This window comes from Massilia cavernae (genome assembly GCF_003590855.1).
Taxonomy (GTDB): Bacteria; Pseudomonadota; Gammaproteobacteria; order Burkholderiales; family Burkholderiaceae_D; genus Telluria_A; species Telluria_A cavernae.
The window spans coordinates 57285-114955 of record NZ_QYUP01000119.1 but is presented as its reverse complement, the minus strand read 5'-3'; the positions used below and the strand labels follow the sequence as shown (position 1 = coordinate 114955).

At 64.9% G+C, this 57671-nt stretch carries 50 protein-coding genes, 1 tRNA gene and 3 pseudogenes (2 of these 54 cut by a window edge); 27 read left to right on the top strand and 27 right to left on the bottom strand.

The window, feature by feature from the left end; all coding sequences use genetic code 11:
• Both D3872_RS14335 and D3872_RS14330 read right to left on the bottom strand, forming a co-directional pair.
• Window positions 1-307, bottom strand: partial view of an MFS transporter gene (locus D3872_RS14335; RefSeq protein ID WP_182915809.1) — the beginning only. 1076 nt of this gene lie to the left of the window's left edge; 307 of the gene's 1383 nt are visible here — the first part of the coding sequence; the start codon lies at window positions 305-307; its stop codon lies off the left edge, out of view.
• A complete protein-coding gene (locus D3872_RS14330; RefSeq protein ID WP_119811419.1) occupies window positions 300-1904 on the bottom strand; it encodes a serine hydrolase domain-containing protein in 1605 nt (534 codons plus the stop codon). Before D3872_RS14330 ends, D3872_RS14335 begins: the two co-directional genes overlap by 8 nt.
• 93 nt (window positions 1905-1997) lie before the next feature.
• Between D3872_RS14330 and D3872_RS14325 the strand changes: the two genes are divergently transcribed.
• Complete coding sequence (locus D3872_RS14325) at window positions 1998-2579, top strand: TetR/AcrR family transcriptional regulator (RefSeq protein WP_119811418.1); 582 nt, start codon at window positions 1998-2000, stop codon at window positions 2577-2579.
• Here D3872_RS14325 and D3872_RS14320 read toward each other — a convergent pair.
• The 4 genes from D3872_RS14320 to D3872_RS14305 all read right to left on the bottom strand — a co-directional run bounded on the left by D3872_RS14320 (window position 2563) and on the right by D3872_RS14305 (window position 7278).
• Window positions 2563-3573, bottom strand: coding sequence for a dipeptide epimerase (locus D3872_RS14320; RefSeq protein ID WP_119811416.1), 1011 nt, complete (start codon window positions 3571-3573; stop codon window positions 2563-2565). The genes D3872_RS14325 and D3872_RS14320 overlap by 17 nt on opposite strands.
• Window positions 3561-5048, bottom strand: a complete 1488-nt coding sequence (locus tag D3872_RS14315) for a M81 family metallopeptidase (protein ID WP_119811414.1) — start codon at window positions 5046-5048, stop codon at window positions 3561-3563. Before D3872_RS14315 ends, D3872_RS14320 begins: the two co-directional genes overlap by 13 nt.
• An 8-nt stretch (window positions 5049-5056) precedes the next feature.
• Window positions 5057-5785 carry a TonB-dependent receptor domain-containing protein gene (locus tag D3872_RS14310; RefSeq protein WP_119811413.1) on the bottom strand — a complete coding sequence of 243 codons (729 nt, stop codon included), beginning with the start codon at window positions 5783-5785 and terminating at the stop codon, window positions 5057-5059.
• Window positions 5786-5853: 68 nt separating this feature from the next.
• Window positions 5854-7278: a TonB-dependent receptor gene (locus D3872_RS14305; RefSeq protein ID WP_182915808.1), complete on the bottom strand. Its 1425-nt coding sequence runs from the start codon at window positions 7276-7278 to the stop codon at window positions 5854-5856.
• A 368-nt stretch (window positions 7279-7646) separates the two neighbouring features.
• Between D3872_RS14305 and D3872_RS27500 the strand changes: the two genes are divergently transcribed.
• The 8 genes from D3872_RS27500 to D3872_RS14265 all read left to right on the top strand — a co-directional run bounded on the left by D3872_RS27500 (window position 7647) and on the right by D3872_RS14265 (window position 13454).
• Complete coding sequence (locus tag D3872_RS27500) at window positions 7647-7934, top strand: transposase family protein (RefSeq protein ID WP_147373885.1); 288 nt, start codon at window positions 7647-7649, stop codon at window positions 7932-7934.
• Between the two features lie 378 nt (window positions 7935-8312).
• Window positions 8313-8639, top strand: a complete 327-nt coding sequence (gene trxA / locus D3872_RS14295; protein WP_119811409.1) for a thioredoxin TrxA — start codon at window positions 8313-8315, stop codon at window positions 8637-8639.
• Window positions 8640-8788: 149 nt separating this feature from the next.
• Entirely contained in the window at window positions 8789-10051 is a 1263-nt protein-coding gene (gene rho / locus D3872_RS14290; protein WP_119811407.1) for a transcription termination factor Rho, read from the top strand.
• Between the two features lie 77 nt (window positions 10052-10128).
• Window positions 10129-10425, top strand: coding sequence for a hypothetical protein (locus D3872_RS14285; RefSeq protein ID WP_147373884.1), 297 nt, complete (start codon window positions 10129-10131; stop codon window positions 10423-10425).
• A 137-nt stretch (window positions 10426-10562) separates the two neighbouring features.
• Window positions 10563-10832: a type B 50S ribosomal protein L31 gene (locus D3872_RS14280; RefSeq protein ID WP_119811403.1), complete on the top strand. Its 270-nt coding sequence runs from the start codon at window positions 10563-10565 to the stop codon at window positions 10830-10832.
• A gap of 105 nt (window positions 10833-10937) precedes the next feature.
• Window positions 10938-12662, top strand: a complete 1725-nt coding sequence (locus tag D3872_RS14275) for an ArnT family glycosyltransferase (protein ID WP_119811402.1) — start codon at window positions 10938-10940, stop codon at window positions 12660-12662.
• A gap of 83 nt (window positions 12663-12745) precedes the next feature.
• Window positions 12746-12830, top strand: a tRNA-Leu gene (locus D3872_RS14270).
• A 210-nt stretch (window positions 12831-13040) separates the two neighbouring features.
• A complete protein-coding gene (locus D3872_RS14265; protein WP_119811400.1) occupies window positions 13041-13454 on the top strand; it encodes a hypothetical protein in 414 nt (137 codons plus the stop codon).
• Window positions 13455-13581: 127 nt separating this feature from the next.
• Here D3872_RS14265 and D3872_RS14260 read toward each other — a convergent pair whose 3' ends face one another.
• Window positions 13582-14334, bottom strand: a complete 753-nt coding sequence (locus D3872_RS14260; RefSeq protein ID WP_119811399.1) for a substrate-binding periplasmic protein — start codon at window positions 14332-14334, stop codon at window positions 13582-13584.
• A 239-nt stretch (window positions 14335-14573) separates the two neighbouring features.
• Between D3872_RS14260 and D3872_RS14255 the strand changes: the two genes are divergently transcribed.
• Together D3872_RS14255 and D3872_RS27050 are read left to right on the top strand one after the other, a co-directional pair.
• Complete coding sequence (locus tag D3872_RS14255; protein WP_119811397.1) at window positions 14574-17495, top strand: MHYT domain-containing protein; 2922 nt, start codon at window positions 14574-14576, stop codon at window positions 17493-17495.
• A 5-nt stretch (window positions 17496-17500) separates the two neighbouring features.
• A pseudogene (locus D3872_RS27050) lies at window positions 17501-17942 on the top strand (response regulator); the annotation flags it as partial.
• Window positions 17943-18020: 78 nt separating this feature from the next.
• Here the strand turns inward: D3872_RS27050 and D3872_RS14245 are convergent.
• From D3872_RS14245 to D3872_RS14220, 6 genes and pseudogenes are all read right to left on the bottom strand, one after another.
• Window positions 18021-18542, bottom strand: a complete 522-nt coding sequence (locus D3872_RS14245) for a hypothetical protein (RefSeq protein WP_119811396.1) — start codon at window positions 18540-18542, stop codon at window positions 18021-18023.
• 94 nt (window positions 18543-18636) lie between these two features.
• A complete protein-coding gene (locus D3872_RS14240) occupies window positions 18637-19779 on the bottom strand; it encodes a glycosyltransferase family 4 protein (protein ID WP_119811394.1) in 1143 nt (380 codons plus the stop codon).
• 243 nt (window positions 19780-20022) lie between these two features.
• A pseudogene (locus tag D3872_RS14235) lies at window positions 20023-20880 on the bottom strand (glycosyltransferase family 4 protein); the annotation flags it as partial.
• Window positions 20881-20909: 29 nt separating this feature from the next.
• Window positions 20910-21851 carry an NAD-dependent epimerase/dehydratase family protein gene (locus D3872_RS14230; RefSeq protein ID WP_119811393.1) on the bottom strand — a complete coding sequence of 314 codons (942 nt, stop codon included), beginning with the start codon at window positions 21849-21851 and terminating at the stop codon, window positions 20910-20912.
• A 1-nt stretch (window position 21852) separates the two neighbouring features.
• Complete coding sequence (gene gmd / locus D3872_RS14225) at window positions 21853-22896, bottom strand: GDP-mannose 4,6-dehydratase (RefSeq protein ID WP_119811392.1); 1044 nt, start codon at window positions 22894-22896, stop codon at window positions 21853-21855.
• A 362-nt stretch (window positions 22897-23258) separates the two neighbouring features.
• Window positions 23259-25571, bottom strand: a complete 2313-nt coding sequence (locus D3872_RS14220) for an NADP-dependent malic enzyme (RefSeq protein ID WP_119811390.1) — start codon at window positions 25569-25571, stop codon at window positions 23259-23261.
• 187 nt (window positions 25572-25758) lie between these two features.
• Between D3872_RS14220 and D3872_RS14215 the strand changes: the two genes are divergently transcribed.
• The 4 genes from D3872_RS14215 to thiL all read left to right on the top strand — a co-directional run bounded on the left by D3872_RS14215 (window position 25759) and on the right by thiL (window position 28708).
• Window positions 25759-26241, top strand: a complete 483-nt coding sequence (locus tag D3872_RS14215) for a rubrerythrin family protein (RefSeq protein ID WP_119811389.1) — start codon at window positions 25759-25761, stop codon at window positions 26239-26241.
• A 40-nt stretch (window positions 26242-26281) separates the two neighbouring features.
• Window positions 26282-26446, top strand: a complete 165-nt coding sequence (locus D3872_RS14210) for a rubredoxin (protein ID WP_119811387.1) — start codon at window positions 26282-26284, stop codon at window positions 26444-26446.
• Complete coding sequence (locus D3872_RS14205) at window positions 26446-27594, top strand: FAD-dependent oxidoreductase (protein WP_119811386.1); 1149 nt, start codon at window positions 26446-26448, stop codon at window positions 27592-27594. Before D3872_RS14210 ends, D3872_RS14205 begins: the two co-directional genes overlap by 1 nt.
• Window positions 27595-27739: 145 nt before the next feature.
• The gene (gene thiL, locus D3872_RS14200) at window positions 27740-28708 is read left to right on the top strand and encodes a thiamine-phosphate kinase (RefSeq protein ID WP_119811479.1); all 969 of its coding nucleotides are present in this window, start codon (window positions 27740-27742) and stop codon (window positions 28706-28708) included.
• Here thiL and D3872_RS14195 read toward each other — a convergent pair.
• Genes D3872_RS14195 through D3872_RS14185 form a run of 3 tightly spaced genes read right to left on the bottom strand, consistent with a single transcriptional unit; the run spans window position 28695 to window position 33888 of the window.
• Window positions 28695-31301: an EAL domain-containing protein gene (locus D3872_RS14195; protein ID WP_119811385.1), complete on the bottom strand. Its 2607-nt coding sequence runs from the start codon at window positions 31299-31301 to the stop codon at window positions 28695-28697. The two genes, thiL and D3872_RS14195, sit on opposite strands and share 14 nt — an antisense overlap.
• Entirely contained in the window at window positions 31298-33316 is a 2019-nt protein-coding gene (locus D3872_RS14190) for a sensor histidine kinase, YfiR-like protein-associated (protein ID WP_229459326.1), read from the bottom strand. The genes D3872_RS14195 and D3872_RS14190 overlap by 4 nt, the downstream gene beginning before the upstream one ends.
• A gap of 5 nt (window positions 33317-33321) precedes the next feature.
• Window positions 33322-33888, bottom strand: coding sequence for a TOL_0243 family YfiR-like periplasmic protein (locus D3872_RS14185; protein WP_119811383.1), 567 nt, complete (start codon window positions 33886-33888; stop codon window positions 33322-33324).
• A 328-nt stretch (window positions 33889-34216) separates the two neighbouring features.
• On the opposite strand from D3872_RS14185, the gene D3872_RS14180 reads away from it, so the two are divergent.
• The 6 genes from D3872_RS14180 to D3872_RS27495 all read left to right on the top strand — a co-directional run bounded on the left by D3872_RS14180 (window position 34217) and on the right by D3872_RS27495 (window position 37965).
• Window positions 34217-34699: a CinA family protein gene (locus D3872_RS14180; RefSeq protein WP_119811382.1), complete on the top strand. Its 483-nt coding sequence runs from the start codon at window positions 34217-34219 to the stop codon at window positions 34697-34699.
• A gap of 403 nt (window positions 34700-35102) precedes the next feature.
• On the top strand, window positions 35103-35831 hold the full coding sequence (locus D3872_RS14175; protein WP_119811381.1) for a P-loop NTPase family protein: 729 nt from the start codon (window positions 35103-35105) through the stop codon (window positions 35829-35831).
• Between the two features lie 6 nt (window positions 35832-35837).
• Entirely contained in the window at window positions 35838-36350 is a 513-nt protein-coding gene (locus D3872_RS14170; protein ID WP_119811380.1) for a hypothetical protein, read from the top strand.
• Between the two features lie 2 nt (window positions 36351-36352).
• Entirely contained in the window at window positions 36353-37294 is a 942-nt protein-coding gene (locus tag D3872_RS14165; protein ID WP_119811379.1) for a cation diffusion facilitator family transporter, read from the top strand.
• A gap of 143 nt (window positions 37295-37437) precedes the next feature.
• Window positions 37438-37683: a type II toxin-antitoxin system ParD family antitoxin gene (locus D3872_RS14160; RefSeq protein WP_119811378.1), complete on the top strand. Its 246-nt coding sequence runs from the start codon at window positions 37438-37440 to the stop codon at window positions 37681-37683.
• A 63-nt stretch (window positions 37684-37746) separates the two neighbouring features.
• Window positions 37747-37965 (top strand): type II toxin-antitoxin system RelE/ParE family toxin, encoded by a 219-nt coding sequence (locus tag D3872_RS27495; protein ID WP_220476940.1) that lies wholly within the window; start codon window positions 37747-37749, stop codon window positions 37963-37965.
• Window positions 37966-38034: 69 nt separating this feature from the next.
• Here the strand turns inward: D3872_RS27495 and cysK are convergent, their stop codons facing one another.
• From cysK to tcdA, 3 genes are read right to left on the bottom strand one after another with little or no spacing between them, the layout of a single operon-like run.
• Window positions 38035-38967 carry a cysteine synthase A gene (gene cysK, locus D3872_RS14150; protein ID WP_119811377.1) on the bottom strand — a complete coding sequence of 311 codons (933 nt, stop codon included), beginning with the start codon at window positions 38965-38967 and terminating at the stop codon, window positions 38035-38037.
• A 31-nt stretch (window positions 38968-38998) separates the two neighbouring features.
• Entirely contained in the window at window positions 38999-39526 is a 528-nt protein-coding gene (locus D3872_RS14145) for an FKBP-type peptidyl-prolyl cis-trans isomerase (protein WP_119811376.1), read from the bottom strand.
• 37 nt (window positions 39527-39563) lie between these two features.
• The gene (gene tcdA / locus D3872_RS14140; protein WP_119811375.1) at window positions 39564-40439 is read right to left on the bottom strand and encodes a tRNA cyclic N6-threonylcarbamoyladenosine(37) synthase TcdA; all 876 of its coding nucleotides are present in this window, start codon (window positions 40437-40439) and stop codon (window positions 39564-39566) included.
• Between the two features lie 75 nt (window positions 40440-40514).
• Between tcdA and pdxH the strand changes: the two genes are divergently transcribed.
• Complete coding sequence (gene pdxH / locus D3872_RS14135) at window positions 40515-41702, top strand: pyridoxamine 5'-phosphate oxidase (protein WP_119811374.1); 1188 nt, start codon at window positions 40515-40517, stop codon at window positions 41700-41702.
• A gap of 100 nt (window positions 41703-41802) precedes the next feature.
• Entirely contained in the window at window positions 41803-43011 is a 1209-nt protein-coding gene (locus D3872_RS14130; protein ID WP_119811373.1) for a class I SAM-dependent methyltransferase, read from the top strand.
• Between the two features lie 27 nt (window positions 43012-43038).
• Here the strand turns inward: D3872_RS14130 and msrA are convergent, their stop codons facing one another.
• Window positions 43039-43581: a peptide-methionine (S)-S-oxide reductase MsrA gene (gene msrA / locus D3872_RS14125; RefSeq protein WP_119811372.1), complete on the bottom strand. Its 543-nt coding sequence runs from the start codon at window positions 43579-43581 to the stop codon at window positions 43039-43041.
• Between the two features lie 141 nt (window positions 43582-43722).
• On the opposite strand from msrA, the gene D3872_RS14120 reads away from it, so the two are divergent.
• From D3872_RS14120 to D3872_RS14105, 4 genes and pseudogenes are all read left to right on the top strand, one after another.
• Complete coding sequence (locus tag D3872_RS14120; RefSeq protein WP_119811371.1) at window positions 43723-44232, top strand: flavin reductase family protein; 510 nt, start codon at window positions 43723-43725, stop codon at window positions 44230-44232.
• A gap of 75 nt (window positions 44233-44307) precedes the next feature.
• A complete protein-coding gene (locus D3872_RS14115) occupies window positions 44308-45501 on the top strand; it encodes an acyl-CoA dehydrogenase (RefSeq protein WP_119811370.1) in 1194 nt (397 codons plus the stop codon).
• A 49-nt stretch (window positions 45502-45550) separates the two neighbouring features.
• Window positions 45551-48551, top strand: a pseudogene (locus tag D3872_RS14110) (EAL domain-containing protein).
• Between the two features lie 318 nt (window positions 48552-48869).
• Entirely contained in the window at window positions 48870-51707 is a 2838-nt protein-coding gene (locus D3872_RS14105) for an EAL domain-containing protein (protein ID WP_229459332.1), read from the top strand.
• Between the two features lie 2 nt (window positions 51708-51709).
• Here the strand turns inward: D3872_RS14105 and D3872_RS14100 are convergent, their stop codons facing one another.
• From D3872_RS14100 to fba, 7 genes are all read right to left on the bottom strand, one after another.
• Complete coding sequence (locus D3872_RS14100) at window positions 51710-52042, bottom strand: hypothetical protein (RefSeq protein WP_119811369.1); 333 nt, start codon at window positions 52040-52042, stop codon at window positions 51710-51712.
• 135 nt (window positions 52043-52177) lie between these two features.
• On the bottom strand, window positions 52178-53596 hold the full coding sequence (locus tag D3872_RS14095; protein ID WP_119811368.1) for an SGNH/GDSL hydrolase family protein: 1419 nt from the start codon (window positions 53594-53596) through the stop codon (window positions 52178-52180).
• A 225-nt stretch (window positions 53597-53821) separates the two neighbouring features.
• Window positions 53822-54841, bottom strand: a complete 1020-nt coding sequence (locus tag D3872_RS14090; RefSeq protein ID WP_119811367.1) for an L-threonylcarbamoyladenylate synthase — start codon at window positions 54839-54841, stop codon at window positions 53822-53824.
• Window positions 54838-56028 (bottom strand): 5-(carboxyamino)imidazole ribonucleotide synthase, encoded by a 1191-nt coding sequence (locus tag D3872_RS14085; protein WP_119811366.1) that lies wholly within the window; start codon window positions 56026-56028, stop codon window positions 54838-54840. Before D3872_RS14085 ends, D3872_RS14090 begins: the two co-directional genes overlap by 4 nt.
• Window positions 56025-56522, bottom strand: a complete 498-nt coding sequence (purE, locus tag D3872_RS14080; protein WP_119811365.1) for a 5-(carboxyamino)imidazole ribonucleotide mutase — start codon at window positions 56520-56522, stop codon at window positions 56025-56027. Before purE ends, D3872_RS14085 begins: the two co-directional genes overlap by 4 nt.
• 1 nt (window position 56523) lies before the next feature.
• Window positions 56524-57420: a phosphoribosylaminoimidazolesuccinocarboxamide synthase gene (locus D3872_RS14075; protein ID WP_119811364.1), complete on the bottom strand. Its 897-nt coding sequence runs from the start codon at window positions 57418-57420 to the stop codon at window positions 56524-56526.
• A 62-nt stretch (window positions 57421-57482) separates the two neighbouring features.
• Window positions 57483-57671, bottom strand: partial view of a class II fructose-bisphosphate aldolase gene (gene fba, locus D3872_RS14070; protein ID WP_119811363.1) — the final stretch only. Its footprint extends 876 nt past the window's final position; 189 of the gene's 1065 nt are visible here — the last part of the coding sequence; the start codon falls outside the window, past its right edge; the stop codon is at window positions 57483-57485.

Genomic DNA, 57671 nt, shown 5'->3' with positions numbered 1-57671 from the left:
GCATGCTCAGCGGCAGAATCGCGATGCAGACCCGTAGCACGGCAATCCGGCTGCCGCGTCCCTGCGCGAAGCGGTCCGCACTGCGGCCTATCCACGGGTCCAGCGCCAGGTCAAATATCTTGGGGATGGCCAGGATCATGCCTGCCAGCGCAGGACTGATGCCGGCGTATTCGGTCAGGTAGTACAGGAACAGCAATGGAATCGGCGCATAGCACAGCAAGGCGCCGAACGCGCCCACGCCATAGGCCACACGTAAGGTCCTGGAGTTGCCGGCGCGCATGCCGGAAATGGCGGAGTGCTTATGCATGACGTCCCTCTTCAAGAAAGCGCAGGCCGCGCGTGCGGCTCGTATTGATGACCAGTTCGCGCCGCGCACCGCTACCGCGCAGGCGCACGATGCCATTCCCGGGCAAGCCTCCCTGCCCGGCCAGCATGCGGAACAATTCGCCGCTCAGCGGTTCGAGCCGGAACTCGTTGCAACCATAGCGGCCATGCACCGTCATCAACCCGGGATCATGGTCCTTGCCGACGCAGATGCGGGCTCCCAGCTCCGCGCTGAAAAATGCACCCTGCGCCCGCCGCAGCGCGGCCAGTGCGGCGTCGCCCACCGGCGCGATTCTGGCATAGGTCCGACGATACCCCTGTTCCTCGACCGTCAGCCGGCCCACCGCCTGCTCGCGGTCGCCGTCCGCCAGCAGGCGCACATCCACGACACTCAGCAGGTTCGCGTGCAATCCGTCGCCGTCCGGCACCAGCGGCAGCCGCATGCCATCGCAAGCGAGGAACAGCCGGCCATCGACGTCCTCGACATCGAGCAGTTGGTCATTGTCGGCGCACAGGTATTGCCCTGGGAGCCCTGCCCATGCCCCCGTCGCGGCTTGCGCGCCAGGGGCGCGCAGCGCCGCGCCCAGCACTTCGGCCATCAGGTCGGCGGCAACGAACGGCGCCGCCACGTCGTTGCGGTTGCTGATGACGATAATGTTCAGCTCGTGCGCGGGTGCTCTCAGCATCTGGCAACTGCCGCCGATCACGCCGCCGGAATGCTGGATGATGTCGACCCCACGCCAGTTCTCGCGAATGAGCCCCAGTCCATATGGATGCGCGAAGCCGTTGTTGAGTGTGGTCGGCTGCGTCAGTTCGGCCGATAGGGCATCGGACCACAGGAAGGGCCGGCTCAGATGCGCCAGCCACCGCTGCATGTCGTCCACGGTGGAGACGATGCCCCCTTCGCCGAGGACGGTCGAGGGGAACACGCCGCGGCCGAAGCCGCCTTCGGGCAATGCCAGGTGCGAACACGCCACGCCCGGCAGCAGATCGGTGTCGCAGGCCCACAGGCTGGTGTCGTGCATGCCGAGCGGCTCAAACAGGCGGGTCGCCAACACTTGCCCGAATGGCATGCCCGCCACGCGTTCGAGCGCGATCGAGAGCATGCGATAGCCGCCATTGTTATAGGAGAACATGTCGCCGGCGCTGAAGTTGTCTTCGTTCTGCGCGCTCTGGTAGGCCAGCGCCGCGCCGGCCGGCAGCATCGCCGCGCCATTCGAAAACATGGACAGGTCCAGGAAGTCGCGCGTTCCGCCGGTGTGATTCATGAACTGGCGGAGACTGCGCCGCCCTTGCGCCTCGCCCAATTCGGGCAGGTAGCGTGCGCATGGACCGTCGATGTCGAGCCGGCCCTCATCGCGCAGCAGCAGCGCCAGGATTGCGGCGAAATGCTTGGTCGTCGAACCGATGCGCATCTTCGTCGACGGGCTGTTCGCCACTTGCTGTTCAAGGCTGGCCATGCCGTAACCCTTGCGCAGCAGGGTGCGCCCTTTGTGCATCACGCTCACCACGCAACCAGGTGCGTCGTTGCGGTTCCAGCCCGATAGCAGTGCTTCGAGCCGGGATACGAGCTGTTTCATAGTGCCCTCATCTTTCAGCTGTTAATTTAAAAGAACGAATATTCTCTTATGTTATACTTGCCGCATTCTTAACCCTAGGCGAACCCCGATCTCATGCCGAAACGCGACGAATCCCATATGGCTGCACGGCGCAAGCAAATCCTCGACGCCGCCAGCGCCAGCATCAACCAGAAAGGCATCGCCGGCATGTCCATCAGCGACATCAGCGCCGCTGCTGGCCTGAGCGTGGGCGCGATCTACACCCACTTCAAATCCAAGGAGGACATCCTCGCAGCCCTGATTAGCCATAACAACGACGTGCCGAGCATGGACCTGTTCATCGACTGCCGCACCAAGGCCGCCACCCTGGCCCGGATCAAGGATTTGCTGCACCAGGTGGAACGACCCAGCGACGCGACGCTGCACGGACGCATCGCCATTGAAGTGGTGGCGCTGGCCCACCGCAGCCCGCGCGTACAAGACGCGGTCGAAACCCAATACCTGGACTTGCGTCGCGCCGTGCTTGACCAAGTCAAGCGCCTGCAAACCGTGCCCGACCCCGCAGCCGCCGCCCACATCGGTGACTGCCTGCTCGGCCTGATGCTTACCACGCAGTTCCAGCAGCTCACCGGCATCAAGCCGGACACCGAGGTCAAGCTGGACGCCGCCAACTACCTGCTCACGCTGATCCACTAGTCGCCTCGGGCCAACGCTGCTTCCACAGCACAGGAAAGTCGATCTCGCCGTTGCCATACTGCGCCGCCGGCTGCGCATCCCCGATCAGGAACAGCGGCGCATCGAGGTCGACGATCCATGCCCCCTGACCCGCCACGAACGCCGGCGCCATCGCGATCGAGGTGCCCACCATGGAGCCGACCATCACGCCCAAACCGTGGCGCGGCGCTTCCCGCGCGATCTGCAGGGCCTCGGTCAAGCCGCCGCATTTGTCGAGCTTGATATTCACCAGTTGGTACTTGTCCGTCATCTCCTCCAGATCGCTCAGCTGCTGGAACGACTCATCGGCAGCGACAGGAATCGGACAGCGGTAGCCGCGCAAGTCATCGTCGGCTCCCACCGGCAAGGGCTGCTCGATCAGTTCGACGCGGCAGTCCAGCATCGCCGGCAGCAGCGATTCCAAATGGGCCATGTCCCAACCCTGGTTGGCGTCGACCAGCAAGCGCACCTGTGGACAGCGGCGCCTGACCGTCCGGATGCGTTCGCCGTCGAGCGCGCTGCCGTCGAGTTTGAGCTTGATGGCGCGCGCGCCGACGTAGCAGGACGCGGCCAGCGCCATGTCCTCGGGGCTGGCCACGCCGACCGTCATCGTGGTCAGCAGGGCGTGCGTGCGCGGGAGCTTGGCGAGCACGTGTAGCGGAAGCTGGCGGCGGTTCGCCTCAAGCTGCCAGAGCGCGCAGTCGAGCGCATTACGCAGGCCGCCGGCAGGTAGCATGCGCTGCAGCGTCAAGCGGTCGATCCCGCGCCAGCAGGCGCTGTCGATCGCGGCCAGGTCGCGCTGCATGGACTGCGCGGTGTCGCCCAGGTAGTAGACGCCGGTCGCTTCGCCGGTCGCGTGGCAAGCGCCATCGCGCGCCGTCACCCGCAGCACCTCCTGTTGCTCGAACCGGTATCCGGCGATGGAAAACGGCTGCTTCAGGCGCAGCGATGCAATCGATCCCTCTATGTGCAGCATGATGGGTCTCCGGTGAAGGATGCGCGCGCATTCAAGGGATCCGCGACGCGCGGGAAAAAATTTCCGTCGCGTTCGGTGTACGGCAGGGCCGCGAAATTCATGGACAGCGCACCGTCGGTTTCCGCGACGACCGTGCGCCGCGACAAGGTCGAAAATTCGGCGAAATAGTGATGCGCCGATTTCACCACGATGCGCGTCTTGTTGTTCAGCTCCACGCCCAGCCGTGTGAACGCGGATGGCGAGAGCGTTTGCGTGCGGCGCGAAATGACGACGATATCGATGCCCTCGCAGGCGAGCCACACGGCGGCGCCGAGCGGGTCTTCGTGTCCGCCGAACGGCTGGCTGTGCGCGGCGCTGATACCGCCCACGGTCACGACCAAGTCAAGCGGCGCACCCGAAGCCCTGCCCGTCTTGCCGCCCAGGCGGATCTGGAGCCGAGCGCCGACGCCTGCCGAGGCGCACACCTGAACGGCCATCGGGTCCCAGATGCAGCCAAGCACCGCATCGCGTATCCCCTCGGCAAGCAGGCGCTGCAGGACGGCGGTATTGTCTCCGGGCGCGCCACCGCCCGGGTTATCCGCCGCATCGGCAATGAACAGGGGATGTGCGCTGTTGGTCGGCAGGCGCAGGATCCGCGCCATGCTCAGCGGCCGTGGCAAAAGATCCTCGCGGTAGCGGTACAGGCAGCCCGCGAGCTGCGCCGCTGTGCTTGCGGCCAGGTCGCGCCGGCCGTCGGCAATGGCGAGCACGCGGGTGCCGACATCGGCCACGTCCGCCCAAGGAAAGCCGTGTGCGATGCTGACCGACAGTACCCCTTCGATGCTCTCGGCCTGGCGCGCCATGCGCACGATATTCGCCATCGGCTCCGCAGTGGTCGGGTAGAACCCGATCATGCGGCAATCGACCAGGACGGACACGGGCGCAATCTCACCCAAGGCCGCGCGCTCGCACAGCGTGTAGAGCTCATCGGCGCGCGGCGCCGCATCGGTGTGCGGGTATTCCTTGAACAGGATCAGCAGATCGGCCGCCTGCACCATGGCCTCGCTCAAGTGGCAGTGCGGATCAAGCTCGACGCCGATGGTCGCGGCCGGCCCGACGATCTCGCGCACAGCGCGCAGGATGTCGCCCTCGCAGTCGTCGCAACCTTCGGCGACCATCGCACCGTGCAGCAGCAAAAGAACGATGTCGACCGGACCGGCCGCAATCAGGCTCGCCAGCAGTTCGGCCTTGAGCCGTCGGTAGGTGGCCCCGGTGGATCGCCCCGCCGGCTGGGCAAAGGCGAAGAAGCCTTCATGCAGGCAGTGCCCATCCTCCGCGGCGCGGCGCCGCCATACCTCGACAATCGGCAGCAAAAACACATTGTCTTCCCTGACCTTGCCGTAGCTGATGCCGCCTTCCAAAAAACTGTTCCAGGTGGTCGGGATCGGCGAGAACGTGTTGGTTTCGGTGGCGATGCTGGAAGCGAAAATATTCATCGTCGACCTCAGTACTCTGTACTCATCTGCAGGCCGAGCGTACGCGGCGCCACAATGTTTACCTGTGCCGGAGCGCCCAGCGGGCTCAGCGAGGTGGCCGCGGCAGTCTGTCCCCTGACGTTGCCAAGGTTGCGAACGAACAGGCCGAGCCGGTAGCGGCCGATTGCCGTGCCGGCGCGCAGGTCCAGTGTGGTGAACGCGGGCAAGCGATACGACGGCAGGCCCGGGCTGGCGGCGAAGGACGTGACCCGGTCGCCGAGATGGCGCGCGCTCGCGCCCACATATGATTCGCGGCCTTGGTAGCTAAAGCGGTAGTCCCCCAGCAGGGACGCGGAAAAGCGGGCGCTGTTGGGCAGGCGGTCGCCCGCTTTTCCGCCCAGGTCGGCGCTGTCGGTCTTGAGCCGTGCGTCGACGGCGCTGAGCGCCGCGCTCAGGTTCAAGCCTTCGATCGGGCGCGCCGTCAGCGTCAGTTCCACGCCCTGCGACTTGGCCTTGCCCGCGTTGCCGATCCCGGTAAATCCCGCCACCGAAGTGAACATCTGGATGTCCTTCCAATCGATGTAATAGGCGGCCGCCTCGAGTGCGAGACGCTTTTGCAGGAAGTCCGATTTCCAGCCCGCTTCGTAGCTCCATAAGGAGTCCGACTTGAATCTGCTCGCCGTCAGCACTTCGCCCGTCAAGGGATTGCGGAAAACCGGCAGCGGTCCACCGGGCCGGTAGCCGCTGGCCGCGCGCAGGTAGACCGCGTGCGTGCGTTTTGCTCATTCGGTAGCGGATGGTGGCCAGGTTAGGTGCTGGTACTTCTTCACTTGAGCTCGTGCCCGGCGCCGCGGCGGTGCGAGGGATGCCAGGTGTTCGTGGAAAACACGTCCTGCGTGTTGCGCCCGCGGCGCATCCCCAGCGTGACGTCGACCACGTCGCTCAGGTAGAGCGTCGCATTGCCGTAGACGGCACTCTCGCGGTAGCGCGACGGCGTGACGGACGAGATGAGCAGCATGCCATTCGGCTGTCCCGTCTGATCGAGCCCCAGCAGGTCTTGGCCGCGCCGGCTGTTTTCGCGCGTGTAGAAGGCACCGGCCAGCCATTCGAAGCGTTTCGACGAGGGCGAGATCAGGCGAAACTCCTGGGTCGCCTTGCGCGTGTAGAAAGTGTACGGCAAGCTGTAGGCGGGGTTGTGGATGCCAGCCTGTCCCAACAGCGGGACGTATAGGGTCGAGACGTCGTATTGGCCATCGGTATCGACCTTCTGGTAGCTGGAGATCGAATGAAAACGGGACCAGCCAAGTTCCGATTCGAGGGCAGCCGACAGCAGGTCGTAGGTCTGGCGAAACGGCTCCATGGTCGACAGACGCCGCTGAAAATCGCCATAGGCCGGCTGGCCCGTCTTGATGTCCACATCTTCAGCCGAGCTCCCATCGCGCTTGCTCTCCTGCGTCTGCGCGCTGACGCGCAGCGTCGTATCCCTGGTGGGCGTAACCAGGAACGACGCGCGCAGACCCTGCATGCTGGAACCATCGATGATGCGCATGCCATGGTTGGCATCGTGAATATAGCCGGCTTCGTCACGCTTGTAGAGTCCGAGGCGCACTGCCGCCACGCCCTCCTTGATCGGCAGATTCGCCATCGCCTGCATGCCGCCGCTGGTGCCGCCGCCGCCGGACGACGCGAGGTCGAGGCCCAGCTTCGCCGCGCGCGTTGTCGGGTCCGGGTCGACCGTAACGTATTTCAGCAGGCCGCCCATCGCGCCGGCGCCGTACAGGGTGCCTTGCGGACCGCGCAGCAGCTCGATGTGCTCGATGTCGAACAAGCCAAGGTCGAGCGACAGCGAGCTACCGCCCGCAAATGCGGTGCTCGAACCGTAAGGCACGTCGTCCACGTACACGCTGACCGTGGGCCCCACCTGGCTGCCGGTGCTCACGCCACGCATCGTGATCTGGCTGCCGCCACCGCCGCCGCCCGCCTGGCTGTAGTCAACGCCAGGCAAGAGCGTGACGAAATCCTTCAGCTGCTTATTGCCACCTTGTTCGAGTCCTTCGCCGCCGAGCATTGTCACCGACATCGGCACTTCACGGATGGGCTCGCGTCGGCGTTGCGCGGTCACGTGCACGACCGCCACCTCCGACGCCGGCGCTGCGGGAGCAAGGACCGTCCCATCCCCTGGCAGGTCGGCTGCACGCTGCGCAGGCGGGCCCGCATGCGCCATGGTTGAAACCAGCAATGCCGCCAGCATCGAACCTCCGCGGCGCCCTGCCGAACTGCAATACAGCGCTCCGGCTGCTCCTTGAACTGTCATATGTTTCACAGCTTGTCTCCTGATTTTTTTAGAAAACGAATATTCGTTTTTTATTATTATTCATGATAACGAGATGGGACGCAAGCAGTTTCGCGCGCCATGGCTACCTGGCCGCGTCGAAAGCCATCGGCGATCAGGTCGACCTTTTTCTGCGCCGACCCGCACGGATAATTCGATCACGTCATCGACTCAGTGCTCGATCCAGGGCCGGAGCACTAAAAGTCGCTCACAATCAGTGAGTTGCTGCAGGGCACTGCAAACAAGGTGAAACAGTGCTTACTCTTGATTTTGACTCGGGAGTAGACATGAACCCTGGCATGATCTTGGTGCAACGCCTGCGAGGCATTGACGATCCGCGCGTATGTGATCACGTCTTGGTCGACTTTCTGGTAATCGTGCTGTGCGCAGTCATGGCGGGAGCCGAGGGGTGGGATGACATCGAAGCCTGGGGCGATGCGAATGAAGTCCGTGGTTCAGGATCGGCCTGTCGCGGCCAGCGGGCGCTGCATGTGGTGAGTGCCTGCGCAAGCGAGATCGGGCTGGTGCTGGGCCAGCAGCGCTGCGTGGCATTGTCGGCCGGACTACATTCCTGAGATCAAGCGCTGGCCCGGCATCAAGAGCATTGCGCGCAATCGAGGCGATCCGCGAGGCGCACGGAAAAATGACGACTGAAGCGCGTTACGTGATTGGCTCCATGGCGCCGGCTATTCGACCTGCTCGGCCTGCAGCCGGTCAGCGATCTTGATGCTCCGGCCATGGAGATTTTCTGCAAGCGCACGACACTTTATGGAAAATAGGTTATTATTTCGTCTAATTCCCCGCCTGACACCCTCTTGCCGCCCTCCACCTATTGAAGTTGGCAACACAGTCACCACCATTGTGTTGCAAGAATAAACGGAAGCCGCGGCCTACCTGTAGCAGGGTCGGCATATCCCCAGGCGTAATTTACCCCACCTCTGATTGAGGAAAAAATGAGCGAAAATATCAAACACATTAGCGATGCATCCTTCGAAGCGGACGTGCTGAAATCCGACCGTCCGGTACTGGTCGACTTCTGGGCCGAGTGGTGCGGTCCATGCAAGGCCATCGGCCCGATCCTCGAAGAAGTCGCCAAGGAATACGACGGCAAGATCACGATCGCCAAGATGGACGTCGACGCCAACCAGGCAGTGCCTGCCAAGTTCGGCATCCGCGGCATCCCGACCCTGATCCTGTTCAAGAACGGCGTCGCAGCCGCGCAGAAGGTAGGCGCCATGGCCAAGGGCCAGCTGACGTCCTTCATCGACAGCAACATCTAATAAGTAATATTATTGAACGGCGGCAGCGCGCCCGCACTGCCGCCAAAGACTGGCCGGGAAGCGAAACAGCCTCGACTGAGTCCTTCCCAGGTTGATTAACCCACGCAGTTCCCTCCCCTACCTTTACTTTCCCGTCACGGGACTAACACATGCACTTATCTGAACTAAAGGCGATGCACGTCTCAGCCCTCCTTGAGATGGCGATCGGCCTGGATATCGACAACGCTGCGCGCCTGCGCAAGCAAGAACTGATGTTCGCGATCCTGAAAAAGCGCGCGAAATCGGGCGAACAAATTTTTGGCGACGGCGCCCTCGAAGTGCTGCCTGACGGCTTCGGCTTCCTGCGCTCGCCCGACGCCAGCTACATGGCGTCGACCGACGATATCTACATCTCGCCCTCCCAGATCCGCCGCTTCAACCTGCACACCGGCGACTCGATCGAAGGCGAAGTGCGCACCCCGAAGGACGGCGAACGCTACTTCGCGCTGGTGAAGGTAGACAAGGTCAACGGCGAATCTCCAGAGGCGAGCAAGCACCGCATCCTGTTCGAGAACCTGACGCCGCTGCACCCGAACGAGCCGCTGCGCCTCGAGCGCGACATGAGCGGCCAGGAAAACATCACCGGCCGCATCGTCGACCTGATCTCGCCGATCGGCAAGGGCCAGCGCGGCCTGCTGGTGGCGTCGCCGAAGTCCGGCAAGTCGGTCCTGCTGCAGCACATCGCGCACGCAATCACCGCCAACCACCCTGACTGCACCCTGATCGTGCTGCTGATCGACGAACGTCCTGAAGAAGTGACCGAGATGCAACGCTCCGTGCGGGGCGAAGTGGTCGCATCGACCTTCGACGAACCGGCGACCCGCCACGTGCAAGTGGCCGAGATGGTGCTGGAAAAGGCCAAGCGCCTGGTCGAAATGAAGAAGGACGTGATCATCCTGCTGGACTCGATCACCCGCCTGGCGCGCGCCTACAACACCGTGATCCCGGCATCGGGCAAGGTGCTGACCGGTGGTGTCGACGCCAACGCGCTGCAGCGTCCAAAGCGCTTCTTCGGCGCCGCGCGCAATATCGAAGAAGGCGGCTCGCTGACCATCATCGCGACCGCGCTGATCGAAACCGGTTCGCGCATGGATGACGTGATCTACGAAGAATTCAAGGGTACCGGCAACATGGAAGTGCATCTCGAGCGCCGCCTGGCCGAGAAGCGCGTCTACCCTGCGATCAACCTGAACAAGTCCGGCACCCGCCGCGAGGAACTCTTGATCAAGCCGGACCAGCTGCAGAAGATCTGGATCCTGCGCAAGCTGCTGTACTCGATGGACGAGATCGAAGCGATGGAGTTCATCCTCGACAAGATGCGTGCGACGAAGACCAACCTGGAATTCTTCGACATGATGCGCCGCGGCGGTTAAGGCCTGCCAAAAGCATCGCAAGGACGGACGGCATTGCCGTCCGTTTTGCGTTTACGCCCGTTAGACGCAGATCAACCATGATCGCGAAACCTGGCGCATATTGGAAAAATATCCGGGAGAGCCGTATGATGTCCGACACAGCAAGGGACGAACTTCGCCGTCTCACCGCACTGGAACTGCGCGTTAACGCCCTTTTTCAACAGATGGCCACCAAGGCTGACCTTGCGGCGCGGGAAACAGAGCGAAGCGAAACAGATTACCTGCGCTCGAAGCACAAGTTCGACTTGATCATGGCGGTATGCATTACCGCGATGGTAACGTTCGGCCTGTCCATGGCAGCATTCAGCTTCGTCATGCACGTCATGCTGCCCTAATTGCCCTCCCCCACCAATCCACTGTATAATCGCCGGTTGCAGTATTTAACCCCTGGCAAGTGAACAACAATCGGGTCAAGAAGCAAGAGTGACCGACGAAGTGGTGTTTGGCTACCAAACCAACCGAGGCTATACACATGAAGAACGATATCCATCCAGATTACCGCGAAGTTGTTTTCCACGACCTGTCGTGCGACTTCAAGTTCATCACCCGCTCGACGATCCAGACCCGCGACAAGATCACCCACGAAGGCCAGGAATACCCACTGGTCAAGATCGAGGTGTCCGCTGAATCGCACCCATTCTTCACCGGCAAGCACAAGATCGTCGACACCGCCGGCCGCGTTGAAAAATTCCGCCAGAAGTTCGGCAAAGTCGGTTCGAAGACCGAAGTCGCAGCAGGCTAATCGCCGCGCGATATCCGCTGGAAGTTGCAGCGATAAAAAAAGCAGCCCCCGGCTGCTTTTTTTTCGTTGATACTACGCCTTACCAAAATTCAAGACACGCTATCGATGAAGCCAGTCCGCCTTCCCGCCGCCGCCACGCTGGCGCTGCCACGCTGGGCCCTGTACGCACTGGGACTCCTGTACATCCTGCCAGGCCTGATCGGCCGCGACCCGTGGAAGGACGACGCCGGCAGCTTCGGCATCATGTGGACCATGGCCAACGGCGGCCTGGCCGACTGGCTCGCCCCCAACATCGCCGGCCTGCCGGTGGCCGACGAAGGCCCGCTGGCGTTCTGGCTTGGCGCCATCTGCATCAAGCTGTTCGGCTGGCTGGTGGGCGACGTCAACGCCGCCCGCATTTCGACCATCGCCATCTTCATCACCGGCACCGTCTCGGTCTGGTACACCGCCTTCCACCTCGGCCGCCGTCCCGAAGCGCAGCCGCTGCGGCTGGCCTTCGGCGGCCAGCCCGAACCGAACGACTACGGCCGCACGCTGGCCGACACCGCCGCCCTGATCTATCTCGGCTGCCTCGGCCTGCTGCTGTTCAGCCATGAAACCCTCGCCGTCACGCTGCAGGGTTCGCTGGTGGCCTACTTCCTGTACCGCGCGGTGCGCTATGTCGAGACGCCGGGCATCCGCAACGCCACCCTGATCGGCCTGGCGCTGGGCGGACTGGTGCTCACACGCGGCTGGCTGACGCCGGTGACGCTGGTGCTGACGCTGTTCCTCAGCGCGCGCTTCCTCAAGCTGCCGCGCGTGCGCACGCTGAGCCACATGGGCGCCGCCTGCATCACCGCGCTGGCGATCGCGATGATCTGGGTGCTTCCCGCCACCATGGCGCAGCCTTACGGCCTGAACCCTGTCGGCAGCTGGTTCGCATGGAACGCAAGCCAGCTCGGCCTGCCAAGCTGGAATTCGTTCAAGAGTTTCGTCCGCATCGGCATCTGGTTCTTCTGGCCGGCGCTGCCGTTCGCCGGCTGGGCCATCTATGCCTGGCGCCGCCAGAACCACCTGCTGCACATCGTGCTGCCGCTTAGTTTCGTGGCCGCGCTGACCTTGCTGGTGCTGTGCGATCCGGCGCCGGAAAATGGCGACCTGCTCAAGCTGCTGCCACCGCTGGCCATCATGGCCGCCTTCGGGTTGCCGACCATGAAGCGCAGCGCCATCAACTTCATCGACTGGTTCTCGGTGATGGTGCTGACCATGCTCGCCAGTATCGTCTGGCTGTTCTGGGCGGCCAAGCTGACCGGCTGGCCGGCGCAGTTCGCCAAGAACGCGCTCAAGCAAGTGCCCGGATTCAAGCCCGAGTTCGACGTGCTGCTGGTGCTGGTGGCGGCAATCGCCACCATCGGCTGGTTCTTCCTGGTGTACTGGCGCGTGTCGCGCCGCCCCTCGGTGCTGTGGCGCGCGGTGGTGCTGTCGTCCGGGGGCCTGATCCTCCTGTGGATCTTGCTGATGACGCTGTTCCTGCCCGACCTGAACTACAGCAAGAGCTACGCCAGCGTGGCGAAGCAGATCGCCGCCGCGATGCCCGAAGGCAGCAACTGCATCGACAGCAACGTCGGCGCCCCGCAGCGCGCCTCGTTCGCCTACTTCGGCAAGCTGCCGTTCGCAGGCGTGCACGACCGCGAGAAATGCGAGCTGCTGCTCCTGCAGGACAGCGTCAAAGTCAAGGACGACCGCGAAGCGCTGCGTCCGCCGAAAGGCCGCAACTGGAAAATGCTGTGGGAAGGCCGCCGTCCGTCCGACCGCGACGAGCGTTTCCGCCTGTACCAGCGGCTGGACTGACCGCGCAGGCCGGGCTCATTCCGGCTTGCAAAAGAATTGGTTTTCTCAGCTTTGGTGGTCTATAATGCGGGGCTTGCGTGTAGGCCTTGGTGGTGGAACTGGTAGACACAGCAGACTCAAAATCTGCCGCTGAAAGGCGTGCCGGTTCGATTCCGGCCCGAGGCACCATTCACGCAAAACGAATTTCGAAAGAAACCCGGCTTTATCCCTTCATGGGCGAGCCGGGTTTTTTTTCGCCTGCATTTTCCCGCCCTTGCCCCGTAGACACAAACCACATCAGTGCGTAGACTCCAAGAAAATTGCCATTCAAACAAATCGCGTTTGACTGGTTTTCTGGAAATCACAAAAAGCCAAAGTACATTGGCATGGGAGAACGGAATGCATCCAATGGTGAGAAACTTCCTGGCGGTCGTTGCGGGTCTGGTCATAGGCAGCATCGTCAACATGGGGCTCATCAATGTGAGCGCCAGCGCCATCCCGCCGCCGGCAGGCGCCGAGGTCGCCACGATGGAAGGGTTGAAGGCGTCGATGCACCTGTTCGAGCCCAAGCACTTCCTGTTCCCGTTCCTGGCCCATGGGCTCGGCGCCCTGGTCGGCGCGGCAGTCGCGGCGCGCATCGCGGCAACCCGCAAGTTCGAGCTGGCGATGACCATCGGCGTGGTGTTCCTGGCCGGTGGCATCGCCGCCGTTGTGATGCTGCCGGCCCCCCTGTGGTTCGAGATCCTCGACCTGGCCGCAGCCTACATTCCGATGGCGTGGATCGGCTGGAAACTGGGCGCGCCCAAGCGCTGATGCCGTCAGGCCGGCCTCAACGAAATTACTTCAGGCCGATCGCTTGCAATCCGGCGAGCAAGGCGGCCTTATTGCCCTCGCGGCGCCAGCCCGTTACTGTGTCCAGGAACTCCCTGGAAAGCTGCGCTCAGTCGGCCGGCGCTTTTGTCTGTGGTGGTGCCTGGTCGTACTTGCGCTCGATGCGGCGCGCGGTGCCGTCGCGCTCCATGGATTCGAGCGCCGCGTTCATGCGCGCCACCAGCGCATCGGGAACCGCCGGATTGCAGGCAAGGTAGACCTGGACCTTGGCGAAGGTGAGCACAGGCACGATCTGGCCGGTCCAGCCGTTTTGCGCCAGCACCGCGCTGCCGCTCCGCAGGCTTGCCGCCCACAGGTCGATGCGGTTGAGCATGAGCTTGCGAGGATTGATCAGGTCGTTCTGGGCGGAGTCGACCTTGAAGCCGCGCGAACGCAGGTACTCCTCGCGGGCGTCGCCGTGGTAGGTGCCGATGCGCAGGCCGCGCGCGTCGTCCAGCGTTTTCAGCTCGAATTTGCGGTCGGACCGCCCCATGAGTACCCATTCCCCCGTGTTGGTCGGCCCCACCCACTTGAACAGTTTCTCGCGTTCTTCAGTACGGGTGGTCGAATACACGCAGCCATTGCGGCGCTGCAGCGCCGAGGTGTAGGCGCGCATCCACGGCAGCAGTTCGATGGAGTACGAGATGCCGCTGCGGGCCATGATCTCGCGCACCTTCTCTGTGCCGTGCCCGACCACTACCCCGCCTTCGACCATGCTCGCCGGCGGCGAATGCTCGGTGGTGATGTACAGCGTGGGCGCCGCCGCGCAGCTTCCCGCAAGCAGCGCTGAAAATATTGCGATAGTAAGTTGGTTATATGGCATTGCACGCCTGATTGTTACACGGCTACGAACGCGCCACGTTAGAACAAGGATAGCAGCTTAGTGAGGACTACGGAAATGCATCCTGACAACGTTCTCGGGCGCGGCGGGATCGGTGGCGCGCATGCGACACTCCCAGCATTTCCTGCTCCATCGAGCGATTGAAACATTACTTTCCATATGGAAAGTGCCATACTTTCGGCTAATCCCTTACGCCGCCCGCTTGCCCAGCGCGCCCCCCGATGCTCTCCCTTTTTACCGTTCCCGCCGACCCGACGCTGCTCAGCTACGGACAATACGACCCGAAACTCGTCGTGCTGTCCTTCATGGTGGCGATCTTCGCGTCCTGGATGGGATTGCAGATCGCCGGCCAGGCCAGCGCCAACCCCGCCCAGCGGGCGATCGTCCTCGCCACCGGCAGCCTGGCGCTCGGCGCCGGGGTGTGGGCGATGCACTTCGTCGGCATGCTCGCGTTTAACCTGTGCACGCGGGTCGAATACGACCCGATGACCACCATCGGCTCCGCGTTGCCCAGCATCGGCGCCTCGCTCGTCGCGCTGTCGCTGATCGCGCGCGAACGAATCGGGCCATGGACACTGCTGGCCGGCGGCGTGCTGGTGGGCGCCGGCATCGGCGCCATGCACTATTCGGGCATGGCAGGCATGCGCATGGGGCTGGAGCTGCGCTACGATCCGCTGATGTTCGGCCTGTCGATCGTGGTGGCCGTGGTGCTGGCCACGCTGGCGCTGTGGGTGCGCTTCGGCCTGTCCGGCTTCTGCCGCCTGAACGAACCCACCCTGCTGCTGGCACCCGCGGTGGTGATGGGCTGCGCGATCGCCGGCATGCACTACACCGGGATGGCGGCCGCGCGTTTCGTCGGTACCGTGGCGCCGGGCGCCGCGGGATCGTCCAACAGCGGCTTCCTGGCCGTGGCGATTTCGCTGATCACGGTCGCCTTCACCATCTTCGTGCTGGCGGCGAACGGCCTGCTGCGCTACCGCCGGCTGTTCCTGGAGCTGTCGGCCAGCCAGGAATGGATGCGCGCCATGCTTGCCACTGCCGTCGACGGCGTGATCACGGTCGACCGCGACGGCCGGGTGGAGGAATTCAACGCGTCGGCCGAGAAGATCTTCGGCTGGCGCCGCGACGAGATCGCGGGCCGCCATGTGCGCCTGCTGGTTCCCGATAACGAAGTGCCGGAAGGCGCCGGCCTGCTTGGCTACCTGAATGGCGGCAGCGGCGGCGCCGCTCCCACCGGCGCCGAAGTCATGGCGGTACGCAAGGACGGCAGCCCGGTGCCGATCCGCTGCTCGCTTGGCCATGCAAAGATGGGCAAGGACGACCTGTTCATCTGCTTCGTCACCGACATCACCGAGCGTCGCGCGATGATGCAGGCGCTGTCGGCCAGCGAGCAGCAGTTCCGCTCCCTGATCGGCAACATCCCCGGCATTTCCTACCACAGCCTGCTCGATGGCGAATACCCGATGCTGTTCATCAGCGACGCCGCCGAACGCGTTACCGGCTATGCGCCCGAAGACTTCCTGGGAACGCCGCCGCGCCGCACCTTCGGTTCGCTGATCCACGCCGCCGACCGCGCGCGCGTGTGGGAGGAGGTACAGGCCGCGCTGCGCGACGACCGGCCCTACCTGGTCGAGTACCGTTTGCTGCACGCCGACGGCAGCATCCGCTGGCTGTGGGAAAACGGCACCTGCGTGCGCGACGAGACCGGCGCCTTAGCCTGGCTCGACGGCGTGATCCTGGACATCAGCGAACGGCGCGAGATGGAGGAAGCGCTGCGCTCGGCCAAGGTAGCGGCCGAACAGGCGGCTGCCGCGCGCGCCACTTTTGTGGCCAACATGAGCCACGAAATCCGCACGCCGATGAACTCCATCCTCGGCTTCACCGACGTGCTGCTGGACGGCGACCTGGCGCCGGACCAGCGCAGCAACCTGGACACCATCCGCAGCGCCGGCCGCGCGCTGCTGCGGCTCCTGAACGAAATCCTCGACACCGCCAAGCTGGAAAAAGGCGTGGTCGAGCTGGAACTGCACGACTTCAACCTGCTGTCGCTGATCGACGAACTGTCGTCGACGCTGGGCGCCGCGGCACGTGCCAAGGGCCTGCACGTCGATATCCACTATGATGCCGCCCTGCCGGCCAGCATCCATGGCGACGAACTGCGCATCCGCCAGGTGCTGACCAACCTGCTGGACAACGCGATCAAGTTCACCGCGCGCGGCAGCGTCACGCTGTGCGCCGGCGCCGTCTGCGACCAGCTGCACATCGAAGTGCGCGACACCGGCATCGGGATCGCGCCCGAGCGCATGAAAGCGGTGTTCGACCCGTTCATCCAGGCCGACGCCTCGATGACGCGCCGCTTCGGCGGCATCGGCCTTGGCACCACCATCAGCAAGCAGCTGGTGGAGTTGATGAAGGGCCGGATCTGGGCCGAGAGCGTCGAGGGCGAAGGCAGCACCTTCCACGTGCTGCTGCCGCTGGAGGCCGCGCGCGTGCTTGGCCTCGGCGCGGCCGCCTTCGAGCGTGACTCAGCGGCGCTGAAACTGCAGGTGTTCGACCGCGAGACGGGCTTGCGCCGCTGGGGCGGCAATAGCGACGCCTACAGCGGCGCGCTCGGCCAGTTCCGGAACGAGCATGCGCAGCTGGCGGCAACGCTGCAGGCCCATGCCGCCGGCACGGAGTGGAATGCGCTGCGGATGCTGACGCACAGGGCGCGCGGCACCGCGGCCAACCTCGGGCTGGTACGGCTGGCAGCGGTGCTGGCGCAGCTGGAGGAGGAAGCGGGCGCCGACGGCGGCGCCACGGCGTCGACGCTGGCGCAGGCGGTCGAAGCCACCGGCGCGGCGCTGGACGCGATCCGCCCGGGCCGCACCGGCGCGGCTGCGGCAGCGGCGGGGCGTGCCAGTGCCGCCGACCTTGAACGCGCGCGGCGCGAGGGCGAACAGCTGATGCAGGCGCTGCGCCGTGGTGCGCTCGACGACGACGCGCTGTCCGGCCTGGAGGGCGCATTGCGGGGCCATCCGGCCGCCACCGGCGTCGCCCGGCTGCAGGCGGCGCTCGCCGATTTCGATTTTGAACTGGCCCGGAAGCAGCTGCGCGAGGCGCTGGCAGGGCTGGACGACGCAAGACAAGAGGAAGCACGCTGATGAACATGAGCACGCAACGCCCGTTGATCCTGGCGGTCGACGACGAGGCCAGCAACCTCCATCTGTTGCGCCAGATTTTGCAGGACGAGTACCGCATGCTGTTCGCCAAGGACGGCGCGCGCGCTGGAACTGGCGCGGCAGGAGCAGCCGGGACTGATTCTGCTTGACGTGATGATGCTGGGAATGAGCGGCTACGAAGTGTGCGCCGCGCTGAAGGCCGATCCCGCCACCGCGGCGATCCCGGTGCTGTTCGTGACCGCGCTGTCCGAATCCGACGACGAGGTCGAAGGCTTCAACGCGGGCGGGGTCGACTACATCACCAAGCCGGTCAGCCCGCCGGTGGTGCGCGCGCGGGTGCGCACCCACCTGTCGCTGGTGCGCATGGAGGAGCTGAAGGCGACCCGGCTGGCGATCGTGCAGCGGCTTGGCCTGGCGGCCGAATACAAGGGCATGCCGCCGCCATGCTCGCCGATGATCTCGGCGCCGATCGCGGCGTGGGTCTGCATCACCTTCCAGGTGCGGCCGCTACGCCGCGGCCGTGCGTGCGGCTTTTGAACCGGTCCGGGCCAGATCTATTCCAAGCGCCGCCTTGCGCAGCCGGCCGTTGCGCAGCAGGTGGCCGAAGGACGCGCGCGTATCGTACATCAGTTGGTAATGGTAATAGTTGATATGTTCCAGCACGGCGCCCGCGAGCAGCCCCAGGGTCCACCCGAGATCGGCTTCCGACAAGGAAGTCCGATCGGTCGAAAGCAGTGTAATCAGTATGGCCGCGATTGCGACCAGGTTCGACCATTTGAATCCGCGGAACACCGCGTGGAAATACGGAGGGAGCGGCTTCTGGTCCTCGAGCGAACGCAGCTTGCGATGCCAGTACAGGGTGCCCTGCACCAGGATATAGGCCAACAAGGCCAGTGCCGCGATGCGCAGGATCCAGGCGACGTCGCCGCCCCTGTCCCACCATGTCCAGACGATGACGGCCGGAAGGAGAATCGCCGCCAGGGCCTCGCGGCTCCTCAGATACATCAGGCGGATCGATAGTGTATGCATGGCATGTCCTGTCCATTCAAGGAAAAGATTGCCACTATAGCATCGATCCACCAGCCGGAAACCAGCCAGGGCGGTGAGATTTGGCGGGACATGCCTACGCCTGCGCCGCCTGCGGCAGGCCGACGTGGCGCGCCACCAGTTCGTGGTACAGCGCGGTGTAGCTGCTTGCCATCTGGCTCGAGGTAAACAGTTCGTGGTAGCGCGCCTCGGCGCGCTTGCCCATGGCCGCCGCCATGTCCGGGTTTTCCCACAGCGTGCGCATCGCATTGCCCAGTGCCTGCGGGTCGCTTGGCGGAACCACCAGGCCGGTATCGCCGTCGACGTTGATGTAGGTGGTGCCCGTGCCGATCTCGCTCGAGATCATCGGCTTGCCGTACATCGCCCCTTCCAGCAGCGAGATGCCGAAGGCTTCCGAACGCAGGTGCGATGGGAAGGCCACCGCATAGCTCAGCGTCAGCAGCGCCACCTTGTCGTCCTCGCCCAGCGCGCCCAGGAACACCACGTTCTTCAGGCCGAGGCGCTCGGCGTGCTCCTTCAGTTCCATTTCGATCGGGCCGGCGCCGACGATCACCACCGGGTAGTCGAGCTTGGCCATCGCGTCGAGCAGGATGTGCAGGCCCTTGTAGTAGCGCAGCACGCCGATGAACAGGAAGAAGCGTTCGCCGAGGCGTGCGCGCCACTTGTCCATCAGCGCCTGGTCGGCGGCCGGATAGATGCTCTTGTCCAGGCCATAGGTGATCACCCGGGCCTTTTCCTTGTAGCGTTCCAGCACCTGCGACGAGGCCATGTAGTTGGGCGAGGTCGCGACGATGGTGTCGACGCTTTGCAGGAAGCGGTGCTTGAGCGGCTGGTAAAGGCGCAGCAGGTGCTTCTGGCGCACGATGTCGGAGTGGTAGGTCACCACGGTCGGCTTGCGGATGCGCGCGATGAAGTGGGCCAGGTCCATGAACGGCCACGGGAAGTGGTAGTGCACCACGTCGGCCTCCTCGGCCATGCGCGCCAGTTCGCCGATGGCGGCCATCGAGAAGGCGTTGGAGGCGATCTCGAAGTCGAGCGGCACGCGGCGCACGCGATGGCCCTCGAATTCGAAGTCGAACTTGTCGTGCGCGCGCGTGAGCGTCAGCACTTCATTGGTCACGCCGAGGCGGCCGGTGCCCACGCACATCTGGCGGATCACCTGCTCGATGCCGCCGACCGAGTCGGGATAGTAAGTCTTGTAGAAATGTAGGACGCGCATAGCTTCAATTCGATAAAACGGCGCGGTACACGGCGGCGGTAAGCCGCGCGGTGTGGCGCCAGGTAAGTTGTAAGGCCCGGCGGCGGCCTGCTTCGATGCAGCGCGCGCGCAGGGCGTCGTCGCGCACCAGCGCCAGCATCGCATCGGCGATCTCGCCGGTGCTGCCGGGTCCACGTCGACCGCCGCGCCCTGCGTTACCTCGGGCAGCGAACTGGTATTCGACGCGACCACCGGTACGCCGGCGGCAAAGGCCTCGACCACTGGTATGCCGAAGCCTTCGTACAGCGACGGAAATACAAATACACCCGCGCCAGCATACACTTCGCGCAAGGCCGCGGCGCGCGTCAGGCTGCTGAGCCAGACCACGTTTTCGCCGGCGGCAACGGCGGCGTCGATCTGCCTCAATAGCGCATCGCAGCGCCAGCCGGCATTGCCGACGATGACCAGCTGGCGCTCGGCGCGCACCGGCGCCGGCAGCGCCAGGTACGCTTCCAGCAGGCGCTCGACGTTCTTGCGCGGCTGCAAGGTGCCGACAAACAGGAAGTAGCCGGGGCGCAAGCCGTGTTCGCGCAGCGTCGCCGCCACCGCCTCCGGCGCGGGTTGCTCCAGCCATGTGTCGTCGACGCCGTTAGGCACCACGCTGATGCGGCGCGGATCGACGCCGAAACACTCGACCAGCTCGGCCACGGCAAACTGCGACACGGCGATCACATGGTCGGCCTTCCGCGCCGCCTTCACGTGCAGCCAGTTCTTGGCGCGCCTGAATTTGGGGCTGCACCACTCGGGATACTTGATCGGAAGCGCATCGTGCAGCGTGGCCACCACCGGGCAGTCCATGCGCACCACGCGGTAGTCGGTCACGTGGAAGATATCGGCCGGCATATGGACGCGGTGCAGCGCGGGGGTCAGCAGGTCGACCAGGGACGCAGCAGGAAACGACTGCGGCATCGGCTGGCCGATGCTGATGCCGCCGGCGCCGCGCATGCGCGGCCACGAATACGGCTTCACCTCGCAGCCCGTGTCCGGCAGGTGGCGCAGCAGGGCGTCGGTGTAGACGCCTATGCCATCCAGCCTTCCGCCAGTCAGCCCCGGTTCGATCATCGTCGTCCCCAGGCCGACAGTCAGTACGCTCACGCCTGGTACATCCAGCGCAGCGTGTCGGCCAGCGGCGTCGGTTCCAGCTCGCCGATGATGCCGGCCAGCTTGCGGTTGCTGCCGACCATGACCTGCACTTCGCGCGGTCGCACGAAGGCGGGATTGACGCGCACGTCGATGCTGTAGCCGGCGATGGCGGACATGGTGTCGATGATGCCGGCCAGCGAGTCGGCGCGACCCGAGCAGACGTTGTAGATCTGCCCCGGCGGCGACAGCGCCAGCAGGCGGCGGTAGGCGCGCGCCACCATGCGCACGTCGGAGAAGTCGCGCGCCACGTCCAGGTTGCCCAGTTCGATCTCGCGCGCGCCGGCGCGGAAGTGCGACACGATCTTCGGCAACAGGAAGTTGATGTCCTGGCCGACGCCGGTGTAGTTGAAAGGACGCACGATGATGATCGGCAGCTTGTCGGACCACAGCTGCGCCATGTGCTCCATCGCCAGCTTGCTCACACCGTAGTCGTTGAACGGCGCCGGCGCGATGCTCTCGTCGATGACGGGCAGGTCGACATGGCCGTAGATATTGGCCGACGACGCCAGCAGCACGCTCGACGCCTGGTGGCGCGCGCCGGCCAGCGCTTCGAGCAGGTTGCGGGTGCCGACGATATTGACGCGGTAAATCAGGTCGGCGTTGGAATGCGCCACGAAGGCGATGCCGGCCAGGTGCACCACCACGTCGGGCTGCACTTCCTCGACCGCGCGGATCACCGACTCGCGGTCGCACAGGTCGACGGTGAAGATATCGGGGCCGGTCTCGGCGCCCGGCATGACGGTGCCGAACACGCGGTAGCCGGCTCTCGTTAGTTCCCGCGCCACGTAATAGCCAGTGAAACCGTGCAGGCCGGTGACCAGCGCGCGCTTCCCCACTCCCTCGCCTTCAAGCGCGCGAGTGGAGAATGTTTCCGTGGCCTTGCCGTTCATGTCAGAACGAGAAACCCAGCTCGTTGCGGCGCATGTCGGCTTCGACCATCATCTGGCACAGCTGCTCGAGCGTCGTTTCGGGCGCCCAGCCAAGCTCGCGCTTGGCCTTGGAGGCGTCGCCGATCAGCAGCTCGACTTCGGCGGGACGATAGAACTTCGGGCTGATACGCACCAGCAGCTTGCCGGTACGCGAGCAATGGCCGGTTTCCTTTTCGCCCTCGCCCTTGAACTCGACGGCGATGCCGGCCGCCTTGAATGCCATGGTGACGAAGTCGCGCACGGTTTCGGTGCGGTTGGTGGCGAGCACGAAGGTGTCCGGCGTGTCGGCCTGCAGCATGCGCCACATGCCGTCGACGTATTCGCGCGCATAACCCCAGTCGCGCTTGGCGTCGAGGTTGCCCAGTTCAAGCACGTCGAGCTTGTTGCGCACGATCTTGGCGACCGAGTCGGTGATCTTGCGGGTGACGAATTCGCGGCCGCGCAGCGGCGACTCGTGGTTGAACAGGATGCCGCTGGAGCCGAAGATGCCGTACGACTCGCGGTAGTTAACCGTCATCCAGTGTGCATACAGCTTGGCCACGCCGTACGGGCTGCGCGGATAGAAAGGCGTGTCCTCGACTTGCGGGATCGCCTGCACCTTGCCGAACATCTCGGAGGTCGACGCCTGGTAGAAGCGGATTTTCGGGTTGATGATGCGGATCGCTTCCAGCAGGTGCACCGCGCCCAGGCCGGTGATGCTGGCGGTGGCGACAGGCTGCTCGAACGAAACGCCGACAAAGCTTTGGGCGGCCAGGTTGTACACCTCGTCCGGCTCGCAGGAACGGATCAGGCGGATGGCAGAAGACTGGTCGGTCAGGTCGTACTCGACCAGGTTCAGGTTCGGATGAGCCTCGATGCCGAGTTCCTCAATCCTCCAAAAATTCACCGAGCTGGAGCGGCGGTAGGTACCGGTGACCTGGTAGCCCTTCTCGAGCAGGAGCTGGGCGAGATAGGCTCCGTCCTGACCGGTAATGCCGGTAATGAGGGCTTTCTTTGCTGTTTTCATATTTTCGGTAGGTGACTTGTTCCTGGCCGTTGCGAAAGGCTGGGCAACGAGCGTTTTTACAGCCCGGCATTGTAACAGAGGCCACGATGCGGGTCGTTACAGTAGGGGAAAACGTGCAAAATACATAATAACTCGAATTCAGCATTATGCTCCTAAATGCTCAGTTCGCGTCGCAGCTTTACGGTTTGTTACCGGTGTAGGGAAGTGTAAGAATCTGTCGTTTTGATGTGAATCTATGACTGCCTGTCGAGACATTGCCGCATGGCAATGCTCGGGATTTAGTTCTTGGAAGGCAGTAAAGACAGCCGCCGCGGACGCGGCTGGAAAACCGGCCGGACTCCATGGAGTCCGGCCGGTGGCGCCTAGCGTTGCGCTACGGCGTCGACCACGCACAGCGCGGTCATGTTGACGATGCGGCGCACGGTGGCCGACGGCGTCAGGATGTGCACCGGCTTGGCGCAGCCCATCAGGACCGGCCCGATCGCGATACCGTTGCCGGCCGCGGTCTTGAGCAGGTTGTACGAGATGTTGGCGGCATCGATGTTCGGCATCACCAGCAGGTTGGCATCGCCCTTCAGGGTGGACTGCGGCATCTGCTTCATGCGCAGCTTGGAATCGAGCGCCGCGTCGCCGTGCATTTCGCCGTCGACTTCCAGCCATGGCGCCCGCTGCTGCACCAGTGCCAGCACCTCGCGCATCTTCCTGGCCGACTCGCTGTTGGACGAACCGAAGTTCGAATGCGACAGCAGCGCCGCGCGCGGGCTCAGGCCGAAGCGGCACATTTCCTCAGCGGCCAGGATAGTGATCTCGGCCAGCTGCTCGGCGCTCGGGTTCTCGTTGACGTGGGTGTCGGTCATCGCCAGCTGGCGTTCCGGCAGGATCAGGAAGTTCATCGCCGCGTAAACATTGGCGCCGGCGCGCTTGCCCAGCACCTGGTCGATGTAGTGCAGGTGCAGCGCGGTGGTGCCGAAGGTACCGCAGATCATGCCGTCGGCGTGGCCCTTGTGGATCATCATCGCCCCGATCAGGGTGTGGCGGCGGCGCATTTCCAGCTTGGCCCACTCCTCGGTCACCCCCTTGCGGCACCCCATCTCGTGGTAAGTCTGCCAATAGTCGCGGTAGCGGTCGTCGTGGTCCGGGTTGATGATGTCGAAGTTCTCGCCCAGTTTCAGGCGCAGGCCGAAGCGCTCGATGCGCTTTTCCAGCACCGACGGACGGCCCACCAGGATCGGCCGCGCCAGGCGCTCGTCGACGACGATCTGCACCGCCCGCAGCACGCGTTCGTCTTCGCCCTCGGCGTAGACGATGCGCTTGAGTTCAGGCGGCGCCGCCTTGGCGGTCGCGAACAGCGGCTTCATGAAAGTGCCGCTGCGGTACACGAACTGCTGCAGGCTGTCCGCGTATGCCTGCAGGTCGGCGATCGGTCGCGTCGCCACGCCCGATTCGTGGGCGGCCCTGGCCACCGCCGGCGCGATCTGCATCAGCAGGCGCGGGTCGAACGGCATCGGGATCAGGTATTCCGGACCGAACGACAGGTTCTTGATGCCGTAGGTGGTCGCCACGACGTCCGACTGCTCGGCATGCGCCAGGTCGGCGATCGCGTGCACCACCGCGATTTCCATTTCGCGCGTGATGGTGGTCGCGCCGCAATCGAGGGCGCCGCGGAAGATATAAGGGAAGCACAGCACGTTGTTGACCTGGTTCGGATAATCCGAACGTCCGGTCGCGATCACCGCGTCGCTGCGCACCGCGCGCACTTCCTCCGGCAGGATCTCCGGGGTCGGGTTGGCCAGCGCCAGGATCAGCGGGTTTGGCGCCATCTTGGCGACCATTTCCGGCTTCAGCACGCCGCCCGCGGACAGGCCGAGGAAGATGTCGGCGCCAGGGATGGCTTCAGCCAGGGTACGCACCGTGGTGTCCTGCGCGAAGCGTTCCTTGTCCGGGTCCATCAGCTCGGTGCGGCCCTTGTAGACCACGCCGGCCAGGTCGGTGACGGTGATGTTCCCGATCGGGAAACCCAGGTCGACGATCAGGTCGAGGCAGGCCAGCGCCGCAGCGCCCGCGCCCGAGACGACCATCTTGCAGTCCTTGAGGTTCTTGCCGACGACCTTGATGCCGTTCAGGATGGCCGCGCCGACGATGATCGCAGTACCGTGCTGGTCGTCGTGGAAGACCGGGATGTTCATCCGCTCGCGCAGCTTGCGCTCGATGTAGAAGCACTCCGGCGCCTTGATGTCTTCAAGGTTGATGCCGCCGAAGGTCGGCTCCAGCGAAGCGATGATGTCGACCAGCTTGTCCGGGTCGGATTCGTTGATTTCGATGTCGAACACGTCGACCGCGGCGAATTTCTTGAACAGGACGCCCTTGCCTTCCATGACGGGCTTCGACGCCAGCGCGCCGATGTTCCCCAGGCCGAGGACCGCGGTGCCATTGGTGATCACCGCTACCAGGTTGCCGCGCGCCGTGTACTTGAAGGCGTTGGCGGGATCCTTGACGATTTCCTCGCACGGAGCGGCCACGCCCGGCGAATAGGCCAGCGCCAGGTCGCGCTGGTTGGTGAGCTGTTTGGTGGGGGTGACGCTGATTTTGCCGGGGCGCGGAATCTCGTGATATTCGAGCGCCGCGAGGCGCAGTTGCTGGCGCAGTTCTTCTTTCTTGTCCGATGACGAATCCATCTGTTGCGGCCTTCCTAATGCTGACGGGGGATTATCGATTTTAGCAGACCGACACTTTTGGCAAGTACGTATTTTTACGAAGCCCTGATAAGGAAAAACCTATCGCATCAATGAAAACTATCAATTTTACGAATCCATTAAATATAGCTATGATGCTTCTCATACCACCTCACACAGGAGCAGCACCATGACCGAACAGACCAAATCCGTGACGATTGAAAACCTGGAAGCCGCCTTCGCCGGCGAATCGATGGCCCATATCAAATACCGCTATTTCGCCAGGCTGGCGCGTGCGGCCGGTGCGATCGACGTGGCGGAAGCCTTCGAAGCGACCGCCGACCAGGAAGTCGCCCACGCCTTCGGCCACCTCGACCTGCTCTACCCGAAGGACAAGATCACCCCGGCGCTGGCGCTCGAAATCGCGATCGAGGGCGAGACCTACGAATACACCGAGATGTACCCGAAGTTCCGCCACCTGGCGCTGGAAGAAGGGAATGCGGCGGCGGTGGCGGAGTACGACGAGCAGATCGCCGAATCGAAGGAACACGCCGAACAGTTCAAGCGTACCCTCGAGATGGCGGCCAAGCGCTTCGCCGCGCTGGCCAAGGTCGAAGAGCGCCATGCCAACCATTACAAGGCCGCGCTGGACAAGCTGAACGCAGCCGCCTGAGCCCTGTACAAACCCGACGACTACCAAATAAAGGAACACCATGAAAACTTACCAGTGCATCGTTTGCGGCTTCATCTACGACGAAGGCGTCGGCATGCCGGACGAAGGCATCGCGGCCGGCACCCGCTGGTCCGACATCCCGGAAGACTGGGAGTGCCCGGACTGCGGCGTGGCCAAGGCGGACTTCGAGATGGTCGAAATCTGATGGCGCCCATCGTCATCATCGGCGCCGGCATGGCGGCCTACGGGCTGGCGCGCGAATTCCGCAAGCTGGACAAGGCAACCCCGCTGACCATCGTTACCGGCGACTCGGGCGCCGCCTACGCCAAGCCGATGCTGTCGAACGCCTTCGCACTCGGCAAGGGAGCCGCGCAGCTGGTTTCCGGCAGCGCCGAACAGATGGCCGCCCAGCTGGGCGCCGAAATACAGGCGCACACCACGGTGCTGGCGATCGACACCGCGGAGCGTACGGTGGTCACCGACCGCGGAAGCCTTGCGTATTCGAAGCTGGTGCTCGCGCTTGGCGCCAACCCGATCCGCCTGCCGCTGGCGGGCGACGCGGCCGATGCAGTCCTGTCGGTCAATCATATCGCGGACTATGCGGCGATGCGCGAACGCCTGGCCGCCATCGACGGCAAGGCGCGTGTCGCGATCCTGGGCGCGGGGCTGATCGGCTGCGAGTTTGCCGACGACCTCTCGGCGGCGGGCCACCAGGTGACTCTGGTGGATCCGAACCCAAGGCCGCTGGCCGCACTGGCGGCGCCCGGCCTGTCCGAAGGACTGGCGCAGGCGTGGCAAGGGAAGCCGGTTTTGCTGGCGCTTGGCACCACCGCTGCCAGCGTTTCGCGCTCCGGCGCGGCGCTGCAGGTGACCTTGGCCGACGGGCGCGCGGTGGAAGCGGACGTAGTGCTGTCGGCGGTCGGTTTGCGGCCATCGATTGCGCTGGCGCAGTCGGCGCAGCTGCTCACGCGGCGCGGCATCGTGGTCGACCAGTATGGCCGGACCAGCTGCGAGGACGTGTATGCGCTGGGCGATTGCGCCGAGTTTGCGGAGGCGGGAGTTCTGCCGTATGTGGCGCCGATGCTGGCCGCGGCGCGGGCGATTGCGAGTACGCTGGCCGGAACGCCGGTCGCCATCGAGCTGAAGACGGATGCGGTGATCGTCAAGACGCCGAGCTACCGTTTGGCGCTGGCGCCGCCGCCTGTTGGAACCGAGGGCGAGTGGGTGCATGAAGTGACGGAGGAACGCACGGTGGCGCGGTTTGTGGATGCCGATGGAGCGGTTCGCGGATTCGGATTGTCGGCGCCGGTGCCGGCGGTGCGCCAGAAGCTATTGGCCGAACTGGTGGCCTGAACGTCATACCAGTAGGGCGGATAAGCGCAGCGCATCCGCCGCTTTTAGCGTCTCGTCGACGCGAAGAACGGCGGATGCGCTAGCGCTTATCCGCCCTACGTCCATGATCATGCCCTTCGTGTATCGGGAGCGGTACAATCCCACCATGCTCTCCGAATTCTCCCTGATCAAACAATACTTCCAGCGCCAGCGTCCCGGCCACGCCGTGCTCGGCATCGGCGACGACTGCGCGCTGCTCGCGCCATCGCCCGGCACCCAGCTGGCCATCTCGACCGACATGCTGGTCGAGGGCCGCCACTTTTTCGCCGGCGCCGATGCGCGCATGCTCGGCCACAAATCGCTGGCCGTGAACCTGTCCGACCTCGCCGCCATGGGCGCCACGCCGCGTGCCTTCACGCTGGCGCTGTCCCTGCCCGCCGCCGATCCCGCCTGGCTCGGCCATTTCGCGCACGGCCTGTTCGCGCTGGCCGATGCCCACGACTGCGAACTGATAGGCGGCGACACCACCAAGGGCCCGCTGAACGTCTGCATTACCGTGTTCGGCGAAGTGGCGCCCGGCCACGCCCTGCGCCGCGATGCCGCCCAGGCCGGCGACGACATCTGGATCTCGGGCACCATCGGCGACGCCCGGCTGGCGCTGGCCGGCTACCTCGGCGAGCACCCGCTGGACGAAGCGAACCAGCAAACGTCGAGCCTGCGCATGCACATGCCCTCGCCGCGCGTGGAGCTGGGACGCGCGCTGTCCGCCGCGCCGGTGGCGCGTGCGGCAATCGATATTTCGGATGGACTTGCGGGCGACCTCGGACACATCCTGGCCGCGTCGAACGTGGGCGCGACGCTGAACGCCGATGCGCTGCCGGCCGGCCCGGTGCTGGCGACGATGCCGACCGAACTGCGCCGCCGCTTCTGCGCGGCGGGCGGCGACGATTACGAATTGTGCTTCACCGCGCCGGCGGCCCACCGCGAAGCGGTACTCGCCGCCGCGCAGCAGGCCCAGACAATGGTGACGCGGGTCGGAACGATCGACGCCGAGCCGGGCCTGCGCTACATCGACGCAGCCGGCAAACCGCTGGCGCTAGCGCTGGTCGGATTCGACCACTTCAGCGGCGGCTGACCCGCAGCCCTTCGGCTTCCTCGTCCTGCGTGACGAAGTGGCCGCGGCGCGGGTCGTCCTTGGCGCCGTTGACCAGCCAGTAGTGGTGGAAGGCCAGTCGGATGTTGTCGCGCAGCTGGGTGTCGTCCCACGGCTTGGTGTAGAAACGGTAGACCGCGCCGCTGTTGATCGAGTCGATCACCGCCCTCACTCCGGTGTTGGCCGACAGGATGATGCGCACCGTGTCCGGATACATCTCCTTCACCCGGCTCAGGAATTCGGTGCCGCTCATGAACGGCATGCGCTGGTCGCACAGGATCACCTGCACCTGGTGCTGCGCCAGCAGCTCGAAGCCTTCGGCCGGCGACACCGCCGTCAGAATCTTGTAGTTGTCGCGCCTGAACAGGCGGTGCAGCGACGCCAGCACGTTGATGTCCTCGTCGACGATCAGCATGGTCGGGTGCTCGGTGTCGCTGGCGGCCTGCGCATCGGCATCGGGCGCCCTGCGGTTGGCCGTCACCAGGTCGCCCATCTGCCTGGCCGTCAGGGCGCGGCTGACGTGGAAGCCCTGCACCTGGTCGCAGCGGTGGCGGCGCAGGTACATCAGCTGGGCGCGGCTTTCGACGCCTTCCGCGATCACCTGCATGTGCATGCTGTGCGCCATGCTGATGATGGCCAGCGCGATGGCGGCGTCGTCAGGGTTGGTGGTGATGTCGCGCACGAAGGCGATGTCGATCTTCAGCTTGTCGATCGGGAAGCGCTTCAAATAGGCCAGGCTCGAATAGCCGGTGCCGAAATCGTCGATCGAGATGCGGATGCCGAGTTCGCGCAGGCGCGTCAGCACTTCGCTGGTGTGTTCGGCGTTGGTCATCAGCGCGCTCTCGGTCAGCTCCAGCTCCAGCAGCGACGCGTCGACCTTGTGGCGCGCCAGCGCAGCGCAGATTTCCATTTCGAGGTCGCCTTCGACGAACTGGCGGCTCGACACGTTGACCGCGATCCGCACCTCGCCGAAGCCGCCAGCCAGCCATGCCGCTATCTGCGAGCAGGCGGCGTCGATGATCCATGCGCCGACGCGCACGATCAGTCCTGTCTCTTCCAGCACCGGCACGAATTCGGCCGGGAACACCATGCCGTAGCTGGGGCGGTGCCAGCGCAGCAGCGCTTCCACCCCGGTGATGCGGCCGGTGTTGACGTTCAACTTGGGCTGGTAGTACAGCTCGAACTCGTCGTTCTCGAGCGCACGCCGCAGCGCCAGCTCCAGGTCGAGGCGGGCCAGCACCTGGACGTTCATGCCGGCCGTGAAGAAGCGGTAGCCGTCGCGGCCGGCGGCCTTGGCGCGTCCCATCGCGGTGTCGGCGTACTTGATCAGGGTTTGCGGGTCGGTGGCGTCGTCCGGGTACATCGCAATGCCGATGCTGGCTGTCAGCAGCGGCTGCTGTTCGTCGAGCTCGAACGGCGCGCGCAGCGCTTCGCGCACTTCGTTGGCGACGTGGACTGCGTCATCCTGGTCGCGCGACGGCAAGATGAGCGCGAACTCGTCGCCACCCAGGCGGCCCAGCGTGTCGCGCGTGTGCAGGCACTGCACCAGCCGGTTGCTGAACTGGCGCAGCAGCTCGTCGCCATGGGCCGCGCCCATCGAATCGTTGACGATCTTGAAGCGGTCAAGCCCGATCGACAGCACCGCCACCCGGCCTTCCTTTTCACGCGCCATTTCGATCGTGTCGTGCAGGGTCTGGTAGAACAGCATGCGGTTCGGCAGGCCGGTCAGGCTGTCGTAGCTGGCCAGGTGCTTCAGGCGCTGCTGCGCGAGGATCCGTTCGGTGATGTCGCGCGCCACCGCGATCAGGATGTGGCGGCCGTCGGCCGTCTCCAGCTGCCAGCGCACTTCGGTCGGCAGGGTGAGCATGTCGCTGCCGGTCAGTTCGGTTTCCACCAGCTCGGAACGGTGGCCCTTGCCGCGCGCCGGGTCGGCATGGGCTTCGAGCTGGGCGTGGCTGGCGAGCCCGAACTCGGACGGGCTCAGTTGCAGCAGTTCGGTGCGGGTGTAACCCAGCATGCGGCAGGCGCCGTCGCTGACGTCGACCAGCTCCTTGCTGGCGGCGTCGATCAGGAAGATCGCATCCGAGGTGGCATCCATCGCGCTGCGAAAGCGTTGCAGTTCGGCGGTGCGTTCGCGCACGGTCTGTTCCAGCATGGCGCCGTTGCCGGTCGATTCGCGGTGCAGCAGGCGCACTTCGAGCAGGTTGCGGATGCGGGTAAGCACCTCGACGGTGTCGAACGGCTTGCCGACGAAGTCGCGCGCGCCCGCTTCCAGCGCCGCCACTTTCATTTCGGGGTCGGCGGTCACCACCAGGACCGGCAGCCAGGCGCCGTTTTCCAGCGGCTTGAGTTCTTCCATCACCTCGAAGCCGGTCATGCCGGGCATGTTCAGGTCAAGGATAATCAGGTCGTAGCGATGCCGCGCATGCAGCGGCGCCACCTGGCGCGGGTCGCGGGTAGCGCTGACGTTGCGGTAGCCGGAGCCGGTCAGCATGTAGTCGAGCAACTGGACGTTGACCACCTGGTCGTCGACGACCAGGATGCGCGCGCCCAGGATATCCGCGGTCGCGATCATATCTGCACCTCGGTTTGTGCCGTGCGGCGGGCGTCGATCCGGGCCAGCGTGCTGTTGATCGCCTCGGTGAATTCGTCGATGTTGATCGGCTTGGTCAGGTAGCGGAAGAAGCCGCTGGCCAGGCCGCGCTCGACGTCGCGCGGCATGGCGTTGGCGGTCAGCGCGATCACCGGGATGTGCGAAGTGCGCGGATCGCTGCGCAGGGTCTTGAGGGCGTCGGTGCCGCTGATGCACGGCAGGTTCAGGTCCATCAGGATCAGGTCGGGCAGGTGCGCGCGCGCCATCTCGATGCCCATGTGGCCGTCATGCGCCGACAGCAGCCGCAGTTCGGGGCGGAAGCGCACGATTTCTTCCACCAGTTTCAGGTTGGCCGGATTGTCCTCCACGTACAGCAAGGTGTGGCCGCCGCCGTTGCCGAGGCGCGACCGGGCCAGTTCGCCGGCGGTGCCGCCTTCGATGGTGATCGCATGCGGCTCGGTCAGCGGCAGTTCGATCCAGAACACGCTGCCGACGCCTACCCGGCTCGACACGCCGATGGTGCCCCCCATCAGGTCGACCAGGCGGCGCGTCAGCACCAGGCCGATGCCGGTGCCTTCCTCGCCGCTGTTTTCCTGGCCAAGCCGGTTGAAAGGCTGGAACAGCGCATCGAGCTGCGCGGAGCTCAGGCCGTGGCCGGTGTCCTGCACCGACAGGCGCGCGCGCCCTGGCGCGGCGACGCTGACGTCGAGGATCACGGCGCCGCCTGCGCGGTTGTACTTGACCGCGTTCGACAACAGGTTGAGCAGTACCTGCTTCAGGCGCGTGCGGTCGGCCGCCACCACCGCCTTGCAGTCTTCCGGGAACAGCATGCGGATGCCGCGCCCTGTTGCGATCGGCTCGATCATGGCGCGGCATTCTCCCAGCACCTCGCCCAGCGCCACCGGCTCGAGCGACAGGTTCATCGCGCCCGCTTCGACCTTGGCCAGGTCGAGGATCTCGTTGATCAGGGTAAGCAGGTGGCGCCCGGACTTGAGGATGTGGCCGGCGAATTCCTTCTTCTGCGCCAGCGTCGACGGCAGCGCTTCGGAAGTCAGGATCTGGGCGAAGCCGAGGATCGCGTTCAGCGGCGTGCGCAGTTCATGGCTCATCGCCGACAGGAAAGCCGACTTGGCGTGGTTGGCCTTCCTGGCTTCGTCCATCGCCACTTCGAGTTCGGCGTTGGCGGTTTCGAGCTGCAGCGTTCGTTCGTGCACGCGCACTTCCAGCTGCTCGTTCAGGCGCATCACTTCCTGCTGCGCGCTGGCGCGTTCCTGCGCCTCGCGCGCGATGGCGCGGTTGGAGTTTTCCAGTTCGCCGGTGCGCTGCTCGATCTCGGTCAGCATCGCGTTGAACGAGTCGACCAGTTCGGCCGCTTCGTCGTCGCTGGTGCGCGGGGCGCGGCGCGAATAGTCGCGCGTGCTGACCACTTCGCGCGCCACGCCGGCGATCGCGAAGATCGGGGCGGTGACGATGCCGCCCAGGCGGCGCGTCAGCAGGAAGGCCAGCAGCATCGCCACGGTGGTGATCAAGAGCGCCATGAGTGCGTAGTCGATGGTCCGCGACATCATCGCGTATTCGGCGCGCAGGTAGACGGTGCCAAGCAGCTCGCCGTTTTCGACGATGCGCCTGAACTGGTACAGCTTGTTGCCCGCGACCTGGACCGAGTCGCCCATCGGCGCGGCCGGGAATTCGGACGGCTCGCCGGGCGCCACGTAGGATGCGAACAGCTTGCCGCGCGCGTCGTAGATGGCGCCGGCGCGCACCAGCGGGCGCAGGCGCAGCAGCGCCAGGTTCTCGCCGGCCAGGCGGGCGTCGTCGAAGGTCAGCGCGGCGGAAGTCATGTGGCCGAGCAGCTCGGCCTGGGTGCTCATGTCGCCCAGCAGGGCGCGGTGGTACTGGCGCAGGTCGTAGCCGATCAGCGCGCCGACCGATACCAGCAAGGCGGTCAGCGTGGTCGCCATCACCACCGCCACCAGCTTCTGCCTGAGCGAATGCATGGGGATCATGAGACCCCCGGCTGTACGCGCAGGGCTGCGGCCAGCATGCGCGCGCTGATGCGCAGGCGGCTCGGCGCCACCTGCCCGAGTGCGACCAGGAAGCGCATCTTGTTGGCGGAGACCACGAAGGCCACCATGCAGCCCAGCGCCAGCGACTCTTCGGTGTCGGACACGGTCAGCACCGGCTGGCCGCGCACCGACTTCAGCATCTCGGCCGCGGCGGCACGGTCATGGCCGCTGACGAACAGGATGTGGGCGGCGCCGGGCGCCTCGCCGCTGCGCAGCTTGCGCACCGCGATCTGGCGCCCGCCGACCTGGCGGCCGCCCACGGTGCGCGCCAGCTGGTCGGCCAGCGCGTCGTCGCCGGCCACCGCGATCTCCAGCGGGCTGTCGGGACGCGCGAAACTGGACTCGGGCCATTCGACGAAGCTGCCGAACTTGTACAGGTAGGCGGCCTTGACTTCGCGTTCGAGCGGATTCTCGGCGCGCGCCGCGCCGGCCGTCGCCACCAGGCACAGCGCCAGGCAGCCGGCTGCGAACCGCAGCGCGCCGCGGCGGCGCAGGTCATCCATTGGAGGCCTTGGGCGCGTTGGCGGGGGACGGCGGGAAAGCTGGCGGCATGAATCTGTATTCCAAAAAATTGCGGCGAGTCGTGCTTGTCCGGTCGACAAACACGACAGCAAAACTGGATAGCAAGCGGCGGGCGGGCCGAAGGTGCACGCCTCAGCTCGTCAGAACGGGCTGTGTGGAAAGCACTCTACGCCTGCTTGTTATTTTTGGATAGTATTCTGACACAATGTTACGAAGTCCGTCCCGGCAATTTTCGTTTGAACAGTCGGCCATTCGGCTGAACGCCATGGTAAAGTAGAAACGAACGATTTCCGACTGAAGGAGCGACCCGTGACGAACGATATTCTCGACTTGGCCGGCCGTGTCGGCCAGGCGTTGCAAGCCAAAAACCTGTTGCTGGTAACCGCCGAGTCGTGCACCGGCGGCGGCATTTCCCAGGCCGTCACAGAAATCGCCGGCTCGACCAGCTGGTTCGACTGCGGCTTTGTTGCCTATTCGAACCCATCCAAGACCGAGCTGCTGGAGGTGCCGCCGGCGCTGATCGCCCAGATGGGCTCCGTCAGCGAAGAAGTCGCCGCCGCGATGGCGATCGGCGCGCTGGCCAACAGCAACGCCCACGTGGCGCTGTCGACCACCGGCATCGCCGGCCCGACCGGCGGCATGCCGGGCAAGCCTGTCGGCACCGTCTGCTTCGGCTGGGCGCGCGGCGAACATACCTACACGGAGCGCCTGGTGTTCCACGGCGACCGCCAGTCGGTGCGCGAGCAGACCATCGTGCATGCGCTGCAGGGGCTGCTGCGCTTTATCGAATAAGTGGCGCCGCCGGGCTTGCATCCACGCCTTTCCCGGCCGTGCTGCTGGGCGGCATCACCTATCCACGCGGCACGCCCGCCGAGTTCAGCGCTTGCTACCATTCCACGTGGGGGCGCGTCCAGGAGCGCACCTGGCCGGCGCCCCGCAAGCACGCATACCTGATGACCGGCGCGGCCGGCCATGACCGCATCCGGCGCGGCAGCTGGCGTGCGTACTCTCCCGACAGCAAGCTCAGCGGCGACGCCGCGCAGGCCCAGCTCGACTGGCTGAAGCAGGAACTGGCGGTCGACCCGTCGCAACGCACGCTCGCATACTGGCACCACCCGCTGTATAGTTCTGGCGGGCAAGCGAAGACAAGTGCCGCTGATTGCGGCGCGCTTATTATTGATTTTGGAGCAATTCGATGCACGACACGGTACACTTCATCCTCCAGGGCAAGGGCGGCATCGGCAAGACCCTGGTGTCGACCATCCTCGCGCAATGGCTCGCCGGCCAGGATGAGACGCCGTTGCGCTGCTACGACACCGACCAGGAAAACCCCACCTTCTCGCGCTACAAGGCGATGAACGTGAAGCACGTGCCGGTGATGACCGACAACCGCATGATCGACCCCAAGCGCTTCGACGCGCTGATGATCGACATCCTCGAGGAAGAAGGCAATTGCGTGATCGACAACGGCGCGAACACCTTCTCGCCGCTGATGGCCTACCTGCTGGAAAACGACTGCTTCGCGCTGCTGGAAGACTCGGGCCGCAAGGTCTACATCCATGTCATCGTGGGCGGCGGCGACACCCTGCACGACACCGCCACCGGCTTCGTCTCGACCGCAAAGTCGACCAGGGTGCCGCTGGTACTGTGGGAAAACGAACACTTCGGCCTGCTGCAGTCGGCCGCCGGCAAGGTGTTCACCGAATCGCAGACCTATGCCGACAACGCCGGGCGCGTGGTCGGCCGGGTGGTGCTGTCGCAGCGCAATGCCGACACCTTCGGCGCCGACCTCAAGAAAATGAACACCGCGCGCCTGACCGCCGGGGAAGTGCGCGCCAGCGACAAGTTCAACGTGATGGAAAAGCAGCGCATCAAGGTCATTTTCCGCGACCTGTTCGAACAGCTCGACAAGGTGAAGTGGTAGGCCGCCATGGACCAGCAAAAACTGCGCAACCTGGTATTTGAAAAGACCGGCGTACGGATCGACGTCGACGACCCGGTGTTCGCCCTGGTCGCCCTCAACGAAGCGGTACTGGCCGAGGCGGTCGAGCGCCACGTGGCGCTGCTGGACGACGCCACCCGCGAACTGGCCGGCCAGGTCGAGGCGCTGCAGGACGGCGGCCATGTCGCGCGGCCGGCCGCTGACCGGCCATTGCCGGCGCTGCTGAAGCAAACCGCCGGCGGTGCGCCATCGCCGTCGCCGGCCGAGAAACGCATGATGATGGTGGCCGGCGGCGCCGCCGTGCTCGGCGCGCTGCTGGTGCTGCTGGGCCAGGCGCTGTTCTTCCGCCCTGTCCCCGTGCCGGCGCCGGTGGCGATCGCGAAGGAACTGACGCCCGAACAAGCGAAGGCGATTGCCGACGGCGACAAGATGGCGAAGGCCATCGAAAAACTCGACCAGAAAAGCCGCAGGCTGATCCAGGCCGAAATGCAGAAGCCCTGACCATGGCACACGACCACGATCACGACGATCACGGGCATGGCCACGGACATGGCCACCACCATCACCACATCTCACCGGACGGCAACAACCGCGCCTTCGCGCTGGCGATCGGCCTGAACACGGTCTTCGTCGCGATCGAATTCACCTACGGCTTCATCGCCAACTCCACCGCGCTGATGGCCGACGCCGGCCACAACCTGTCGGACGTGCTGGGCCTGGTGCTGGCCTGGGGCGCGGCGATGCTGACCCGCACCGCCACCAGCGGCCGCTTTACCTACGGCCTGCGCAGCACCTCGATCCTGGCGGCGCTGCTCAATGCCTTGCTGCTGATGGTTGCCTGCGGCGCCATCGCCTGGGAAGCGGTGCAGCGCCTGTCCGCCCCGGCCCCGGTGGCGGGCATGACGGTCTCGGTGGTGGCGGCAATCGGCGTGGCCATCAACGGCCTGTCGGCGTGGCTGTTCATGAAGGGCAGCAAGGACGACCTGAACATCCGCGGCGCCTACCAGCACATGGCGGCGGACGCGGCCATTTCGCTGGGCGTGATGGTGTCGGGCCTGGCTCTCATGGCCACCGGCTGGACCTGGATCGACCCGGTCGTCAGTATCGCCATCGTGGCGCTGATCGTGGCAGGCACTTGGGGCCTGCTGCGCGAATCGCTGAACCTGGTGCTGGCCGGCGTGCCGGCCAATGTCGATGCGGACAAGGTGGCCGCCTTCCTGCAATCGCAGCCGGGCGTGACCGGCATCCACGACCTGCACATCTGGGCGATGAGCACCACCGAGAACGCGCTGACGGCCCACGTCGTGATGCCGGCGGGCTATCCGGGCGACCATGCCTTCGACGACATCAGCGCAAGGCTGAAGGCCGAATTTTCCATCCACCACTGCACCCTGCAGATGGAACATGGCACCACCGACCACGCCTGCGCCCTGCACGGGCACTAATACTTGCTGTAGTGACCTGCATTTGACGCGGCCAAGCTGCATCTTATCGACGCGAACTGAGGCTTGATGCGCGCAAGGCGCGTCGCTTTGCGCGATAATGCCTCAATAGTATGACTATTGGTGCCTGACCAGGAGCTTTCACAATGGGAACCGTGCGCAAGACAATTACTCTCACCGACCAGCAGGACGACTGGATCAAGGCCCAGATTGAAGCTGGGCACTACACCAACGACAGCGAATACATCCGCGACCTGATCCGACGCGAGCAGGAGCGCAGGACGGATATCGAGGCGATCCGGGCCGCACTGATTGAAGGAGAGGCCAGCGGGGAGCCAAAGGCTTTCGATGTTGCCGCCTTCAAGCAGCGAATGCTGGCGGTGCATGGCTGAGTATCGCCTTACACCCACCACCGAGCGCGACCTTGAGGCTATCTGGACTGATACCGTGCAGCGGTGGGGCGCGAGCAGGCCAATCGCTATATCGACATCCTGACGGCAGCTTTCGCGGCGCTGGCGCTATCACCCAAGACCGCTCCGAAATGCGACCAAATCCGACCAGGTTACCGTCGCAAAAGCGTGGAACGACATGTGATTTATTTTCGCATCATGCCTTACGGCATAGCAATCGTTCGTGTCCTGCACGAACGCATGGACGCGCCACGCCATCTGTGATGGCAGGACCAGAACCAAATCTTCAGGGCATCCTTCTCGCTCTTGAACACCTCCGGCAGCATCTCACAACTAGCCGGCCAGGTTGGCGTACAGCGCCGTGCTCAGGTAGCGTTCGCCGAACGAGGGGATGATGGTCACGATGAGCTTGCCGGCGTTCTCGGGCCGATGCGCCACCTGCAGCGCGGCCCACAGCGCCGCTCCCGACGAGATACCGACCAGCAGCCCTTCGGCGCGCGCCGCCAGCCGCGCGGTTTCGAATGCGTCCTCATTCTTGACGGTGATGACTTCATCGTAGGCATGGGTGTTCAGCACCGCCGGCACGAAACCGGCGCCGATGCCCTGGATCGGGTGCGGCCCTTTGGTGCCTTTGGACAGCATCGGTGAGGCTTCCGGCTCCACCGCGATGGCGCGGAAGCCCGGCTTGCGCGACTTGATGACTTCCGACACGCCGGTGATGGTGCCGCCGGTGCCGACGCCGGCCACCAGGATGTCGACCTGGCCGTCGGTATCGCGCCAGATTTCCTCGGCCGTGGTGCGGCGGTGGACTTCCGGATTGGCGGCATTGTTGAATTGCTGGGGCATGAAGTGGCTGGGATGGGACGCCACCAGTTCCTCGGCGCGGCGGATCGCGCCCATCATGCCTTCGGCGCCCGGCGTGAGGATGAGCTCGGCCCCGTAGGCGCGCAGCAGGGTGCGCCGCTCGACGCTCATGGTTTCGGGCATCACCAGCTTGCAGCGGTAGCCGCGCGCCGCGCACACCATCGCCAGCGCGATGCCGGTGTTGCCGCTGGTGGGCTCGACGATGATGGTGTCCGGGCCGATCAGGCCGGCCGCTTCGGCCGCCTCGATCATGGCCAGCCCGATGCGGTCCTTGACGCTGGCCGCCGGATTCTGGAATTCCAGCTTGGCGACCAGTTGCGCACCGGCGTCTTGCGCCATCTTGCGTATCCGGACCAGGGGAGTGTTGCCGATTAACTCAGTGACATCGTTCGCAATTCTCATGCTGTGCCTCCAGTCCGGTTAGAAGATTCACTTACTTGACGTCCACCAGTTCCACGTCGAAGGTCAGGTCGGCGTCCGGCGGGATCATGCCGTCGCCCGCGCCGCGCTTGCCGTAGGCCAGGTGGCTTGGAATGATCAGGGTACGCTTGCCGCCCACTTTCATGCCCAGGATGCCCTGCTCCCAGCCCTTGATGACCCTTCCTGCGCCCAGCTGGAAGTCGAGCGGGCCGCGCCCTTCCGACGAATCGAACTTGCGGCCGCGCTGGTGCTTCGCCATCGGCTTGTACAGCCAGCCGGTGTAGTGGACGAATACCTTGTTGCCGATCTGCGCTTCCTTGCCTTTGCCCAGCTTGGTGTCCTTGGTGACCAGCGGGTCGAGCACGGGCTCGGCCGGGACTGCCGGCGGGGCTGGCTGGACTACCGGTGCGGCAGCCTGCGCCGGCTGGGCAGGCTGGGCGCTGGCGGCCGGGTCGGTGGCAGGCTGGGCGGTTACTGGCTGCTCCTGTGCCATCGCATTCGCGGCGCACAGCAGGGCTAACAAAAGGGAGCGACGAATCATGTGTTCTCTTTCCTTGAAAAAATCGGATTGCTGGTGATTATGATAGCGCGGCAGCAACGGCCTGAACAGCTTCGCTCGGCAGCGCCGGCTCGCCGTTTGCCGCGGCCGCCAGTTTGCGCAGCAGGTGGCCGGCGGCGACCATGCCGAAGGTGGCCGTCACCACCATGCTGGAACCGAAGCCGGCGCAGTTCAGCCCGGTGACGCCGGCCGGGCCCGCATCGAGGTCGCAGGCATCGCCCTCGCCCGGGAAGGTCAGCGGTTCCATCGAGAATACCGCGTCGACGTTGAACTTCGTTTTCAGGCTGCGCGGGAAACCGTACTGGCTGCGCAGGCGCTTGCGCACCATCTTCAGCAGCGGCTCCTGCTCGGTCTTGCTGAGGTCGCGGATGTCGATGCGGGTCGGGTCGACCTGGCCGCCGGCGCTGCCGATGGTGATCAGGGGAAGTGCGTGGTCGCGGCAATATGCGATCAGGGCCGCCTTCGACTTGACGCTGTCGATCGCGTCGATCACGTAATCGTAGCCGCGCCCGGCGATCATCTGGTCCAGGTTGCCCGGCTCGATGAAGTCCTCGACGAGGTTGACCTTGCAGGAAGGATTGATCAGGGCGATGCGCTCGGCCAGCGCACCGATCTTGGCCTGGCCGATGGTGCTGGACAAGGCCTGGATCTGGCGGTTGATATTCGACTCGGCCACGTTGTCGAGGTCGATCAGGGTGAGCTGGCCGATGGCGCTGCGCGCCAGCGCCTCGACGATCCAGGAACCGACGCCGCCGACGCCGATCACGCACACGTGGGTGGCGCGAAAACGTGCCAGGGCCGGCGCGCCGTACAGCCGCGCGATGCCGCCGAAGCGGCGCTCGAGGTCGACCTCCGCGCTTTCATCCGAAAAAATGTGGGTGTTGATGGTATTCATCCCCCAATTGTAAACCGGCACCGCCGCGCACACTGCTCTAAAATAAGAGCATAACGATACGATTGAAAGCAAAACATGACCAACGCCCTTCCCGATGCCGCGCCCGGCTTCGACCAGCCTATTGCCGTGCTGAAGCATTGCCACGACCGTATCCGCAAGCAGCTTGCGACCCTGCAGAAGCTGCTGGAGCACCTGCCGGCGCATGGCGCCGACGAGCAGGCGCGGCAGGCCGCGGTCAACGTGATCCGCTACTTCGACAACGCAGCCCACCTGCACCACGAGGACGAGGAGGAAAACCTGATCCCGATGCTGGAGTCGGTGGCGCAGGGCGACGACGCCGCCAGGCTGGCGGCGATGGTGCCCGGCATCCTGGAAGACCACAACAAGATGGATGCGCTGTGGCAGCGCCTGCACGAACAGCTGAAGCCGATTTCCGAAGGCAAGGCGGCAACGCTGTCGGCGGCCGACGTGCGCGGCTTTGCCGACAGCTACCTGGCCCACATGGAGACCGAGGAAGGCCATATCGCGCCGATGGCCAAGCGCCTGTTCAGCCCCGCGCAAATGGAAGAACTCGGGACCGCGATGCAGCAACGGCGCGGCATCATCCCCGCCTCGCCATCGGCGGGCGAGGCGGTGGCCAGCCTGCGCAAGGATTACGGCCAGCACAGCCTGTCGGAAGACGAGGTGGCGGCCGACCCGGTCACCCAGTTCGGCGCCTGGTTCGAGGAAGCGCTGAAGGCCGAAGTCAATGAGCCGAATGCGATGGGCGTGTCGACCGTGGACGAGCGCGGCAGGCCGACCTCGCGCATCGTGCTGGTCAAGCAATTCGACCAGCGCGGTTTCACCTGGTACACGAATTACGCCAGCCAGAAGGGGCGCCAGCTTGAGGAAAATCCGCACGCCTCGCTGCTGTTCTTCTGGAGCGAACTTGAACGCCAGATCCGCATCGAAGGTAGGGTGGAGCGCACCTCCGCTCTCGAGAGCGACCAGTACTTCCACAGCCGCCCGCTGAAAAGCCGGCTGTCAGCCATTGCCTCGGCCCAAAGTGAGCCGATTGGCAACCGTGCGGACATGGAAAAGCAGTACGATAAGGTATCACAGCAGTATGGGGACGCGCCGCCGCGCCCGGAACACTGGGGCGGCTTCCGTCTGGTGCCGGAACGTGTGGAATTCTGGCAAGGACGCCGTTCACGCTTTCATGACCGCATCGTGTACACCCGCCAGCCGGATGGCAGCTGGACACGGCAGCGGTTGCAACCGTAGGGTACGGTAGTCCGCACCCGCCCCGGCCATCGCCGCCGTTTCATGGCGGCGGACCAAAGGGAGGAGGCAGCAGCCGGCGCCCAGTGAAGCGGAGGTTTGCGTGTTTAACCACCTCAGATTAAGCGCCTGGAGCACAGGCGTGCGGAGCAAGCTGAAGGGCATTCCGCTGCGCGTGGAGCTGTGGAACGGCGAGCGCCTCGATTTCTCCGACGGGCCGCCGCGCGTCGTCATCCGCGTTCCCGACCGTTCCGCGATCCGCTACCTGGTGTCGCCCTCGCTGTACAACCTTGGGCGCGCCTATGTCGAGGGCGCCATCGAAGTGAGCGGCACGGCCACCGACATGATCGCCGTTGTCAATGCGCTGGCAGCCGCATCGGTGCGGCCGCGCGGGCTGTTCGGGCGCTTCATGCAAAGCCTGCCCCACACGCGGGCGCGCGACGCCGAGGCGATCCGCTACCACTACGATGTCTCCAACGAGTTCTACGGCGCCTGGCTCGATCCGGCCATGGTGTATTCCTGCGCCTACTTCGAAAACGGCGACGAGGACCTGGCCACCGCCCAGCAGAAAAAGATCGACCACATCCTGACCAAGATCGGGCTACAGCCGGGGCATACCCTGCTCGACATCGGCTGCGGCTGGGGCGCGCTGGTGATCCGCGCGGCCGAGCGCTATGGCGCGCGCTGTGTCGGCATCACCCTGTCCGAAAACCAGACGCGGCTGGCGCGCGAGCGGGTCGCGCAGGCCGGGCTGGAAAACATGGTGGAGATCCGGCTGCAGGACTACCGCGACGTAAGGGGCCGGTTCGACCGCATTACCAGCGTCGGCATGTTCGAGCACGTTGGGTTGCGCAACCTGCCCGCTTATTTCGGCACCATCCACGAACTGCTCGCGCCGGACGGCGTCGCGATGAACCACGGCATCACCACCACCGACGCACACAGCCGCGGCACGCCCTATGGCGGGGGTGAGTTCATCAACCGTTATGTGTTTCCGCATGGGGAACTGGCGCACGTGGGCACGGTGCTCAGGGCGATGCAGGAAGGCGGGCTGGAGGCGCGCGACATCGAGAACATGCGGCGCCACTATGCGCGTACCTGCGCGCTGTGGACCGAAAACTACGAGGCGAATGCCGACCGCATCCGGCTGCTGACCGACCCGAAGCGCTTCCGCATCTGGCAGGTGTACCTGGCGGGGTGCCAGTATGCGTTCGAGCATGACCTGATCAGCCTGTACCAGATCGTGTGCGGCAAGGCGGGCAGCAGCGCGCAGGAGCATGCCTGGTCGCGGCGCTACATGTACCCGTGCTGAGGCATGTATGGCCCTGCGTTTGCAGGTTTATTCCTTTAAGCGGTTCGCGAATGTCTTCTTGAACTTGACCACCTTCGGCGCCACCACGAACGCGCAATAACCCTGCAACGGATGCTGGCGGAAATAATCCTGGTGGTAATCCTCGGCGCGGTACCAGGTCGCCTGCGGCTTGACTTCGGTAACGATGGGTGCGTCCCACACATTGGCCATCTCGCAGATGACCCGGTGCGCCGTGGCGACCTGCCCGGGCGAGGTGGTGAAGATCACCGAGCGGTACTGGGTGCCGACGTCGTTTCCCTGGCGGTTGAGCGTGGTCGGGTCGTGGATGGTGAAAAACACTTCCAGCAGGTCGTGGTAGCTGATGACGGCCGGGTCGAACTCCAGCCGCACCACTTCCGCATGCCCGGTGCCGCCCGCGCAGACCTGCTCGTAGGTGGGGTGGTCGACCTGCCCGCCCATGTATCCCGACTCGACCCTGGTAACGCCGCGCACCTCGAGGTAGACCGCCTCCACGCACCAGAAGCAGCCGCCGCCCAGGATCGCGACTTCCGTCGCCGTTTGATTCGTCATCTCACACCTCGTTGCTTTCGGTTTTGTTTTCAATAACTGTACCGCAAAGCGCCTGAGCACGCAGCGGGATTCGGGGCGACCGCGGCAAGGGATACGGGAGGGCGGAAGTTTGGCATAATGGTATAAATAGACAGGCATTCAATGAACACAAGCTCTCCCCGCGCCACCGAACGCGATTTCGACGCAACGCAATTCCGCCACGCGCTGTCCCAGTTCGCCACAGGCGTTACCGTCATTACGACCCGGCTGGCCGACGGCAGTTTCCGCGGCCTGACCGCCAGCTCGTTCAATTCGGTCTCGCTCGATCCGCCGCTGGTGCTGTGGAGCCTGCACGCGGGCGCCAACAGCATGCCCATCTTCAGCGGCAACTCGCACTACGTCATCAATGTGCTGGGCGCCGGCCAGGCCCACCTGGCGCAGCGCTTCTCGCGCCGCAGCGACAACCCGTTCGCCGACGTCGACTACGAGCTGTCGCGCACCGGCCAGCCGGTGCTGGCGGGCGCGTCGGCGTGGTTCGAATGCCACAACCGCAGCCGCTACCCGGAAGGCGACCACGTCATCTTCGTGGGCGAAGTCGAGGAATGCGGCGCCCATCCGCAGCCATCGCTGATTTTTCATGGCGGGCAATTCGGAAGCACGCAAACGCGGTAAAATCGCAGATCCCACGAAAGCAGTCTATACAACTCTGCCCGATACCCATAATCCGATAACGAGACAGGAACGAGCATGAACCGATCCGACACGCCGCGCAAGGCACAGTTCCACTGGGATGACCCGCTGCTGCTGAACGCGCAGCTGACCGACGACGAGCGCATGGTGCGCGACGCCGCCGCCGCGTATTGCAAGGACAAGCTGGCGCCGCGCATTCTCGAAGCCTTCCGCCACGAGCGCATGGACACCTCGATCTTCCGCGAAATGGGCGAGTTGGGCCTGCTCGGTCCGACGATTCCGGAACAGTACGGCGGCCCTGGCCTGAACTACGTGGCATACGGCCTGATCGCGCGCGAAGTCGAGCGCATCGACTCCGGCTACCGCTCGATGATGAGCGTGCAGTCGTCGCTGGTGATGGTGCCTATCTACGAATTCGGCACCGAGGCGCAGCGCCAGAAGTACCTGCCCAAGCTGGCCACCGGCGAATGGATCGGCTGCTTCGGCCTGACCGAGCCGAACCACGGTTCCGACCCCGGCTCGATGATCACCCGCGCGCGCAAGGTCGACGGCGGCTACGCGCTGACCGGCTCCAAGATGTGGATCACCAACTCGCCGGTCGCCGACGTGTTCGTCGTGTGGGCCAAGGACGATGAAGGCGCGATCCGCGGCTTCGTGCTGGAAAAAGGCATGCAAGGCCTGAGCGCCCCTGCCATCCACGGCAAGTTCGGCCTGCGCGCCTCGGTCACCGGCGAAATCGTCATGGACAATGTGTTCTGCCCGGAAGAAAACGCCTTCCCGGACGTGCGCGGCCTGAAAGGCCCGTTCACCTGCCTGAACTCGGCACGCTACGGCATCGCCTGGGGCGCGCTGGGCGCGGCCGAAGACTGCTGGCACACCGCGCGCCAGTATACGCTGGACCGCAAGCAGTTCGGCAAGCCGCTGGCCGCGAACCAGCTGGTGCAGAAAAAGCTGGCCGACATGCAGACCGAAATCACCCTCGGCCTGCAGGGCTGCCTGCGCCTGGGCCGCATGAAGGACGAGGGCACTGCCGCCGTCGAGATCACCTCGATGATGAAGCGCAACTCCTGCGGCAAGTCGCTGGATATCGCCCGCACCGCGCGCGACATGCTGGGCGGTAACGGCATCTCGGACGAGTTCGGCATCATCCGCCACATGGTCAACCTCGAGGTGGTCAACACCTACGAAGGCACGCACGACATCCACGCGCTGATCCTGGGGCGCGCACAGACCGGCATCGCGGCGTTCTGACGACCCTGCGCCGCCGCCTTCCAAAACCCGCTTCGGCGGGTTTTTTGTTGTGTCCGGCGCCTTGCGCCGCGCCCGTGAATGTACACTGGGCCGGCGGTTTCATGATCCTGGAGGAGCTGTGGCTTGCCTGCCTCGCTTGCTGCTCTGTTTCGCCCTGCTCTGCCCGTTCGCCGGCAGCGCAGCGGCGCCGGCGCAAGAACTGAAGGTCGGCACCCCTGCGAATGCCCCGATCGCGTTCTTCAACGCCGACGGCGAGGCCGACGGCATCATGGTCGATGTGCTGCGCGAGGTGGCAAAAGCGGAAAAATGGAAGCTCGTCTTCGTGCCGTGCGAATGGGAGCGCTGCTTGCGCGCACTCCAGGACGGAGAAATCGACCTGCTGCCCCACGTCAGCTGGTCTGAAGAACGCAGGCGCATCCTCAATTTCCACTCGACGCCCGCGCTGCACAGCTGGTCGCAGGTATACCGGCACCCGGAGGTGGCTGTGGTATCGATCCGCGACCTGGACGGCAAACGCCTTGCAATACTACGCGGCTCGACCGAGGAACGCTATGCCGCCGCACTTGGGCTGAACTTCGGCGTGCATCCGACGCCGGTCCTGGCGCCGACGGTGGAACAGAGATTCGCGCTGGTCCAGCAGCGCAGGGCTGACGTTGTGGTTGCGGACAAGTATGCCGGCGACTATTACGCAACGCGTTATGGCCTGATCGAGACACCGATCGCATTTCGGCCCGAGCGTTTGTTTTATGCTGCCGGCAAGGAACAACACGGCGCGGAACTTGCGGCAATCGACCGCCATCTCCAAGTGTGGCAGCAGGACCCGGACTCGGTCTATTTCGAGATCCTGGGCCGCTGGCAAAGGCAAGGCGTATTGACGCGCACCCCCGCCTATGTCTGGTGGAGCGCGGCTGCGATCGTCAGCCTGATGGTCGTGGCGGTAGCGTTTGCACTCTGGCTGCGGCGCCAGGTGGAACAGAAAACAGGCGCGCTGCGCGACAGCGAACAAAGGCTGGCGACCATCCTCGACAGCGTGGACAGCCTCATTTATATCAAGGATGCGGATTACCGCTATCGGTACGTGAACCGCGCGGCGCGCGAATACTTTGGAAAACCCGATGCCGAGATCATCGGGAAGAGCGACTACGACATGTTCGACGCCGCGGCTGCCTCCAGCCTTCGGGCGCGCGACAGGCAGGTCATCGAGGACGGCCGGCGGATAGCGGTGGAGGAGGACCCATCGTACTATGAAGCGGACACGCGAACGTTTTTGTCCACCAGGATTCCCTTGTGCCGGCAGGACGGCAGCATCTATGCCTTGTGTGGCATCTCGACCGATATCTCGGAACGCAAGAACGCCGAAGAGTCGACGCGCATCGCCGCCACGGTGTTCCAGTCGCAGGAGGGCATGTTTGTCACCGGCACGGACCGGCTGATCCTGAACGTGAACGACGCATTCACGGCGATGTCCGGATACACCGCGGAGGAACTCGCCGGCAAGGACCCGCTGCCGGTGTCGCTGGAACGACATGGAGCGGATTTCCGCGAAGCAATGTGGGACATCGTGGACCGGAGCGGCAAATGGCAGGGCGAAATCTGGACCCACCGCAGCAACGGCAAGGAATATCCGGCCTGGCTGACAGTCACCGCGGTACGCAATCCTGAGGGAAAAATCACCAACTACGTCTGCACCCAGGCCGACATCACCCAGCAGAAGCTGGCGCAGGACGAGATCATGCAGCTCGCCTTTTACGACCCGCTGACCGGGCTGCCCAACCGCAGGCTGCTGCTGGAACGGCTGCAGCATTGCCTGTCCGTGTACAACCGCGGCAAGCAGGCGCTGGCCCTGCTGTTCCTCGACCTCGACAACTTCAAGGACCTGAACGACACGCGCGGCCACGAGATCGGCGACCAGCTGCTGAAGCAGGTAGCGCAGCGCATCCTCGGCTGCACGCGCGAAGGCGACACGGTGGCGCGGCTGGGCGGCGACGAATTCGTGATCCTGCTTGAAGGCATAGGCACCACCGAAGCCGAGGCAGCCGAGCATGCGGCCGCGATCGGCTGGAAAATCATCCGTGTCGTGGGTGAACCCTACGTCATCGGCGGCACCTCGCACCACACCACCTGCAGCGTCGGAGCGGCGCTGCGGGTCGCGCAGGATTCCGACATCGACGACCTGATGAAACGCGGCGACCTGGCCATGTACGAAGCCAAGCGCGACGGCCGCAATACGCTGCGCTTCTTCCATCGCAACATGGAATCGGACGTCACCTACCGCATCGCGCTCGAGATGGAACTGCGCGAATCGCTCGACAAGTCAGAGTTCATGCTGCATTACCAGGCCCAGGTTGACGGCAGCGGCCAGACCACCGGCGCCGAAGCGCTGCTGCGCTGGAACCACGTCAAGCGCGGCATCGTCGGCCCGGCCGTCTTCGTCCCGATCGCCGAAGCCTCGGGGCTGATCGTACAGATTGGAAACTGGGTCCTGCGCCTGCGCCCAGCTGGCCGAGTGGGCATTGGTGCCAAGGCTGGCGCACCTCACGATTGCCGTGAATGTCAGCGCGCGCCAGTTCCGGCAGTCCGATTTCGTGGCCGGGACCCTGGCGATCGTCGAGGAAACCGGAGCCGACGCGCACCGGCTGAAGCTCGAGCTGACCGAAACCCTGCTGATCGAAAACGTCAAAGACACGATCGAAAAAATGCGGCAGCTAAAGGACCACGGCATCGGACTTTCGCTGGACGATTTCGGCACCGGCTACTCATCGCTCAGTTACCTGAAGCTGCTGCCGCTGGACCAGTTGAAGATCGACCGTTCCTTCGTGCGCGACGTGCTGACCGACCCGAACGACGCCTCGATCGCGCGCAGCATCGTGGCGCTGGCGAAAGCCCTCGGCCTCGGGATCATCGCCGAAGGAGTCGAGACCGAACCGCAGCGCGCCTTCCTTGCCGAGATCGGCTGCGAATGCTGCCAGGGCTACCTGTTCGGGCGGCCGATGGAAGTTGGCGTACTCGAGCGCATGATCGAAAGCGTCGAGAAAGCAAGCTGCCAATAAGAAGCCTTGTGCTCAAAATCGGGGACGGCGCCACCGAGCGCGACATGCGGCGGCGGGTTTATTTATTTACGTCTTTTTCGACCAAACTGCGCTGGCACCGGTGTCTGCATTGCAGCCCCGTCCGCATGTTTATGGTAGAACGGATAATGGGTGCGGCGCGCATCGCGCGTCATTCCCGGCGCCCCGCGCTGCCGGAAAAATGCGCCCTGTCCGCCGGGAGACAACGTGGCCAGGAAGTTCCTACTGCTGTTGTGTTTCGCCCTCTGGCTCCCCGCCGCGGGAGAAGCAGCCGCACAGGAACAGGTCATCAAGGTGGGCGTGTACGCCAACCCTCCGGAGCTATTCATCGACGACAACCGCCAGGCCGACGGCATCCTGGTCGACCTGTTGCGCGAAGTCGCGCGCGCCGAAAAGTGGCAGCTGGAATTTGTACCGTGTGAATTTGAAGCCTGCCTCAAGGCGGCCGAATCGGGCGCGATCGACCTGTTGCCCAACGTCGCCTGGTCGGAAGAGCGCGCCCGCGTGCTCGACTTCCACCAGACGCCGGCGCTGCGCAGCTGGTCGCAGGTGTACCGCCATCCCGGCACCGCGGTGGTATCGGTCGCCGACCTCCAGGACAAGAAGGTGGCCATCATGGCAGGCTCGATCCAGCAGGGGTACTTTGCCGAGTTCGAACGCAACTTCGGCATACGCCCGCAACTGGTCCCGGTCGTGTCGATCGAGGAAGGATTCCGGCTGGTCGAGCAGCGCCGCGCCGACGCCGCGGTCGCCAGCAACTACGCGGGCGACCTGCTGGCCGCGCGCCACGGCCTGCTCGAGACGCCGATTGCCTTCCAGCCGGTGCGGCTGTTCTACGCCACCGGAAGGAACCGCCACGCCGCCGAGCTGGCGGCCATCGACCGCCATCTTCAAGCCTGGCAGGACCAGCCGGGCTCGGCTTATTTCAAGACGCTGGAAAAGTGGCAGCGGCGCAGCGCGCTGTCGCAGACGCCGGAGTACCTGTGGTGGGTGGCGGGCGTCATGGTCGCCGTCCTGATCGCCGCGCTGGTATTCGCGTTCTGGCTGCGCGCCGAAGTCGAGCGCAAGACCGGCGCGCTGCGCGACAGCGAACGGCGGCTGTCGACCATCCTCGACAGCGTTGAGAGCCTCATCTACATCAAGGACGCCAACTACCGCTACCAGTACGTCAACCGTGCCGTGTGCAAGTTTTACGGCCGGGATGCCGCCTTCATCATCGGCAAGGACGACTTCGAGCTGTTCAGCCCGGACGTGGCGGCAAGCGTGCGTGCGCGCGACGAGCGCGTGATCGAAACGGGCGAGCGCCTGGTGGGCGAGGAAGTGCAATCGCCGACGCGCCGCGACCTGCCGACCTTCCTGTCGACCCGGGTGCCGCTGGCGCGCGAGGACGGCAGCATCTACGGCCTGTGCGGCGTGGCCACTGATATTTCCGACCGCAAGAGCGCCGAGGAATCGACCCGGGTGGCGGCCACCGTGTTCCAGTCGCAGGAAGGCATGTTCGTCACCGGGCCGGACCGGCTGGTGCTGGACGCGAACGATGCCTTCACCTCGATGTCCGGCTATTCCTCCGAGGAACTGACGGGCCAGACGCCGCTGCAGATGTCGCTCAAGCCGGGCGGCGACGACCTGCGCGAAGCGATGTGGGCCGTGGTCGACAAGCGCGGAAAGTGGCAGGGCGAAGTCTGGACCCGGCGCAAGAGCGGCGAGGAATATCCGGCCTGGCTGACCGTGACGGCGGTGCGCGACGAAAGCGGCACGATCAGCAACTACGTCTGCACCCAGGCCGACATCACGCAGCAAAAGATGGCGCAGGAAGAAATCATGCAGCTGGCCTATTACGACCCGCTGACCAGCCTGCCGAACCGCAGGCTGCTGCTGGAACGCTTGCAGCATTCCATTTCCATGCACAACCGCAGCAAGCAGGCGGTGGCGCTGCTGTTCCTCGACCTGGACAACTTCAAGGACCTGAACGACACCCGCGGCCACGAGGTGGGCGACCAGTTGCTCAAGCAGGTGGCGCAGCGCATCCTCAGCTGCACGCGCGAAGGCGATACCGTGGCGCGCCTGGGCGGCGACGAGTTCGTCATCCTGCTCGAAAACATCGGCGGGTCGGAGCAGGAGGCGGCCGACAACGCGGCCGCCATCGGCTGGAAGATCATCGACAAGGTCGGCGAACCGTACGACATCGGCGGCGCCAGCCACCACACCAGCTGCAGCATCGGCGCCGCGCTGCGCTGCGAGCAGGGCGTCGACATCGACGACCTGATGAAGCGCGGCGACCTGGCCATGTACGAAGCCAAGCGCGACGGCCGCAACACGCTGCGCTTCTTCCACCACCACATGGAATCCGACGTCACCTACCGCATCGCGCTCGAGGGCGAATTGCGCGAATCGCTGGTGCAGTCGCAATTCATGCTGCACTACCAGCCGCAGGTGGACGGACGCGGCTGCATCCTGGGCGCCGAGGCGCTGCTGCGCTGGAACCACGTCAAGCGCGGCGTGGTTGGGCCGGCCGTGTTCGTGCCGATCGCCGAAAGCTCGGGGCTGATCATCCCGCTTGGCAACTGGGTGCTGCGCAGCGCCTGCGTGCAGCTGGCCGACTGGGCGGACTCGCCCGCGCTGGCGCACCTGACCCTGGCCGTCAACGTCAGCGCGCTCCAGTTCCGCCTGCCCGACTTCGTTGCCGAGATGCTGGCGGTGATGAAGGAAACCGGCGCCGACCCGCACCGGCTCAAGCTGGAGCTGACCGAAACCCTCCTGATCGACAACGTCGAGGATACGATCGACAAGATGCTCCAGCTGAAGGAGCACGGCATCGGTTTTTCGCTGGACGATTTCGGCACCGGCTATTCGTCGCTGAGCTACCTGAAGCGGCTGCCGCTGGACCAGCTGAAGATCGACCGCTCCTTCGTGCGCGACGTGCTGAGCGATCCGAACGACGCCTCGATCGCGCGCAGCATCGTGGCGCTGGGGCAGGCGCTGGGGCTGGGCATCATCGCGGAAGGCGTCGAAACCGAATCGCAGCGCGCCTTCCTGGCCGAGCTGGGATGCGACTGCTGCCAGGGCTATCTGTTTGGACGGCCGATGGATGTGAACATGCTGGAGCGGATGATCGCAAGCGCACCGGCGCCGGCCTAGGGTCAGCGCCCGCGGGAAGCAAGCATGCGGGCGAAAAAGAAGCAGGCGCCGACCAGGACGGCGATCGCGGCATACCAGCTTGGCCGGCTCGACGCGAAGGCCGGCAAGGGATCCCAGACGCGCAATGCATCGTTTACCAGCAGGACGCCGAACACCACGATGGCGGCGGTCGGATAGAAATAGCGGTAGCCGCTGCTGCGTACCGACAGCAGCGACAGGAACAGCGCAGCCAGCGCCACCAGCAGGCCGATGAGCGACATGCCGCCGCGCATCCAGCTTGGTCCCAGCGCGAATACCGCGACGCCTATGGCTGCCCAGCCGGCCAACTTACCCATTGTTTCTCCCGCATACGCATTGTTCCTGGTCCAGGTTGCATGCTTCGACTATACAGAACAATAAGAAAACCCGCCGCAGCGGGTTTCTTGGGCGGGCGCCTTGCGGCGCCAAAGCGGGAGAAACAAGCGGAAAAACTACAGCCAGCCGCGCGCGATCATCGCGTCCGACACGGCCTTCGCGATCAGCGAGTAGCCGAACGGGGTCGGGTGCACGCCGTCGGCGAACAGGTAGTGGCTGACGTCGCCGGCGATGAGGTTGGTGCCGTTGCAAGCCAGCGAGTTTCCGTCCAGCGCGTTGAGGCCGCAAGCCGGCTTGGCGGTGTTGGTGACGCCGTACCTGGACGGATTCGCCAGTATGTCCTGGAACTGGGCGAACACATCGACGTAGGCGATCTTGCTGTCCAGTCCATCGAGGGCGACGCGCAGCGCGATGTTGTAGGAGTTGACCATGCCGTTGACCAGGGTCTGGGTCGATGCCGACTGCGACTTCGCGAACGGCGTGCCGCCCAGGTCTGGCAGGTTGACGATCACGACGTGGGTCGCGCCCTTGGCGATGATCTGGTTGCGGATGATGTCGGCCAGCTCGTGGCCGGCTGTGCCGATGCGCGGCACCATCTTCGGACCGTTCTCGGTGGCGTAGGCAAGGCCTGCCGCAGCGCCGGCCTTGGCGCCTGCGGCGGCGCCGGCGGTGGCAGCGTCAGCCTGTGCCTTGGCGACAATCGGGCCGTAGACGGCCGGGGAACCGACCGCCATATTGCCTGGTTGAGCTGCCGCGGTAGCGACAGCCACGCCGACGATGGACTGCGAGGTGCTGCCTGGGCGCTTGGATTCGGTCGCGATGGCAGCGCCGATCGCCGCGGCGGCGGTCGACGGGCTGGTTGCGCCGGCCGCCAAGCCGGTTGCCAGTCCGGTGGCGAAGGTTTCTGCGCCCACCTTGTCGCCTTCGATCTTGCCTGCGGCATTGCCCGCGGCGGTCGCGGCGGCGGTCAGCTCGGCCAGCAGGGACAGCGCATCGTTACCGCCTGCCATGACGAGGACCACTTCATCCCCCTTGAACTTGCCGCCGTTGCGGGCCAGGTGGTTCGCCACCTGGGCTGCTACCGGGTGGGTCAGCTGGCCGAGTGCGGAGCCGGCCAGCTTGTTGCCGGGGCCGACAGGATTGGTGACGCGGGCGCCGCCCTGTGCGTAGCCGGTGCAATTGAGGTTGTTCGTGACCGGCACTGCGAAGCCCTTGCTCGGGTCGCCGTCCAGGCCGGTGACCGCCGCGCAAGGCGCAGGCAGGCTCAGCTGGGTCGCCAGCAGTTCGGTCCAGTTTTTGCCGGTCAATGCGGCATTCACGGCGGTGTTGTTGCCGTTGATGGTGTAACGGCCGCCGCGCAGGTTGGCGACGGTGCCGACGTTGTAGGTACCGACATCGGACAGGCTGTCGCCGAACGAGACCTGGGACGCAAAGCGTGGTTTAGCCGGCTGAACATTGTTATCGCCGTCGCTGCTGCCGCATGCCGAAAGAATTGCCGCCGCCAGCACTGCCAGCGCGAGTTTGGTGTGACGCATTGTGTCTCCTGTTTGATTTTTCATGAAGCGAACGTCCGTGCTATTTGCACTTACTCTAATATGCCAGTGTTAGCGAAACTTGTACATCGATAAACTTGTTAGGACGTAACGTTAGCACAACAGAAGCACGCCGATTCAGACGATTCGGGGACAGACCCCAACATCAGGGACAGACCCCAGCGTCGGGGTCTGTCCCTGATGTTGGGGTCTGTCCCTGATTCGCTTTTAGTCGGGGGCGTCGTGGTTGAGGAGGCCGTGGACGATGCCGGTCGAGCCGTGCGCGGCGCGGCGCAGGCGGTCGTTGACGCCCATCCAGGCGCCATCCTGCGGCGGCGCTTCGACCAGGATGACGTCGGCGCCGGCATGGTCCATCTCGCGCAGCGCGGCATATAGCGCGTGCGCGAAGCCTTCCGGCGTGGCCGGGAGCTTGACCGCGGCGTGCGCCGACGGCAGGTCGCTGTAGTGCACCAGCGCGACCTTGCGGCCATTTTGCTGCAGCTGGGCCAGCGTTTGCGCGAGCTGTGCCGTGGCTTGCATCGCTACCGGCGTGTGCGGCGCGTAGTGCGATTCGAGCGTGCCGGAGGCGCGCGGGGCGGCGACGTCCGGGGCGGCCGGTTCCTGGTCGATCACGGCCGCAATCGCGGCCGCGCTGATGTGGCCGGGACGCAGCAGCACCGGGCCGTGCGTCGCCAGCCGCGACAGGTCCACGATCGTCGATTCGATGCCGACTTCGCTCTGGCCGCCATCGAGCACTGCGCCAACCGTGCCGTCGGCGCCGAATTCGTCGCGCACGTGCTGCGCCGTCGTCGGGCTGACGTTGCCGAACTTATTGGCGGAAGGTGCGGCCAGGCCGCCCTGCCCGCCCTTGAAGGCTTGCAGCAGCGCGATCGCGACCGGGTGCGACGGGCAGCGTACGCCGACCGTGTCCTGGCCGCCCGATACAGCGTCCGGAATGCCGGGCGCGCGCTTGAGGATCATCGTCAGCGGGCCAGGCCAGAAGGCCGCGGCCAGCTCGCGCGCCTCAATCGGGATGTCGGTGGCCCAGTGGTCGAGCGAGGCGTCGGGCGCGATGTGCACGATGACGGGATGATCCATCGGACGGCCCTTGGCGGCATAAATCTTCGCCACCGCGGCCGGGTTTTCGGCGTCGGCGCCAAGGCCGTACACGGTCTCGGTCGGAAACGCTACCAGCCCGCCCTGCTCCAGCATGCGTGCGGCGGCGGCGACCGGGTCCTGCTCCTTCATTCGTCCAGCCCGATGTTCAGGATGGCGCAGGCGGAACGCAGCTTGGCGTGCGCTTCGGCCAGCGATGGCGCCACCAGCGTCAGGTGCCCCATCTTGCGGGCGCGGCGCGGTTCTTCCTTGCCGTACAGGTGCAGGCAGGCGCCCGGCAGCGCCAGCACTTTGGCCCAGTCGGGTTCACGCACCGCGTCGCCGCTGCCTTCGTACCAGACGTCGCCCAGGATGTTGAGCATGATCGCCGGCGAATGCTGGCGCACGTCGCCCAGCGGCAGCCGCGCCATCGCGCGAACCTGCTGCGCGAACTGGCTGGTGACGCAGGCGTCGATGGTGTAGTGCCCGCTGTTATGCGGGCGCGGCGCCATTTCGTTGACCACCAGCGTGCCGTCTTGGAGCACGAAGAATTCGATGCACAGCACGCCCACATAGCCAAGCTGCGCGACGATCGAACGCGCCGCGTCCTGTGCGCGCAGCGCACATTCGTCCGAAACGTTCGGCCCCGGCACGGTGGTCGTGAACAGGATACCGTCGCGGTGGACGTTCTCGGCGATCGGGTACACCACCGATTCGCCATCCGCGCCGCGCGCCGTCAGCACTGACACTTCGTACGCCAGCGGCAGCATCTTCTCGAGCAGGCAGGTCACGCCGTTCATCGCCGCGAAGGCGGCGGCGACGTCCGCGCGCGTCTTCACGCGCACCTGGCCCTTGCCGTCGTAACCCATGCGCACGGTCTTCAGGATCCCCGGCAGCAGGTCGTCCGGAATCGCGTCGATGTCTTCCGTCGATGCGATGGTCTTGTGCGGCGCCGGCATCACGCCCGACAGGGGCGCGCAGTCGACGAAGAAGCGCTTTTCAAGGAGGCGGTCCTGCGCCACCGACACGCATTGCGCGGCAGGAGCGACGAAAGTCTGCTGCGCCAGCAAGGCGAGGCTGTCGGCCGGTACGTTTTCGAACTCGGTGGTCACCGCGACGCACTGCGCGCCCAGCGCGGCCAGTGCCGACTGGTCGTCGTAGCCCGCCACGATCATGCTGTCGGCGGCCTGCCCTGCCGGGCAGTCGGAAGACGGCTCCAGCACGGCGACCTTGAACCCCATCGACTGCGCGGCGTGCGCGAACATGCGGCCAAGCTGGCCGCCTCCCATCACGCCCAGCGTCGCCGGCGGCAAGGCTGGGGAATACTGCTTTTCACTCATACTGGCAAGGTCATGGCCTTTGCGGCCTCAGTCTGTTTGTTGCGGAAGTCCTGCAATTTGTCGGCCATGGCGTCGTCCAGGCTCGCGATCATCGCGACAGCGGCGAGCGCGGCATTCGCGGCGCCCGCTTCGCCGATGGCGAAGGTGGACACCGGCACGCCCTTGGGCATCTGCACGATCGACAGCAGCGAGTCTTCGCCACGCAGGTATTTGGACGGTACCGGCACGCCCAGCACCGGCACGATCGTCTTGGCGGCGATCATGCCAGGCAGGTGGGCGGCGCCGCCGGCGCCGGCGATGATCGCGCGCAGGCCGCGCGCACGCGCGCTTTCTGCATACGCGAACATCTCGTCAGGCATGCGGTGCGCGGATACCACCTGCGCTTCGAACGGCACGCCGAAGTCCTTGAGGATGGCGACCGCATGCTGCATCACGTCCCAGTCGGACGACGATCCCATTACGACGCCGACCAGGGGCTTAACGGTATTTTCCATCTCAGACCTTCAGCTTTTCGCCAGTCAGGCGCTCAAGCGCTTCCAGGTACTTGGCCTGGGTCCTGGCGATGACATCCGCGGGCACCGGCGGCGCTGGCGGCGCCTTGTTCCAGTCCTTCAGCGTTTCCAGGTAGTCGCGCACGAACTGCTTGTCGTAGGACGGCGGCGACATGCCGGTCTGATAGCTTTCCACCGGCCAGAAGCGCGAGGAGTCCGGGGTCAGGATTTCGTCGATCAGGTAGACCTTGCCGTCGGCATCCTGGCCGAATTCGAACTTGGTGTCGGCGATGATGATGCCGCGTTCGGCCGCGTATTCGGCAGCTTCGGTGTACAGCTTGATCGCGTAGTCGCGCACGGTTTTGGCGACGTCGGCGCCGACGATCTTCTCGGCTTCCTCGAACGAGATGTTCTCGTCATGCGCGCCCACCGGCGCCTTGGTCGATGGCGTGAACAGCACCTGCGGCAGCTTGTCCGCTTCCTTCAGGCCCGCCGGCAGCGCGATGCCGCATACCTTGCCGGTCTTCTGGTAGTCCTTCCAGCCGGAGCCGATCAGGTAGCCGCGCACGATCGCTTCGATGCCGAGCGGCTTGAACTTCTTGACGACGATGGCGCGGCCTTCGACCTGGGCACGCTCTTCGGGCGCCACCACGGACAGCGGGTCGATTCCGGTTTCGTGGTTGGGCATCAGGTCGGCGAACTTCTTGAACCAGAAGTTCGACATCGACGTGAGGATCTTTCCCTTCGCAGGAATCGGGTCGTCGAGGATGACGTCGAACGCGGACAGGCGGTCGGTCTGGATGACCAGCAGCTTGTCGTCGCCGACGGCGTAGATGTCGCGCACTTTGCCGCGGTGCAGGAAGGGGAGCGATTTGAGGTTTGTTTCGAGAACACTTGCCATCTTGAATCCTTGGTGATGCCAGAAGCTGCACGCGCCCCTGGGGGCGCGTGCATTGGTCTGATTTACTTGACGATCTGGGCCAGTTCGCCCTTCTTGTAGCGCTCGGCCATCTTTTCCATGGTGACCGGCTTGATCTTGCCTGCCTGGCCTTCGCAACCGAACGACAGGAAGCGCGCCTTGCAGATTTCCGTTGCCGCTTCGCGCGCAGGCTTGAGGTAGTCGCGCGGGTCGAACTTGGATGGATTTTCGAA

Bases quoted from the DNA above. Each gene is read 5' to 3' on its own strand.
- D3872_RS14330 (WP_119811419.1), bottom strand. From the start codon at position 1,904: ATGAAACAGCTCGTATCCCGGCTCGAAGCACTGCTATCGGGCTGGAAC.
- D3872_RS14325 (WP_119811418.1), top strand. From the start codon at position 1,998: ATGCCGAAACGCGACGAATCCCATATGGCTGCACGGCGCAAGCAAATC.
- D3872_RS14320 (WP_119811416.1), bottom strand. From the start codon at position 3,573: ATGCTGCACATAGAGGGATCGATTGCATCGCTGCGCCTGAAGCAGCCG.
- D3872_RS14315 (WP_119811414.1), bottom strand. From the start codon at position 5,048: ATGAATATTTTCGCTTCCAGCATCGCCACCGAAACCAACACGTTCTCG.
- D3872_RS14305 (WP_182915808.1), bottom strand. From the start codon at position 7,278: ATGCTGGCGGCATTGCTGGTTTCAACCATGGCGCATGCGGGCCCGCCT.
- D3872_RS27500 (WP_147373885.1), top strand. From the start codon at position 7,647: ATGAACCCTGGCATGATCTTGGTGCAACGCCTGCGAGGCATTGACGAT.
- trxA (WP_119811409.1), top strand. From the start codon at position 8,313: ATGAGCGAAAATATCAAACACATTAGCGATGCATCCTTCGAAGCGGAC.
- rho (WP_119811407.1), top strand. From the start codon at position 8,789: ATGCACTTATCTGAACTAAAGGCGATGCACGTCTCAGCCCTCCTTGAG.
- D3872_RS14285 (WP_147373884.1), top strand. From the start codon at position 10,129: ATGATCGCGAAACCTGGCGCATATTGGAAAAATATCCGGGAGAGCCGT.
- D3872_RS14280 (WP_119811403.1), top strand. From the start codon at position 10,563: ATGAAGAACGATATCCATCCAGATTACCGCGAAGTTGTTTTCCACGAC.
- D3872_RS14275 (WP_119811402.1), top strand. From the start codon at position 10,938: ATGAAGCCAGTCCGCCTTCCCGCCGCCGCCACGCTGGCGCTGCCACGC.
- D3872_RS14265 (WP_119811400.1), top strand. From the start codon at position 13,041: ATGCATCCAATGGTGAGAAACTTCCTGGCGGTCGTTGCGGGTCTGGTC.
- D3872_RS14260 (WP_119811399.1), bottom strand. From the start codon at position 14,334: ATGCCATATAACCAACTTACTATCGCAATATTTTCAGCGCTGCTTGCG.
- D3872_RS14255 (WP_119811397.1), top strand. From the start codon at position 14,574: ATGCTCTCCCTTTTTACCGTTCCCGCCGACCCGACGCTGCTCAGCTAC.
- D3872_RS14245 (WP_119811396.1), bottom strand. From the start codon at position 18,542: ATGCATACACTATCGATCCGCCTGATGTATCTGAGGAGCCGCGAGGCC.
- D3872_RS14240 (WP_119811394.1), bottom strand. From the start codon at position 19,779: ATGCGCGTCCTACATTTCTACAAGACTTACTATCCCGACTCGGTCGGC.
- D3872_RS14230 (WP_119811393.1), bottom strand. From the start codon at position 21,851: ATGAACGGCAAGGCCACGGAAACATTCTCCACTCGCGCGCTTGAAGGC.
- gmd (WP_119811392.1), bottom strand. From the start codon at position 22,896: ATGAAAACAGCAAAGAAAGCCCTCATTACCGGCATTACCGGTCAGGAC.
- D3872_RS14220 (WP_119811390.1), bottom strand. From the start codon at position 25,571: ATGGATTCGTCATCGGACAAGAAAGAAGAACTGCGCCAGCAACTGCGC.
- D3872_RS14215 (WP_119811389.1), top strand. From the start codon at position 25,759: ATGACCGAACAGACCAAATCCGTGACGATTGAAAACCTGGAAGCCGCC.
- D3872_RS14210 (WP_119811387.1), top strand. From the start codon at position 26,282: ATGAAAACTTACCAGTGCATCGTTTGCGGCTTCATCTACGACGAAGGC.
- D3872_RS14205 (WP_119811386.1), top strand. From the start codon at position 26,446: ATGGCGCCCATCGTCATCATCGGCGCCGGCATGGCGGCCTACGGGCTG.
- thiL (WP_119811479.1), top strand. From the start codon at position 27,740: ATGCTCTCCGAATTCTCCCTGATCAAACAATACTTCCAGCGCCAGCGT.
- D3872_RS14195 (WP_119811385.1), bottom strand. From the start codon at position 31,301: ATGATCGCGACCGCGGATATCCTGGGCGCGCGCATCCTGGTCGTCGAC.
- D3872_RS14190 (WP_229459326.1), bottom strand. From the start codon at position 33,316: ATGCATTCGCTCAGGCAGAAGCTGGTGGCGGTGGTGATGGCGACCACG.
- D3872_RS14185 (WP_119811383.1), bottom strand. From the start codon at position 33,888: ATGGATGACCTGCGCCGCCGCGGCGCGCTGCGGTTCGCAGCCGGCTGC.
- D3872_RS14175 (WP_119811381.1), top strand. From the start codon at position 35,103: ATGCACGACACGGTACACTTCATCCTCCAGGGCAAGGGCGGCATCGGC.
- D3872_RS14170 (WP_119811380.1), top strand. From the start codon at position 35,838: ATGGACCAGCAAAAACTGCGCAACCTGGTATTTGAAAAGACCGGCGTA.
- D3872_RS14165 (WP_119811379.1), top strand. From the start codon at position 36,353: ATGGCACACGACCACGATCACGACGATCACGGGCATGGCCACGGACAT.
- D3872_RS14160 (WP_119811378.1), top strand. From the start codon at position 37,438: ATGGGAACCGTGCGCAAGACAATTACTCTCACCGACCAGCAGGACGAC.
- cysK (WP_119811377.1), bottom strand. From the start codon at position 38,967: ATGAGAATTGCGAACGATGTCACTGAGTTAATCGGCAACACTCCCCTG.
- D3872_RS14145 (WP_119811376.1), bottom strand. From the start codon at position 39,526: ATGATTCGTCGCTCCCTTTTGTTAGCCCTGCTGTGCGCCGCGAATGCG.
- tcdA (WP_119811375.1), bottom strand. From the start codon at position 40,439: ATGAATACCATCAACACCCACATTTTTTCGGATGAAAGCGCGGAGGTC.
- pdxH (WP_119811374.1), top strand. From the start codon at position 40,515: ATGACCAACGCCCTTCCCGATGCCGCGCCCGGCTTCGACCAGCCTATT.
- msrA (WP_119811372.1), bottom strand. From the start codon at position 43,581: ATGACGAATCAAACGGCGACGGAAGTCGCGATCCTGGGCGGCGGCTGC.
- D3872_RS14120 (WP_119811371.1), top strand. From the start codon at position 43,723: ATGAACACAAGCTCTCCCCGCGCCACCGAACGCGATTTCGACGCAACG.
- D3872_RS14115 (WP_119811370.1), top strand. From the start codon at position 44,308: ATGAACCGATCCGACACGCCGCGCAAGGCACAGTTCCACTGGGATGAC.
- D3872_RS14100 (WP_119811369.1), bottom strand. From the start codon at position 52,042: ATGGGTAAGTTGGCCGGCTGGGCAGCCATAGGCGTCGCGGTATTCGCG.
- D3872_RS14095 (WP_119811368.1), bottom strand. From the start codon at position 53,596: ATGCGTCACACCAAACTCGCGCTGGCAGTGCTGGCGGCGGCAATTCTT.
- D3872_RS14090 (WP_119811367.1), bottom strand. From the start codon at position 54,841: ATGAAGGAGCAGGACCCGGTCGCCGCCGCCGCACGCATGCTGGAGCAG.
- D3872_RS14085 (WP_119811366.1), bottom strand. From the start codon at position 56,028: ATGAGTGAAAAGCAGTATTCCCCAGCCTTGCCGCCGGCGACGCTGGGC.
- purE (WP_119811365.1), bottom strand. From the start codon at position 56,522: ATGGAAAATACCGTTAAGCCCCTGGTCGGCGTCGTAATGGGATCGTCG.
- D3872_RS14075 (WP_119811364.1), bottom strand. From the start codon at position 57,420: ATGGCAAGTGTTCTCGAAACAAACCTCAAATCGCTCCCCTTCCTGCAC.